Annotated in this window: 51 protein-coding genes and 2 pseudogenes; 41 read left to right on the top strand and 12 right to left on the bottom strand. The window is 57.9% G+C overall.

Features of this window, described 5'->3' with window-relative positions; translation table 11 throughout:
• Positions 1–233 precede the first annotated feature (233 nt).
• The 4 genes from arfB (at position 234) to PUT78_RS02645 (ending at position 4,011) form a co-directional block, all read left to right on the top strand.
• Entirely contained in the window at positions 234–650 is a 417-nt protein-coding gene (arfB, locus tag PUT78_RS02660; RefSeq protein ID WP_274350547.1) for an alternative ribosome rescue aminoacyl-tRNA hydrolase ArfB, read from the top strand.
• Positions 651–740: 90 nt separating this feature from the next.
• Entirely contained in the window at positions 741–1,181 is a 441-nt protein-coding gene (locus PUT78_RS02655; RefSeq protein WP_274350877.1) for an NUDIX hydrolase, read from the top strand.
• 93 nt (positions 1,182–1,274) lie between these two features.
• Positions 1,275–2,741: an inorganic phosphate transporter gene (locus PUT78_RS02650; protein ID WP_420793442.1), complete on the top strand. Its 1,467-nt coding sequence runs from the start codon at positions 1,275–1,277 to the stop codon at positions 2,739–2,741.
• Positions 2,742–2,847: 106 nt separating this feature from the next.
• A complete protein-coding gene (locus PUT78_RS02645; protein ID WP_274350545.1) occupies positions 2,848–4,011 on the top strand; it encodes a WD40/YVTN/BNR-like repeat-containing protein in 1,164 nt (387 codons plus the stop codon).
• 18 nt (positions 4,012–4,029) lie between these two features.
• On the opposite strand, the gene PUT78_RS02640 is transcribed toward PUT78_RS02645, so the two are convergent.
• From PUT78_RS02640 to PUT78_RS02630, 3 genes are all read right to left on the bottom strand, one after another.
• Positions 4,030–4,662, bottom strand: coding sequence for a DUF1109 domain-containing protein (locus PUT78_RS02640; protein WP_274350544.1), 633 nt, complete (start codon positions 4,660–4,662; stop codon positions 4,030–4,032).
• Positions 4,659–5,201, bottom strand: a complete 543-nt coding sequence (locus tag PUT78_RS02635; protein WP_274350543.1) for a sigma-70 family RNA polymerase sigma factor — start codon at positions 5,199–5,201, stop codon at positions 4,659–4,661. Before PUT78_RS02635 ends, PUT78_RS02640 begins: the two co-directional genes overlap by 4 nt.
• A gap of 165 nt (positions 5,202–5,366) precedes the next feature.
• Entirely contained in the window at positions 5,367–6,044 is a 678-nt protein-coding gene (locus tag PUT78_RS02630) for a helix-turn-helix transcriptional regulator (protein ID WP_274350542.1), read from the bottom strand.
• Positions 6,045–6,130: 86 nt separating this feature from the next.
• Between PUT78_RS02630 and PUT78_RS02625 the strand changes: the two genes are divergently transcribed.
• From PUT78_RS02625 to PUT78_RS02555, 15 genes are all read left to right on the top strand, one after another.
• Entirely contained in the window at positions 6,131–6,727 is a 597-nt protein-coding gene (locus PUT78_RS02625) for a hypothetical protein (protein ID WP_274350541.1), read from the top strand.
• A gap of 138 nt (positions 6,728–6,865) precedes the next feature.
• The gene (locus PUT78_RS02620; protein WP_274350540.1) at positions 6,866–7,867 is read left to right on the top strand and encodes a P1 family peptidase; all 1,002 of its coding nucleotides are present in this window, start codon (positions 6,866–6,868) and stop codon (positions 7,865–7,867) included.
• A gap of 169 nt (positions 7,868–8,036) precedes the next feature.
• Positions 8,037–9,110, top strand: coding sequence for an ABC transporter ATP-binding protein (locus tag PUT78_RS02615; protein WP_274350539.1), 1,074 nt, complete (start codon positions 8,037–8,039; stop codon positions 9,108–9,110).
• A gap of 21 nt (positions 9,111–9,131) precedes the next feature.
• Complete coding sequence (locus PUT78_RS02610) at positions 9,132–10,094, top strand: ABC transporter substrate-binding protein (RefSeq protein WP_274350538.1); 963 nt, start codon at positions 9,132–9,134, stop codon at positions 10,092–10,094.
• A 72-nt stretch (positions 10,095–10,166) separates the two neighbouring features.
• Positions 10,167–11,840, top strand: coding sequence for an ABC transporter permease (locus tag PUT78_RS02605; RefSeq protein WP_274350537.1), 1,674 nt, complete (start codon positions 10,167–10,169; stop codon positions 11,838–11,840).
• Positions 11,841–12,061: 221 nt separating this feature from the next.
• Positions 12,062–13,015 (top strand): galactofuranose ABC transporter, galactofuranose-binding protein YtfQ, encoded by a 954-nt coding sequence (gene ytfQ / locus PUT78_RS02600; RefSeq protein ID WP_274350536.1) that lies wholly within the window; start codon positions 12,062–12,064, stop codon positions 13,013–13,015.
• 126 nt (positions 13,016–13,141) lie between these two features.
• On the top strand, positions 13,142–14,647 hold the full coding sequence (locus PUT78_RS02595; protein WP_274350534.1) for a sugar ABC transporter ATP-binding protein: 1,506 nt from the start codon (positions 13,142–13,144) through the stop codon (positions 14,645–14,647).
• Positions 14,644–15,693 carry an ABC transporter permease gene (locus PUT78_RS02590; RefSeq protein WP_274350532.1) on the top strand — a complete coding sequence of 350 codons (1,050 nt, stop codon included), beginning with the start codon at positions 14,644–14,646 and terminating at the stop codon, positions 15,691–15,693. The genes PUT78_RS02595 and PUT78_RS02590 overlap by 4 nt, the downstream gene beginning before the upstream one ends.
• Positions 15,690–16,646: a galactofuranose ABC transporter, permease protein YjfF gene (yjfF, locus tag PUT78_RS02585; RefSeq protein WP_274350531.1), complete on the top strand. Its 957-nt coding sequence runs from the start codon at positions 15,690–15,692 to the stop codon at positions 16,644–16,646. Before PUT78_RS02590 ends, yjfF begins: the two co-directional genes overlap by 4 nt.
• A gap of 13 nt (positions 16,647–16,659) precedes the next feature.
• Positions 16,660–17,388, top strand: coding sequence for a FadR/GntR family transcriptional regulator (locus tag PUT78_RS02580; protein ID WP_274350529.1), 729 nt, complete (start codon positions 16,660–16,662; stop codon positions 17,386–17,388).
• A gap of 530 nt (positions 17,389–17,918) precedes the next feature.
• Positions 17,919–19,838, top strand: a complete 1,920-nt coding sequence (locus tag PUT78_RS02575) for an ABC transporter permease (protein WP_274350528.1) — start codon at positions 17,919–17,921, stop codon at positions 19,836–19,838.
• 4 nt (positions 19,839–19,842) lie between these two features.
• Positions 19,843–21,009: an ABC transporter ATP-binding protein gene (locus PUT78_RS02570; RefSeq protein ID WP_274350527.1), complete on the top strand. Its 1,167-nt coding sequence runs from the start codon at positions 19,843–19,845 to the stop codon at positions 21,007–21,009.
• A gap of 33 nt (positions 21,010–21,042) precedes the next feature.
• Positions 21,043–22,191, top strand: coding sequence for an ABC transporter substrate-binding protein (locus PUT78_RS02565; protein ID WP_274350525.1), 1,149 nt, complete (start codon positions 21,043–21,045; stop codon positions 22,189–22,191).
• A gap of 89 nt (positions 22,192–22,280) precedes the next feature.
• Complete coding sequence (locus PUT78_RS02560) at positions 22,281–23,396, top strand: ABC transporter substrate-binding protein (protein WP_274350524.1); 1,116 nt, start codon at positions 22,281–22,283, stop codon at positions 23,394–23,396.
• A 46-nt stretch (positions 23,397–23,442) separates the two neighbouring features.
• Complete coding sequence (locus PUT78_RS02555; RefSeq protein ID WP_274350523.1) at positions 23,443–24,339, top strand: inositol monophosphatase family protein; 897 nt, start codon at positions 23,443–23,445, stop codon at positions 24,337–24,339.
• A 12-nt stretch (positions 24,340–24,351) separates the two neighbouring features.
• Here PUT78_RS02555 and PUT78_RS02550 read toward each other — a convergent pair whose 3' ends face one another.
• Positions 24,352–25,383 (bottom strand): LacI family DNA-binding transcriptional regulator, encoded by a 1,032-nt coding sequence (locus PUT78_RS02550; RefSeq protein ID WP_274350522.1) that lies wholly within the window; start codon positions 25,381–25,383, stop codon positions 24,352–24,354.
• Between the two features lie 315 nt (positions 25,384–25,698).
• Between PUT78_RS02550 and PUT78_RS02545 the strand changes: the two genes are divergently transcribed.
• From PUT78_RS02545 to PUT78_RS02495, 11 genes and pseudogenes are all read left to right on the top strand, one after another.
• Positions 25,699–26,301 carry a dual specificity protein phosphatase family protein gene (locus tag PUT78_RS02545; RefSeq protein ID WP_274350521.1) on the top strand — a complete coding sequence of 201 codons (603 nt, stop codon included), beginning with the start codon at positions 25,699–25,701 and terminating at the stop codon, positions 26,299–26,301.
• Positions 26,273–27,955: a Na/Pi cotransporter family protein gene (locus PUT78_RS02540; protein ID WP_274350519.1), complete on the top strand. Its 1,683-nt coding sequence runs from the start codon at positions 26,273–26,275 to the stop codon at positions 27,953–27,955. Before PUT78_RS02545 ends, PUT78_RS02540 begins: the two co-directional genes overlap by 29 nt.
• Positions 27,956–27,960: 5 nt before the next feature.
• Positions 27,961–29,589 carry a metallophosphoesterase gene (locus tag PUT78_RS02535; RefSeq protein WP_274350517.1) on the top strand — a complete coding sequence of 543 codons (1,629 nt, stop codon included), beginning with the start codon at positions 27,961–27,963 and terminating at the stop codon, positions 29,587–29,589.
• 708 nt (positions 29,590–30,297) lie between these two features.
• Entirely contained in the window at positions 30,298–31,485 is a 1,188-nt protein-coding gene (locus PUT78_RS02530) for a hydroxymethylglutaryl-CoA reductase (protein WP_274350516.1), read from the top strand.
• Positions 31,482–32,387, top strand: coding sequence for a UbiA family prenyltransferase (locus PUT78_RS02525; protein WP_274350515.1), 906 nt, complete (start codon positions 31,482–31,484; stop codon positions 32,385–32,387). Before PUT78_RS02530 ends, PUT78_RS02525 begins: the two co-directional genes overlap by 4 nt.
• Entirely contained in the window at positions 32,387–34,807 is a 2,421-nt protein-coding gene (locus PUT78_RS02520) for a PEP/pyruvate-binding domain-containing protein (protein WP_274350514.1), read from the top strand. The genes PUT78_RS02525 and PUT78_RS02520 overlap by 1 nt, the downstream gene beginning before the upstream one ends.
• Positions 34,794–35,894, top strand: a complete 1,101-nt coding sequence (locus PUT78_RS02515) for a BtaA family protein (protein WP_274350513.1) — start codon at positions 34,794–34,796, stop codon at positions 35,892–35,894. The genes PUT78_RS02520 and PUT78_RS02515 overlap by 14 nt, the downstream gene beginning before the upstream one ends.
• Positions 35,891–37,210: a hypothetical protein gene (locus tag PUT78_RS02510; RefSeq protein WP_274350512.1), complete on the top strand. Its 1,320-nt coding sequence runs from the start codon at positions 35,891–35,893 to the stop codon at positions 37,208–37,210. Before PUT78_RS02515 ends, PUT78_RS02510 begins: the two co-directional genes overlap by 4 nt.
• Complete coding sequence (locus PUT78_RS02505) at positions 37,207–38,052, top strand: hypothetical protein (RefSeq protein WP_274350510.1); 846 nt, start codon at positions 37,207–37,209, stop codon at positions 38,050–38,052. Before PUT78_RS02510 ends, PUT78_RS02505 begins: the two co-directional genes overlap by 4 nt.
• Positions 38,045–39,019, top strand: a pseudogene (locus tag PUT78_RS02500) (AMP-binding protein); the annotation flags it as partial. The gene PUT78_RS02505 and the pseudogene PUT78_RS02500, both read left to right, overlap by 8 nt.
• A 620-nt stretch (positions 39,020–39,639) precedes the next feature.
• The gene (locus PUT78_RS02495; protein ID WP_274350507.1) at positions 39,640–41,016 is read left to right on the top strand and encodes a cytochrome P450; all 1,377 of its coding nucleotides are present in this window, start codon (positions 39,640–39,642) and stop codon (positions 41,014–41,016) included.
• On the opposite strand, the gene PUT78_RS02490 is transcribed toward PUT78_RS02495, so the two are convergent.
• Together PUT78_RS02490 and PUT78_RS02485 are read right to left on the bottom strand one after the other, a co-directional pair.
• Complete coding sequence (locus tag PUT78_RS02490) at positions 40,976–41,239, bottom strand: hypothetical protein (protein WP_274350506.1); 264 nt, start codon at positions 41,237–41,239, stop codon at positions 40,976–40,978. The genes PUT78_RS02495 and PUT78_RS02490 overlap by 41 nt on opposite strands.
• A 256-nt stretch (positions 41,240–41,495) precedes the next feature.
• Positions 41,496–42,500, bottom strand: a complete 1,005-nt coding sequence (locus PUT78_RS02485; protein WP_274350505.1) for a hypothetical protein — start codon at positions 42,498–42,500, stop codon at positions 41,496–41,498.
• A gap of 123 nt (positions 42,501–42,623) precedes the next feature.
• Here PUT78_RS02485 and PUT78_RS02480 point away from each other — a divergent pair, with 123 nt between their 5' ends.
• The 5 genes and pseudogenes from PUT78_RS02480 (at position 42,624) to PUT78_RS02460 (ending at position 46,941) form a co-directional block, all read left to right on the top strand.
• Entirely contained in the window at positions 42,624–43,508 is an 885-nt protein-coding gene (locus PUT78_RS02480; RefSeq protein WP_274350504.1) for a LysR substrate-binding domain-containing protein, read from the top strand.
• A gap of 368 nt (positions 43,509–43,876) precedes the next feature.
• Positions 43,877–44,023: pseudogene (locus PUT78_RS02475) on the top strand (IS66 family transposase zinc-finger binding domain-containing protein); the annotation flags it as partial.
• A gap of 109 nt (positions 44,024–44,132) precedes the next feature.
• Positions 44,133–45,146: an ABC transporter substrate-binding protein gene (locus tag PUT78_RS02470; RefSeq protein ID WP_274350503.1), complete on the top strand. Its 1,014-nt coding sequence runs from the start codon at positions 44,133–44,135 to the stop codon at positions 45,144–45,146.
• Positions 45,143–46,180: a FecCD family ABC transporter permease gene (locus PUT78_RS02465; protein ID WP_420793441.1), complete on the top strand. Its 1,038-nt coding sequence runs from the start codon at positions 45,143–45,145 to the stop codon at positions 46,178–46,180. The genes PUT78_RS02470 and PUT78_RS02465 overlap by 4 nt, the downstream gene beginning before the upstream one ends.
• Positions 46,177–46,941, top strand: coding sequence for an ABC transporter ATP-binding protein (locus PUT78_RS02460; RefSeq protein ID WP_274350500.1), 765 nt, complete (start codon positions 46,177–46,179; stop codon positions 46,939–46,941). Before PUT78_RS02465 ends, PUT78_RS02460 begins: the two co-directional genes overlap by 4 nt.
• Positions 46,942–46,968: 27 nt before the next feature.
• On the opposite strand, the gene PUT78_RS02455 is transcribed toward PUT78_RS02460, so the two are convergent.
• Entirely contained in the window at positions 46,969–47,859 is an 891-nt protein-coding gene (locus tag PUT78_RS02455; RefSeq protein ID WP_274350499.1) for a LysR family transcriptional regulator, read from the bottom strand.
• Between the two features lie 86 nt (positions 47,860–47,945).
• Here PUT78_RS02455 and PUT78_RS02450 point away from each other — a divergent pair, with 86 nt between their 5' ends.
• From PUT78_RS02450 to queF, 5 genes are all read left to right on the top strand, one after another.
• The gene (locus tag PUT78_RS02450; RefSeq protein ID WP_274350498.1) at positions 47,946–48,584 is read left to right on the top strand and encodes a class I SAM-dependent methyltransferase; all 639 of its coding nucleotides are present in this window, start codon (positions 47,946–47,948) and stop codon (positions 48,582–48,584) included.
• Between the two features lie 599 nt (positions 48,585–49,183).
• Positions 49,184–49,885 (top strand): 7-cyano-7-deazaguanine synthase QueC, encoded by a 702-nt coding sequence (gene queC / locus PUT78_RS02445; protein ID WP_274350497.1) that lies wholly within the window; start codon positions 49,184–49,186, stop codon positions 49,883–49,885.
• Positions 49,885–50,238 (top strand): 6-pyruvoyl trahydropterin synthase family protein, encoded by a 354-nt coding sequence (locus PUT78_RS02440; RefSeq protein WP_274350496.1) that lies wholly within the window; start codon positions 49,885–49,887, stop codon positions 50,236–50,238. The genes queC and PUT78_RS02440 overlap by 1 nt, the downstream gene beginning before the upstream one ends.
• Positions 50,235–50,942, top strand: a complete 708-nt coding sequence (queE, locus tag PUT78_RS02435; RefSeq protein WP_274350494.1) for a 7-carboxy-7-deazaguanine synthase QueE — start codon at positions 50,235–50,237, stop codon at positions 50,940–50,942. The genes PUT78_RS02440 and queE overlap by 4 nt, the downstream gene beginning before the upstream one ends.
• Positions 50,943–50,969: 27 nt before the next feature.
• On the top strand, positions 50,970–51,434 hold the full coding sequence (gene queF, locus PUT78_RS02430) for a preQ(1) synthase (protein ID WP_274350493.1): 465 nt from the start codon (positions 50,970–50,972) through the stop codon (positions 51,432–51,434).
• Positions 51,435–51,825: 391 nt separating this feature from the next.
• Here queF and PUT78_RS02425 read toward each other — a convergent pair whose 3' ends face one another.
• From PUT78_RS02425 to PUT78_RS02405, 5 genes are all read right to left on the bottom strand, one after another.
• Positions 51,826–52,269 carry a GNAT family N-acetyltransferase gene (locus PUT78_RS02425; protein ID WP_274350491.1) on the bottom strand — a complete coding sequence of 148 codons (444 nt, stop codon included), beginning with the start codon at positions 52,267–52,269 and terminating at the stop codon, positions 51,826–51,828.
• 165 nt (positions 52,270–52,434) lie between these two features.
• Complete coding sequence (locus PUT78_RS02420) at positions 52,435–53,334, bottom strand: DMT family transporter (protein ID WP_274350489.1); 900 nt, start codon at positions 53,332–53,334, stop codon at positions 52,435–52,437.
• 74 nt (positions 53,335–53,408) lie between these two features.
• Positions 53,409–54,416 carry a TRAP transporter substrate-binding protein gene (locus tag PUT78_RS02415; RefSeq protein WP_274350488.1) on the bottom strand — a complete coding sequence of 336 codons (1,008 nt, stop codon included), beginning with the start codon at positions 54,414–54,416 and terminating at the stop codon, positions 53,409–53,411.
• A 37-nt stretch (positions 54,417–54,453) separates the two neighbouring features.
• The gene (locus PUT78_RS02410; RefSeq protein ID WP_274350486.1) at positions 54,454–55,731 is read right to left on the bottom strand and encodes a TRAP transporter large permease; all 1,278 of its coding nucleotides are present in this window, start codon (positions 55,729–55,731) and stop codon (positions 54,454–54,456) included.
• Positions 55,731–56,270 carry a TRAP transporter small permease gene (locus PUT78_RS02405; protein ID WP_274350484.1) on the bottom strand — a complete coding sequence of 180 codons (540 nt, stop codon included), beginning with the start codon at positions 56,268–56,270 and terminating at the stop codon, positions 55,731–55,733. Before PUT78_RS02405 ends, PUT78_RS02410 begins: the two co-directional genes overlap by 1 nt.
• Before the next feature lie 124 nt (positions 56,271–56,394).
• Here PUT78_RS02405 and gntR point away from each other — a divergent pair, with 124 nt between their 5' ends.
• Positions 56,395–57,432, top strand: coding sequence for an HTH-type transcriptional regulator GntR (gene gntR, locus PUT78_RS02400; protein WP_274350483.1), 1,038 nt, complete (start codon positions 56,395–56,397; stop codon positions 57,430–57,432).
• The last annotated feature ends 239 nt before the right edge of the window (positions 57,433–57,671 follow it).

The following is a 57,671-nucleotide window of genomic DNA, read 5'->3' as shown; positions in this document are numbered from 1 at the left end:
CCATCCTATATAACAGCAACCAAATGAAAGGAGGTGGTCCAGTGTCTAGAGTGATGTTGGAGAGCGGTGCAAAGACAGTCAAGAGGGGCAAAACCTGACGGCAACCCCGATGGGGACACCCTTTTGATTGGGCCAATGCTCTAACTTGGCTCCATCTCCTGAAGCTCGTTCAGGGCCGCCTCGTCATAAGGCGGCCCTTTCGATTCACAGTGATTTTCCGGGTCGTAGAACGAATGCGCATCAACGACGACATAACCTTGCAGGACTGGGAACTGACGGAATCCTTCACCCGTGCATCCGGGCCGGGCGGGCAGAATGTCAACAAAGTGTCCACTGCGGTGGAGTTGCGTTTTGAAGCGGAACGCAGCCCGAACCTGCCAGCGCCGGTGAAATCACGCCTGAAACGGTTGGCGGGACGGCGCTGGACACAGGATGGCGCACTTGTGCTGCGGGTGGAAGAAACGCGGTCGCAGGCGCGCAACCGGGACATCGCCCGCGACCGGCTGGCAGAACTGATCCTGGAGGCGCTGAAACGCCCGAAACCGCGCATCAAGACCCGACCCACCCTTGCCAGCAAACGACGGCGACTTGAAAGCAAGGCCCACCGCGCCGATATCAAGGCACTGCGGGCTGGTCCCAAACCGGATTGAACATGCGCGGGCAGCGCCAGTTTGTCATCATCCGGTCATCGCGTTTTGTCATATCCGGTACAGGAACCTGAATTTGTGAACACCGCAGCCATGTCACGGACCTTGTTGAACCTGATTGCAAATCAGGTGCGCCCTGCATTTGTGCAGACTGCGGCAGTATGTCTGCGTGACGGTCCCGCGGGCCGGGAAGTTCTGCTTGTGCGGACAATGCGGTTGGGTCAGTGGGTGCTTCCCAAAGGATGGCCGATGAAGGGAAAATCACTGGCAGAAGCTGCCGCGATTGAGGCCTGGGAAGAAGCGGGCGTGCGCGGCAGTGTTTCCGAAAACCCGATCGGGGCATTCACCTATACCAAAATCAAGAAAAGCGGCCTGCCGGTCAGTTGCCGCGCGCAGATATTCCGTCTGGATGTCCAGCGCATTTCTGACAGTTATCCGGAGGCGCGGAAGCGAAAGCGCAAGTGGTTCCCCATAGCAGAAGCCGCCGAGATCGTGCGCGACCCGGAAGTGCGCGACCTGTTGAAAAGCTTGTAAACGGGCAACAGGCAAGCGCAACGTATGTTGTCGCGCGCAGGGAATCCTGATACCGCCGGACTGTCGTGAAATTGTTACAAACGGATGGCTGCGGTGTCGAACCTTTCGGAAAAATCCTGGAAGACGCTCAACAAGGATCTGGCCCGCCTTTCGGCGATGGAACAGGCCATGGCCTATTCCGCCCGCCCGCTGGTTGCACCCGGTCTTGCACTTGCCTTCATGGTTGTGACCGGGCTGGCAGTTGCCGCATTCATCGGGTTTGAACCGCTTGGCCTGATTGTCATCGCAGCGGCGATCATCGGTGCCTATATGGCCATCAATATCGGTGCGAATGACGTGGCCAACAATATGGGGCCATCGGTGGGCGCGCGCGCGCTGACCATCGGTACCGCATTGATCGTTGCCGCAATCTGCGAAACGGCTGGCGCGCTGATTGCGGGCGGCGATGTGGTCAGCACCGTGTCGCGCGGCATTATCGCGCCGGAATCGGTTGCGCAAACCCAGGTGTTCATCTGGGCCATGATGGCCGCGCTGCTGGCCGGCGCAATATGGATCAATCTGGCAACATGGATCGGCGCGCCGGTATCAACCACCCATTCGATTGTCGGCGGTGTCATGGGGGCAGGCATTGCGGCGGCAGGGTTTGCGGCAGTGAACTGGCCGATGATGGCGCGCATCGCAGCAAGCTGGGTCATATCGCCGGTTCTGGGCGGAATATTCGCAGCAATCTTTCTGGCGATCATCAAATCACGCATCATCTACCGTCCCGACATGATTCAGGCCGCGCGCTATTGGGTTCCCATCCTGATCGGGGTGATGGGGGGGGCATTTGCGACCTATCTGGCGCTGAAGGGCGTGAACAGGATTGTCACCATTGATTTCGGCACTGCAATCGCGCTGGGGGTGGTGTTCGGCACAGTCCTGACCTTTGCCATGCGTCCGGTGATCCGTCGCCAAAGCGAAGGCATGGAGAACCGCAAGAAATCCCTGAAAATCCTGTTCAATATTCCGCTGATATTCTCTGCTGCGCTGTTGTCCTTTGCGCATGGGGCCAATGATGTGGCCAATGCCATCGGTCCGGTTGCAGCGATTGTCCATGCGGTGCAGGGTGGCGGTGCGGCTGACAGTGTGGGCATCCCACTGTGGGTCATGCTGATTGGCGGGATCGGGCTGTCGGTGGGGTTGCTGCTGTTCGGGCCAAAGCTGATCAACCTTGTCGGCAACGAGATTACACGCCTGAATGCAATGCGCGCCTATTGCGTGTCACTTGCCGCTGCGATCACAGTTATTTTCGCATCCTGGCTGGGATTGCCGGTCAGTTCGACACATATTGCCATTGGTGCGATCTTCGGGGTGGGGTTCTTTCGTGAATGGTATCATGAACGCATCCTGAATGAGCGCCGCGTTGATACGACCGTCCCGCAGGAAGTGCGCAAACGGAAAATGGTCGTCCGCCGCGCCCATTTCCTGACTATCCTAGCCGCTTGGATTGTGACAGTGCCATCCGCCGCGCTGCTGTCGGCGGGGCTGTTCCATCTGATGAATCTGATCACCTATTAAGGCATGCGCGCTGCGGCGCGGGCGGGTCCAGCGCAGCGCGCCTTCTATCAAAGCAGCCCCTTTCGTGATAGCATTCCTGCATCTTTTGCGGAGAGGGAGGCAGGTCATGGCGTCGGGGGATAGTATTGTCCTTGTCGGGACCACAAAAGGCGCATTTCTTGTCACGGGTACGGGCGGCCGGGACGGCTGGAACGTGACAGGCCCGTTTTGCGACGGCTGGCCGATCAATCATGTCGTCGGCGACCCGGCAACAGGAACCCTATGGGCCGGGGGCGGCGGTGACTGGCACGGCGCGGGTATCTGGCGTTCGGATGACGTCGGGCAAAACTGGACCCTTACCCGCCTGACAAAAGGGACAATGGACGACTGGGCCGCCAATGACCCCGATTTCGCCCAAATGATTGGCTGGTCGGATACGACCCTTCCATTCGGCGACAGCTTCAGTCAGATATGGTCGCTATGCTATGCCCATGGCACGCTTTATGCCGGGACGAAACCCGCAAACCTGCTGCAAAGCAATGACGGCGGCGAAAGCTGGAGCAGGGTTGACGGGCTGACCAATCACCCCTCTGCCGGAAGCTGGAACCCTGGTGCTGCGGGGCTTGTATTGCACACGATCGTTGCGGACCCTGCCAATGCACAGAAACTTTGGGTCGCCATCTCTGCTGCGGGTGTGTTCGCGACCGAGGATGGCGGCAAAACATGGGAGCGCCGCAACCGCCTGTCGAACGCCGATACCCACAGCCATCACCATGATCACCCTGCCGGGCCGCAGGGCGGCGAAACCGGGCATTGTGTGCATAACATGATGCGTGCGCCCGGGCGCGAAGATGTGCTTTATCAGCAAAACCACCATGGCGTGTGGCGTTCGGCAGATGGCGGGCGCAGTTGGGATGACATTACCACGGGCCTGCCGTCTACCTTCGGTTTTCCGATCCGGGTGCATCCGCGCGACCCTGACACCATTTGGACATTGCCGCTGAATGGCGACATGGCCGGGCGGTTCCCACCGGATGCCGCCGCAGCCGTGTGGCGGTCGCGCGATGGTGGCCGGAACTGGCAAGCCCTGCGCGAGGGGTTGCCACAGACATCATGCTTTTTCACTGTGCTGCGGCAGGCGATGGCGGGGGACACGCGCGATCCGGCGGGGGTGTATTTCGGCACCAATAGCGGGTCGGTCTTTGCCAGCGCGGATGAAGGCGACACATGGCAGGAAATCGCGCGACACCTGCCTACCATTCTTGCAGTAGAGGTACTTGACCGCACGTAGCGCCTGCCCGCGTGCGTGTCACCATTTCAGCAACCGGGGGCCGATGGCCGCACCGAACAGCGCAACGGGCAGGATTGCCGTGGAATAGGCGGGCAGCACGAAAAGCGCTGCATCCTGATCACAATGCAGCGAATAAAGCGCAGCCGACAGCCCCCCCGCCAGCAGGCCGGCCACTGCGCCGGTCAGTCGTGGGCGCAGCGCGGCCCCGGCGGAAAGCGCCCAGAAAACAGCGCCCAGCAACGGCAGGGCCAGCGTGGGAACCGACAGCAGACAGGTCACCAGACTGGGCGTGGCAAGTGCACCTGTCAGCCCCGAAACCCCGTCACGCGCAAGCGCCATAGCGAAAGCCGCGATCAACCCGGCCGCAAACAGACCCAGCGCCGCCATGCGCATATCCGCGCGCAGACCGGGGCGTGCCAGCCCAAAAGCAAGCGCCCCGGCCAACAGCGCAAGCACCAACGGGAAGATGGTTTTCAGGATTGCAGCTGAATTCAGCGCGGCCATCATATCCGCACGTGCCCCCCAGAACACCACGAATGCCAGTACGGTCACCCCGATGGCGACCGGCAGCGCCCGCCAAAGCCGCTGGCCGACCGTCTGCTGCGGCAGCGTATCAGCAGCAAGCACCGCAATCAGGTCATCCGTATTCATTCGATCATCCTTTCACGCAGCCGTGCAATGGTCTTCAGCGCCCGGTGCAGGGCAACGCGCACGGCCCCTTCGGACATATCCAGACGCGCTGCAGTTTCGGCAGTCGTTTCACCGTTCAGACCGAAGGCGCGCACAATTTCAGCCGCGCGTGGTTCCAGCCTGCTCAGCACTTTTTCCATGTCGCGCCCTTCCGTAGGGTCGGGGCCGTCTGCTGCTGGCAGCACCTCTGCCAGATCGTCGATGGACAGATCGAAATGCCTGCCCCGCGCGCGAAAGGCATCCACCACCTTATGCCGTGCAATCGCATAGAGCCACGGGCGCAGGGGTGCATCTTCCTGCCATGTATGCCGCTTGGCGTGGATCGCAAGCAGAACTTCCTGCAATACATCCTCGCATGTCTCGCGCCCCAGCGCAGTCCCCCGGGCGCGCACCACGGTCCGCAGGACAGGGGTGATGGCCTGAAGCAACTGACGATAGGCGACGGAATCACCACGTTTCGCCGCGCGCATAAGATCTTCCAGATTTCCGGGGCCTTCCAATCCGATTCACTTTCTGTTCGGGGCTGGTGCGGTCTTTGTTACAGGCGCGTTATTGCAAAGTTCCAAATGATTTTCATCCTGTACATCACCTGTTCACGCCAGCGTGACAAAGACCTGCAAACCGTTGCCTACGGGGCCTGCCCCCCCTTCCGGCATCTACCCCCCTTACAGGCGGAGCACATAGTCTTTGAACTGCCTGCCGCTTGCGGGTCGGAAAACCTCCTCTGTTTCCAGCATGGTTTCGACCCGGTCCAGACGGAAATTGCGGAAATCATCTGCCCGCTCGCACCATGCGGTCAGCAGCCAGACATCATCAAACAATGTGATGCCCAGCGGCTGGACGCGGCGTTCGCTTCTGCGCCCCTCCAGGCTGACATAGGTGATCTGCAGGACACGTCTTGCGCGGATCGCCCGGCGGGCCATGCCACCCCATTGTTCGGCAAGGACATCTGCCGCGCGGTGCCTTGTCACGGCAAGCAGGTTCAGGTTCTGAAACTTCTGGCCGACCTCTGCGCCCAGCGATGCGGCAACCTTGCCCGTGACCCTCTCCGCGGCGTCGCGCAATCCACCGCCGCGCCGGGCCATCAGATGGCGCATTCCCAGCATGATTGCCTCCATCTCCTCTGTATCGAACTGGAGTGGTGGCAGGAAATAGCCCTGTTCAAGCTGGTAGCCGATACCTGCTTCGCCGCGAATGGGCGCGCCAATCTCCTGCAGGGTGGCAACATCGCGATAGATCGTGCGGGTAGAAACGCCAAGGCGCTGCGCCAGCACACCCGCCGGGACAGGCCGACGGGCGGACCGAAGATGATCCAGCAAAGAGAACAGGCGGTGGGTTTTCATGCAGCAGACTTATAGCACCATCCTGACACTATCTGTCAGGGGTAACATCTAGAAAGTGACGACACACCAACAAAAGGACTACGCAGATGTCACAACCCCGCCTGGAAATTGTTACCTACAACGTCGGATCAGTCGCGGAAGCCGACCGCCAGCGCCACAACGCGAGGGAGCTTGCTGTCACCCTGAAGGGGTTCTCCGGCTGGCTTCCGCTGACATGCGCGAAGAATACGGCGCGGCGCGGCGATCTTGTGGTCTGGCGCAATCAGGACGCCGCCGACAACGCCGCGAAGACTGTCGGTTCGGCAGATGAGTTTGCAGCGTTCCGCGCCACAATTTCGGAATTCGGCTACATGGATCATTTCGTGTTGCCCTATGGCGGCTTGCCCATGATGCAGGCGGGCGATGGCCTGGAACTGGGGCGCTTTCGCCTGCGGTCGGGCGTGACAGAAGCCATGTTACGTGTTGCTCATGCCCGGATGGTTGAAAACCAGCTTTCGCAACAGCCTGGCTGGCGTGGTCAGCGGTTGGCAAAGCTGGAGGATGGAACCTGGGTGGATATGGCCTTTGCTGCGACAGACGCGGATGCCCGGGCCATCTGTGCCAGTTGGGCAGGAAATGCAGACTGCGACGCATTTCTTGCCCTCATAGAGCCGATCAGCATGGAATTCGGGATGCTGGCCTGAACAAACATCAGCGGGCCATTCATGTGCCCGCTGATAAACGATAGCGGCAACAGATCGGGCAACAAGACGGAATCACAAAAATGCGCCATGCGACAAAGAGATATTGCAAGAAGCCGTTTGCCCTGAACAAGATGGCGCATGTCAAAACTCACACGAAACCTTATAACGGATGTGCGCGGGATACTTGTCGGGAATGCCTGTGATCCGGCGATAAAATCCGGTGTGACTGTTCTTACCGCGCCAGAACCCTTTGTCTGTTCAGTGCATGTCATGGGTGGGGCGCCCGGAACACGTGAAACGGATTTGCTTGCGCCCGACAGGCTGGTGGAAAAAGTTGACGCGCTGGTGCTGTCGGGCGGTTCTGCGTTTGGTCTGGATGCCTGTAGCGGCGTGTCGGATGAGTTGCGATCTGCTGGTCGCGGGTTTGCGGCGGGTCGTGCTGTGGTTCCGATTGTCCCCGGCGCAATTCTGTTTGACCTGTTGAACGGCGGTGACAAGGACTGGACGGAAAACCCCTATCGTGATCTGGGGCGCGCTGCATTCCGGAATGCTGGCACTGCATTTCAGATCGGCACTGCGGGGGCGGGATACGGTGCCCTGACCGGAACGGTAAAGGGCGGACTGGGGTCCGCGTCCGCACAGGTCGCTGGCGTTACGGTCGGCGCGCTGGTCGCTGTCAATCCGGTTGGTTCAGTATCACCCGAGGACAGTCGACATTTCTGGGCCGCCCCGTTTGAGCAACATGGCGAATTCGGCGGCCTTGGCCCTGATCCCAGCAGCGGACACAGCGGCAAGATTTTCGGCCACAAGATTGCGGGCAGGGACACAACGCAGGAAAACACGACAATTGCCATCATTGCAACGGATGCCGCCCTTACCAAGGCAGAGTGCCATCGCCTTGCTGTTGCCGCCCATGATGGTATCGCGCGGGCCATTGTTCCTGCACATACCCCGTTCGATGGCGATCTGGTTTTTGCAGTTTCTACCGGGCATGTCGGCCTGCCTGATGACCGCGCGCAGGCGCTGTCCCAGATCGGCGCAGTCGCGGCCACATGTCTGTCACGCGCAATTGCACGGGGGGTTTATGAAGCACGCCCTGAAACCGGCGATCTGTTCCCTGCATGGTCTGCGCGGGCCTGAAGTCTGGGCACAGACCATGATCATATATCCCTGACGCCCTGCCCCCGTCCGTGGACTTCAGGCAATGATGCGAACAAGGGGGGCGTTGGCTGGCGCATGGGCAAGAAATCCAGCGAAACAACAGGTCAGTGACAAGAAACTGTTACATCGGACTGCTACGTCCCCCAACATGAAAATTGACCCGCTGAATGCCAGCTCTTTCGCGCTGTCCGCCACGCAGATTGCCAAGTCCTTTGGTGACACGGAGGTGCTGCGCAATATCCATCTTGATCTTGCCCCGGGCGAGGTTGTGGCCCTGCTTGGCCCGTCCGGCTGTGGCAAGACCACGCTTTTGCGTATTGCCGCCGGGCTTTTGACGGCCAGTGCGGGCCAGATGCAGATTGCAGGCAAGTGTGTCGTCGATGGCCGTGGCGTCAACACCCCGCCCGAGGGGCGGGGTATTGGTATGGTGTTTCAGGATTACGCCATCTGGCCGCATCTGAGCGTGCTGGAAAATGTGGCCTTCCCGCTGCGCATGCGCAAACTGGGCCGCAGTGCCCGCGAAACCCGCGCCCGGCGCGCGCTGGATCGTGTCGGGTTGGCGCATCTGGCTGAACGGTTTCCCGGCACGCTTTCGGGCGGGCAACAGCAGCGTGTGGCGCTTGCCCGCGCGATTGTGGCCGAACCGCCATTGGTTCTGTTCGATGAACCGCTTTCAAACCTCGACCGCGAATTGCGCGAGGGGCTGGCGCTTGAAATCGGCACGCTTCTGCGCGAATTGGGGCTTTCGGCCATCTATGTCACGCATGACCAGTCCGAGGCCTTCACCATTGCGGACCGGGTTGCCGTCATGCTGGGGGGCGAGATTGCGCAGATCGACACGCCGGAGCGGCTTTTCGCATCCCCCGACTCGGTAGATGTGGCGCAGTTTCTGAATATCGGGGCATTGATCGACGGGCATGTGTGCAGCACGCAGGGATTCACATGCAGTCGCAACAGCCTGAAGCTACCCGATCTGGCCTTGTCCGCACAAGAAGGGCCTGCGCGCATTCTTATCCCGCGCACTGCCATCCGACTGGCATCTGACGGCGCGCTGACGGCGCAGGTGCTGCGCTGCCAGTTTCAGGGCGACCGTTATCTGCTGCATCTGGGGCTGGACGGGGACAGCACACGCCTTGTCTGCCCGACAGATCGCCCCGCAGCCCTGAACAGCCGGATCCCACTGGCGATTGATGCCGACCGGCTGCGCGTATTTCCACACTGAACGAACCCAAAAGGACAGGATATGATGCTCCGCACCACTGCACTCGCTGCGACCCTTGGCCTGATCGGCGGCCTTGCGCATGCTGATACGCTGACTTTCTACACCGCTGGCCCCGGTAATCTGGCCGATGCGCTGGCCGAAGCCTTTCAGGCCGAAACCGGTATTGCCGTCAATGTCTTTCAGGCCACGACCGGGCAGGTCATGGCACGGCTGGAAGCAGAAGAAGCCAACCCGCAGGCTGATGTTGTCGTCTCTGCCAGTTGGGGATCGGCGGAAGACATGCATGAGCGTGGGCTGTTGATGGAATACACATCGCCCCACGCCGGGATGATACCGGATTTCCTGAAACACAGCCATTATGCCGCACAGGGCGTGTCGGCGCTGGCGATGGTCTGGAACAGCCAAAGCGATGTACCGCGCCCCGATGAATGGGCCGATCTGACTGATGAGGTGTATCGCAACCTGATCACCATGCCAGACCCGTCGCAATCGGGGGCCGCTTTCGATCTGGTCGCCGGGCTGGAAGCCGCGATGGGCGAAGAGGGCTGGGGGTTGCTGTCCGCATTGGCCGCGAATGACATGATCGTGCCCGGCCCCAATGCCGCAGCACTGAACCCGGTGTTGCAAGGTGCCAAGGCTGTCGTGTTTGGTGCGGTGGACTATATCAGCTATGGACAAGCCGCTTCGGGCGAAACGATCGAGGTGATCACACCTTCCAGCGGTACGGTCATTGCGCCGCGCCCGATCATGATTCTGGAATCGACACAGAACCCCGACGCGGCGAAAGCCTTTGTCGATTTCGTTCTGTCAGATGCCGGACAGGCGCTTGTTTCCGAAACTTTCCTGATGCCCGCGCGCACTGATATCGAGGGCTTGCGTCCGGGAATCAATGAACTGACGGTTATCGATGTGGATACGGATGCCGTTTCTGCCCGCCGCGACGAAATTATCGCGCGCTTCAACGAAACCGTAATCAACCGCTGATCCGAACTGACCTTCACGTATGGCCCCGCACGAAACCGGGGCCATACGCATTTGCATGAAAGGCTGGCCCTGATGCCACGCGCGCAATCTGTCCTGACCACTCTGGCCGCCTGTGCGCTGCTGATCCTTGTGGGCCTGCCTGTGGTGTTCATCCTGCTGCAAGCGGTATTTCCCGATTTCGCGCGCGGATCGCTGGACGGGGCCTTTTCGAAACTCGCCATCATTTCGGAAAACGAACGCCTGCTGCTGCAGGCGCGCAATACGCTTATGCTGGCTTTCTCTGTCATGTTGGGCTGTCTGATCTTCGGCCTGCCCATCGGCATATTGCGCGGGCTTTTCCATGTGCCGGGCGCGCGGGTCTGGGATGTGATCTTTCTAATTCCTTTCCTGATCCCGCCTTTTATCGCGGCCATTGCGTGGATGATGACATTGCAGCCACGCGGCTACCTGTTCCAGCTATTGGGTTTTGACATGGGTGGTTTTCTGTTCAGTTTCACCGGCGTGGCCTTCGTGATGACACTGAACCTGTTTCCGCTGGTCTATTTCGCCGTCAGCCGCGCGCTGGAAATGGTGGGCGGGCGGTTTGCATCCGCTGCGCGTGTGCATGGCGCGCGGCCATTGCAGGCGTTCTTCCTGATCACGCTGCCCTTGTCGATCCCGGCCATTGCCGCAAGCCTTCTGATCGTTTTTGCCTTGTCGATAGAGGAATTCGGCACGCCTGCCGCCCTTGCCGCGCGCACCGGGTTTGAAGTGCTGGTGACCGGCATCTACACGCGGCTGTCGGACTGGCCGATCGACATGTCAGGTGCGGCGCTGGGATCGTGCATATTGATGGCGATGGTGCTGGCGGCCTTCACGCTTCAGAACTGGATCGCGACGCGGCGGTCCTATATCAGCCAGACCGGCAAACCCGCTGATCCGGTCAAGGCCGATCCGGGGCGCTGGCGCTGGCCTGTGCTGGGCCTGTTTACGCTGGTCGCGATCATCGGCGTGGTGATCCCACTGGCGGCAATAACCGTGACATCCCTCATGGGTACGATCTCGGGCGGGCTGAACTGGTCGAATTTCGACCTGCGCCATTACGCGCCGATCTTCCATACTGGTAGCAGGGCGGGGCAGGCATTGGCGACAAGCGGCTGGCTGGCCGTACTGACCGCCTTTGCGACGGCGGTCATCGGGGCGTTGGTCGCCTGTATCGTTGTGCGCGGCACAGGGCGCGGGCGCGCTGTCATGGACGGGTTGTCAGTCCTTCCCAATGCGATCCCGGCCATCGTACTGGCGGTGGGGATCATCCTGTTCTGGAATTCGCCCTACCTGCCGGTTTCGCTTTATGGCACTGCTGCGATCTTGCTGATTGCCTATATCGGCATCCTGCTTCCCTATCCCATCCGCTACGCAGTTGCGCGGTTGCGCCAGATATCTGTATCACTTGACGATGCCGCCCGGGTGTCCGGCGCAAGCCAGATACAGACCTTGCGCCATGTCACCTTGCCGCTGCTGGCACCCGCGCTGATCGCGGCGATGATGCTTGTTTTCGCCATCGCTTCGCGCGAACTGGTGGCGTCAATCATGCTCGCGCCTGCGGGGATGCGCACTGTAGGCACATTTGTTTTTGCGCAGTTCGAACAGGGCTCCGTCCAAACCGGCATGGCCATGAGCATGATCGCGATATCCATCACCTCTGGCATATTGTTGGCCGTCAATCTGTGGCTTGCGCGACAGGACAGCAGCGCCTTCTCCGGGTGATATCTGGGGCCGCAGCGGTCGATATGCCTTTGGGAACACCCCAAAGGCCGTTTCCTGCAACGTCATCCCGCTGTCGCATCGACAGGCGAATTCTCAGGTGCTGTGGCCAGCCTGACAAGCATCAGAAGATGCAAAACAGAAAAACCTTGCCGCAATGTATATAATAGTATTTATTCGCGAAAGGTCCGGTAGGGACCATTGAGATCTCGGGAGGATTTCCAATGCTTAAACGAACTTTGATGGCCAGCGTCGCTGTCTTTACTTTTGCGGCCGGTGCAGGACATGCGCAGACCATCGGCTTTTCACAGATCGGGTCAGAATCCGGCTGGCGCGCTGCCGAAACCACCGTCACGATGCAAGAGGCGGAAAACCGTGGCATTGATCTGCGCTTCTCGGACGCGCAGCAGCGTCAGGAAAACCAGATTGCAGCACTGCGGTCATTCATCGCGCAGGGCGTTGATGCGATCCTGTTGGCCCCTGTCGTGGCGACCGGCTGGGATTCCGTGCTGGAAGAAGCTGCAGAGGCTGAAATTCCCGTCGTCCTGCTTGACCGGATGGTCGACAGCGACCCTGACCTATACCTGACCGCCGTCGGTTCTGACCTTGTACATGAAGGCCGCGTTGCGGGTGAATGGCTGGTCGAGGCGGTGGACGGTGCGGATTGCCGTGTGGTCGAATTGCAGGGCACAACCGGGTCTTCGCCGGCGATTGACCGCAAGAACGGTTTTGAACAGGGCATCGCAGGGGCGGACAATATCGAGATTGTGCGCAGCCAGACCGGCGATTTCACCCGGACACGCGGCAAGGAAGTTATGGAAAGCTTCCTTCAGGCTGAAAATGGCGGCGCGGATATCTGCGCGCTTTATGCCCATAACGATGACATGGCCGTCGGTGCCATTCAGGCCATCAAAGAGGCTGGCCTGAACCCCGGTCAGGACATTCTGGTCGTGTCCATTGATGCTGTGCCGGATATCTTTCAGGCGTTGGCGGCAGGCGAGGCGAATGCCACGGTGGAGTTGACACCAAACATGGCCGGCCCCGCCTTTGATGCGCTGGAAGCTTATTTCGCCGATGGCACAATGCCTGAAAAGTTCATCCAGACTGAATCGCGGCTTTATACACAAGCCGATGATCCTGCTGGTGAATACGAGGCTCGCAAAGATCTGGGTTACTGATTTTGTGACGGGATGTGCCCGGGGCGCAGGGGAAACCTGCGTCCCGGATATACCTATGACTGGCGCGCAAATTCCGGCACAAACATATTTCAGCCCCCTGCCCTTGCACCACCCACGAGGCATCTGATGCTATTGTCGACACGCGACCTGACCAAGACATTTCCCGGCACAAGGGCACTGGACGCCGTCAGTTTCGACCTGAAGGCCGGTGAAGTGCATGCCCTGCTGGGCGAAAACGGTGCCGGAAAATCTACACTGATCAAATGCCTGACCGGTGCGTACAGGCGCGATTCGGGTGATATTCTTTTTGAAGGTCAGCCCATTTTCCCGCAAAGCACGCTTGAAGCGCAGGCCATCGGCATCGGCACAGTCTATCAGGAAGTCAATCTGCTGCCCAATCTGACGGTGGCGGAAAATCTGACCCTGGGCCATCAGCCGCGCCGTTTGGGCATGATCCGTTCGCGCGCGATGAACGCGCAAGCAGATGAGATGCTGTCAGGTTACGGGATTGATATTGATGTGCGCCGGACGCTGGACCAATATTCTGTCGCGGTGCAGCAGATCGTTGCGATTGCGCGCGCCGTGCATCTGTCGGGCCGGGTTCTGATTCTGGATGAACCGACCGCCAGCCTTGATGCGCGCGAAGTGCAGATGCTGTTCGATGTTGTGCGCGACCTGCGCGCGCGGGGTTTGGGAATCATCTTTATCTCGCATTTTCTGGATCAGGTGTTTGAGATTTCGGACCGCCTGACCATTTTGCGCAACGGGCGGCACATCGCCACCTGCCCGGCGGCAGAGGTTGACCGGATGCAGCTGATCACCCTGATGCTGGGGCATGAATTGCAGCAGGAAACCGCGACGCGCGCACGCCCTGTTGCGGATGGCAAAGATGCGATCAGGTTTTCAGGTGTCGGGCGGCGTGGCCGGATCGCACCATTCGATCTGACTGTCCACAAGGGCGAAGTGATCGGCATGGCGGGTTTGCTCGGGTCCGGCCGCACCGAAAGTGCAGAGGTCCTGTTCGGCGCAGCCCCCAGCGACAGCGGGACAGTCGAGGACAGCGATGGACCGGTTGATCTGCGCAATCCGCGCGCGGCCATCGCCGCCGGTTTTGCCTTTGCCCCGGAGGATCGCAAGACCGATGGCATCATCGCGGAACTGAGCGTGCGCGAGAATATTATTCTGGCACTTCAGGCCCGTCGCGGCTGGTCGCGCCCGATCCCGCAGGCGGAACAGATCCGCATGGCGGATGACTATATTGCCCGGCTTGATATCCGCACCCCGGATGCAGAAAAGCCCGTGGGCCTGCTGTCCGGCGGCAACCAGCAAAAGGTGATCCTGGCGCGCTGGCTGGCAACGAACCCACGGTTCCTGATCCTTGATGAACCGACGCGCGGCATCGATGTCGGTGCCCATGCCGAAATTCTGCGGCTGATCGAAGACGTCGTGGCGCAGGGCATGTCGATCCTTGTCATCTCATCCGAGCTTGATGAACTCGTCGCTGTGTCGCACCGCGTGATCGTGGTGCGCGACCGCCAACATGTATCACAACTGACGGGGGAAGATGTGACCACCGATACCATTGTCCGCGCGATTGCCGCACCGGATCTGACGCCAGAGGCAACAACATGACGACGGTGCTGCGCCGGGTTGCACCACAATTGCTGACACTGGTCGCCGTGATCATGCTGGTCAGCATTTATTTTCCCAGTTTCTGGCAGATCGTCTATGTCAATGAACGGCTGGTCGGCATTCCGATTGACGTGATAAAACGCGGCGCCCCGGTTGCGTTGCTGGCCATCGGCATGACGCTGGTCATTGCCACGCGCGGGATCGATCTGTCGGTCGGTGCGGTGATGGCAATCTGCGGCGCGAGTGCGGCCTGGTCGATTGATCAGGGCTTTGGCCTGTGGGCAGCGCTTGGCATCGCGCTTGTCGCGGGGCTGATCTGCGGGCTATGGAACGGGCTGTTGGTTGCGGTGTTCGACATCCAGCCGATTGTCGCCACGCTGATTCTGATGGTAGCGGGGCGCGGCATTGCGCAACTGATCACCGGCGGCACGATCCTGACCTTTGACAATGATGCATTTTCCTATCTTGGATCAGGCACGCTTCTGGGGGTACCGGTGCCTGCGGTGATCTGGGTGCTTACGGGCATCGGCTTTGGGCTTCTGGTGCGGCGCACGGCCCTGGGGCTGCTGGTGGAATCCATCGGTGTGAACCTGCGCGCCAGCACGCTGACCGGGATTAACAGCCGCGTGTTGCTGATCGCGGTCTATATGGGATCAGGGTTCTGCGCCGCGTTGGCAGGCATTATCGCCACGGCGGATATCCGCGGCGCCGATGCCAATAATGCGGGTCTGTGGCTGGAACTTGATGCAATTCTCGCAGTGGTGATCGGTGGGAATTCGCTTCTGGGCGGGCGGTTTTCGATCCTCGCCTCTATCCTTGGTGCGATGATCATCCAGACGATCAACACCGGTATTCTGCTGGCGGGCTTTCCGTCGGAATTCAATCTGGTGATCAAGGCGGTTCTGGTGATCATCATCCTTGTGCTGCAATCGCCCAGGGTGCTGCCGCAACTTGCCTATCTGTGGCGGGGCCGACGTGACAGGTCACAGCGCCCCAAACAGTCACAGACATCGCAGCAAAACGCCGGGACGGAGACCAAGACATGAGCATCCGCGCGCTGCCACTTTATGCCACCATCGCTATCTTCCTGCTGGCCTATCTGATTTGCTACATCCAGTTCCCGGCAATGCTGTCCACGCGCGTGATCGGCAATTTGCTGACCGATAATGCATATCTGGGCATCGTCGCGGTCGGCATGACCATCGTGATCATTTCGGGCGGGATCGATCTGTCGGTCGGGTCAGTCATCGCTTTTTCTGGTGTCTTTATCGCGGTAGTTCTGCGCGATACCGGGATCCATCCGCTGGTGGTGTTTGCGATGTTGCTGGCAATTACCACCGCCTTTGGCGCGGCGATGGGCGGGATGATCTATCTGCTGGCGATGCCGCCCTTTATTGTGACGCTTGCGGGCATGTTTCTGGCACGCGGCGCCAGCTATATGCTGTCGATCGATTCCGTGCCGATTGCCGATCCGCTCTATCAGCTGATGCAACGCGCCTATTATGTGATGCCCGGCCGGGGGCGGCTGACCCTGTTGGGGATGATCATGATCATGGCCGTTGTCGTCGGGATGATCGTTCTGCACCGGACCCGGTTTGGCACCAATGTCTATGCCCTGGGCGGCGGAGAGGCCACGGCACGGCTGATGGGTGTCGCCGTCGGGCGGACCACCGTGGCGGTCTATGCATTTTCGGGCTTTATGGCCGGGTTGTCGGGGATTGTCTTTTCGGTTTACACCTCGGCTGGTTATCCGCTGGCAACCGTCGGCGTGGAGTTGAGTGCAATTGCCGCAGTGGTCATTGGCGGCACGCTTTTGACTGGCGGCAGTGGCTATATGTTTGGTACGTTGATCGGTGTGCTGACAATGGGCCTGATCCAGACCTATATTGTCTTCGACGGAAGCCTATCGAGTTGGTGGACAAAAATCGTGATCGGCGGCCTGCTGCTGATGTTCATCCTGCTGCAAAAAGGTCTGCTCAGACTGCGTATTCATCAGTGACCAAGGAGACGTTATGTCCGATCTGCTGCGCGATGCCCTGAACGAAACGCTGGTGCGCAATAGCCACGGGCAAGTGGTCGAAGGGATCGGCAGCGCGATTGTCAGCGGCAAATACCCGCAAGGATCGATCCTGCCGCGCGATGATGAACTGGCGGGCCAGTTCGGTGTCTCGCGCACTGTCCTGCGTGAAGCAATGAAAACGCTTGCGGCAAAAGGCATGGTTGTTGCGCGCACCCGCGTCGGGACACGGGTCTGCGACCGTTTGCAGTGGAACCTGTTCGATGCCGAAGTGCTGGTCTGGCATCTGAATGAATATCCCGACATGAGCTTTCTGGATCAGTTGTTTGAGATGCGCCTGACGATGGAACCCGCCGCTGCAGCAATGGCAGCAACCCGCGCCACGACCGAAGAAATCACTACGCTTTACAGCCATGCCGAAGCGATGCGGACCGCAGTAAGCGACAAGGCTTTTGCGATGGCCGACCTTGAACTTCATCGCGCGATCACCAAAGCGTCGGGGAATGTATTCATGCATTCCGTCGGCACCTTGATAGAAGCCGCCTTGCTGACCACCTTCCGGCTCAGCTCTCCGGCCTCGGAACCGGTGATCCAGCAGGATGTATCTGCGACACATCTGCGCATAGTCGAAGCCATCGCGCGGCGTGACACTGACGCCGCCGAACAAGCAATGCGCGATGTGATCCTGTATGGTCAGCGCAGAATATCCCGCGCCGTTCGTTAGGGTCAGCCGCTTGTTAAGCTGAGCGACGCATAAGGCCAATACGGCCTGCCCAAAAATCGCGACCTGAAAAACGGGGTGGGCAATCCGCCCCGGCGCGCCTTGTTCATTTTAGCATCGTGGGCATATGGCGGATCGTCCGCACGACCGGTCCCGGGCTAACGGTCACACCCGCCTGTTTTCGCAGCCCCCGGCCCGGAGCCGTGGCACATGCTTTCATAATACTACCGGGCACTTGGGTGTTGCGCGACGAACGCGAACAACTGCGCCAGACGGTTGAGGGACAATCACTTTTGATGCACAGCAGTGCAATTTTGTATACGGAATATTCCTACATTCCCTTCTGATTTCGCCATGTATGTGAATGTTATCTTGTATATCTGGACAAATTTAGGGTTAAAACTTGATTGCACAGCTGTGCAAAATATTCTTGACAAATTGTTTGAGAAAGATACCGTGCATCTGAGGGCGGTCGGCAATGTTCGGCCGGGAGTTATCAGAGGCACACTGTCAGGCCGAGGATTCGGTCCTGTGTGTTCGGGAGGAATTATGAAGAGTTACGCAACGCCCTGCGGGGCGAAAAAATCGCGCAGGCATTCGCATTTCAGCGCAAATGGGCTGATGCGATGATGGCCCCTGGTAGCATTGAGCGACAGCATGCAGGTCGCTTTGAAGTGGCGCGCTACAAGCTGCGGCTTGCTTTTCGTGACCCCACAACCCTGATCGGCATTCTGGCAGCCTTGCTGTTTGCCTATCTGATCATTGTGCCGATCGCGTCGCTTCTGGTCGATGCAGGGCGCGTGCAATTTGGTGATGAGCGTCGAATCGGGACAGAGCCAGGTGGATGGACCCTGTACTACATCAACCGTGCGCTGTTTTCGCCGGTTGCCAGTTCCTTGTTCTGGACGCCGTTGTTCAATACGCTTTCGGTTGCCTTTGGCGCCATTGCCATTTCACTTACAATCGGGGGGCCATTGGCATGGTTGGTCAGCCGGACCGATATGCTGGGGCGGCGCTGGTTCGCCACGGCGCTGATCGTTCCCTTCATGCTACCGGCATGGACCTTTGCCCTTGCCTGGACCACCCTGTTCAAGAACCGGTCGATCGGGGGGCAGCTGGGATGGTTCGAAGCGATGGGTTGGTCCCCGCCTGACTGGCTGGCCTATGGGCAGGTGCCGATCACGATCATCCTGGCGCTAAATTACATTCCGTTCTTCATTTTGTTGTTTGGGAACGCTTTGCGCAGGTTTGACAGCCAGCTTGAAGATTCGGCGCGCATGTTGGGCGCCAGCACCCCGACCGTTGCATTCCGGATCATCGGGCCGATGATGTTGCCTGCACTTATGAGCGCGATCATTCTGGCCTTTGCCAAATGCATTGGCGAATTTGGTGTCCCTTATGTATTGGGCTTGCCGGTAAATTACGATCTTCTGGCGACAGGGCTATATCGCAGCATTTCGTCGCGCCAGACCGGTGTGGGCGCAGTGCTGGCCATGGCAATCATGATGATCGGGATCATCGCATTGTTGGTGGATGCCCGAGTGGTTCGGGAGTCGCGGAAATTCGTGACTGTAGGCAGCAAGGGCGCGATGGCACGCCGCAGCGAACTTGGCGCATGGCGCCTGCCTGCGACCGGATTTGCCATCGCCGTCTTCATTGTCTCGGTGGTGCTGCCGTTGCTAACGTTGGTCCTGTCCACAGTGATGCGGATACCGGCGAACTTTGCGTTCTCCAACTTCACGCTCGACTATTGGATCGGGACCAATCTTGAGACTGTGGCACTGCGGAATGGCATTCTGCTCTCCACTCAGATGTGGGCCGCAGCCTGGAACACACTCTGGATCGTGGGATCTGCGTCAATGTGTGCCGGGTTGTTGGGGTTGTTGGTGGGCTATGTGGTCGTCCGCACGCCTGTCTGGCCATTGGCCGCGTTTCTGCGCCATGTCACATTCTTCCCCTATATGGTGCCGGGAATTGCCTTTGCTGCTGCCTATCTTTCGCTGTTCGCGGTGCAGCGGGGTCCGATACCGGCACTGTATGGCACCGCTGCAATCCTGGTTCTGGCGCTGATTGCCGACCAGATGCCATATGCTTCGCGGGCCGGGATCTCGGCGATGATGCAACTGGGCAAAGACCCTGAGGAAGCTGCGCAGGTCGCTGGTGCGGGATGGTTCCGACGCATGACGACGATTGTGATTCCCATCCAGAAGGGGGCACTCGTTACCGGCATTCTGCTGCCGTTCATTTCGGGCATCAAAGGTCTGAGCCTGTTTGTGATCCTCGCAGTGCCGGCAACCGATGTGCTTACCACCTTTTCGCTGCGGCTGATCGACTACAATTACACTCAGGCGGCCAACGCTGTCGTGCTGATAATCGCCGCTATCGCCTATTTTGGAACCGTGTTGGCCCAGAAACTGACCAAAACAAATCTGGCCGACGGACTAGGGAGTTGAACTGATGCCTAAAATTACTCTTCGCAACGCGGAAAAGAGCTATGGCGGCACTGCAATCAAGGCAGTTCGCGACCTCAACCTCGAAATCGGTGATGGTGAATTTATGTGCCTTCTAGGCCCTTCGGGCTGCGGCAAGACCACGACATTGCGCATGATTTCAGGGCTTGAACATCTGTCTGGTGGTCAGATTTCCGTCGGTGATAAAGTTGTCGACTGTGTGGCTTCAGGCAGTTTCATCTCGCCGGAGAAGCGCGGGATGGGATTGGTTTTCCAGAGCTATGCCCTGTGGCCGCACATGACCATTGAGCGCAATACCGATTTTGGCCTTCGGCTGCGCAAAGTGCCGAAAGCCGAACGCCAGGCCAGGGTCGACAAGGTTATGAAAACCCTGGGAATTGAGAAGTATCGTGATCGCTATCCAAGTCAGCTTTCAGGTGGTCAGCAGCAACGTGTGGCGCTTGCCCGGATGCTGGCAGTCAACCCTGATGTGCTGCTGCTGGATGAGCCGCTTTCGAATCTCGATGCGCGGCTGCGGCTGGAGATGCGCGCAGAACTCAAGCGGATCCACGAGGAGTTCAAGACGACCATTGTGTTCGTCACCCATGACCAGTGGGAGGCGATGACGCTGGCAACCTCGATTGCGGTCATGAGTGAAGGCGAGCTTCAGCAGGTCGGTACGCCGAATGAAATATACGAGCAACCTGCCAACCGGTTCGTGGCCGAATTTGTAGGTAGCCCGCCGATCAATATCGTGGAGATGGGGGAAGGAAAAGCCGAGCCACTTTCCGGGCTTGTGAAATCATACCTTTCAAAAGCGTTTCCTCAGATCGATGCCATCGGCTCAGTGGGCCTGCGCCCGGAGGCTCTGGGCTTTGTGCAGGATGCCGCAGAGGTGCCGCAAGGCGCGATGGAGGGCGGCGCCCAGGTAACGGGGGTCCTACCCACCGGAGGATCGTGGATCATCGAGTTGCGCGCACATGACACAAAGCTGTTCCTGACCACGCATAAACCGCCTGTCGTGGCGGAAGGGGATCAGGGTTTCTTCTTTGTCCGTCCCGAGGCGATTCATGTGTTTGACAGTCATGGAAAACGCAACGTGTCGGCAGACATTCAGCTTCGAGGAGATGCTGAAACTACGGCCAAAACGGCCAAAGCCAGATTGTCGGCCTAATCCCCGGCATTACCACAGGGAGGAAGAGATATAATGACCAAATATACGTGCTGGCAGCATCTTTCGGGAGGCACCGCTGCGATGACCCTTGCGATGGGACTGGCCGCAGCGCCGGTATATGCCCAGAACGCCTGGGATGCCGAGGGTTTTGACCTTGATGCGCTGATCGAAGCGGCCAGAGGCGAACCGCCTCTCACTGTCTATGACAGCACTGGGAAAATCGTAGAGATTGCGGAGGCGTTTGCTGCGAAATATGGCCTGGACGCCACTGGCGTGAAAGTATCCACCGGGGGACAGATCGATCAGGTCATGCGCGAAGGTCAGTCCGGCAATGTGACAGGATCGGTGGTTGTGGTCCAGGATGTGCCACCGGGCATGGCCCAACTGGTTCCGCTTGGCTTGATGGAAAGTTGGACGCCACCTGATCTGGCGGAGCACATTCCGGAACATATGCGGGATCCGGTCATCATTGTGTCGAGTCCGAATGTCTGGACATATAACACGGAAGTCTATGAATCCTGCCCGATCAGCAACATCTGGGAATTGACCGAGGACGAATGGACCCGAAAGATCGCAATGCAGGATCCGCTTGGGAAGCCGACCTACACCGATTGGTTCAACCAGATGGAATTGCATCACGACGATGCGATAGCGGCGGCCTACGAGTCATACTATGGCAGGGCGCTGGAAACAGATGAAGGGTCCGCGACAAAGGCCTGGGTGCGTGCTCTGGCGCAAAACGCGCCACTGCTTACGGATTCGGATTCCGCAGCAGGCGATGCAGTTGGTGCAAGGGGACAAGCCGAACCCTTCATCGGGTTGATGGCCACGGCAAAATTCCGCGACAATGCGCCAAACGGGTTAGCGCTTGGCCTGTGTGAAGGCATGGAGCCGCATTCGGGATGGTTGTATCCCGGGGTGGGGATGATCTCCACTCGGACCGCAAGTCCCAACGCTGCCCGCTTGTTCGTCCGCTTCCTGCTGACCGAAGAAGGAATTGCACCACAAACCGTGGATGGCAAGTTTTCTTCAAACAGCCAGGTCCCGGCCCATCCGGATGAGCCTTCAGGGGTTGGCGCTGTGCTGGACCAGATGATGCCCTACAACACTGCGACTGCGATCGATGACTTCGATACCCGGCAGGATTGGCAGGATTTCTGGCGGGTGAACTATTCGCGCTAAACACATGGCGGCGGATGGTCCGCTTTCCGCCGCCATATTTGTTTCAAACGTATCGCGCGTGTCATCATGGCGCGCAGCAAGGAGCTGTTATGTTCATACCCACTCATTCCTCAATGCTGGGCATTGTTGCCATCGGTCTGCTCGCAACCACGCCAGCCAGCGCCCAGGAAACGTTCGATCTGGACGCGCTTGTTGAAGCGGCGCGGGGCGAAGCGCCTATTACTGTCTATGCGGTGACAGGCAAGATCGTGGATACCGCTGTCGCATTCACGCAGAAGTACGGCGTTCAGGCTGAGGGCCGCAAGGTGAATGAAGCCAGTCAGGTGGAACTGCTGATCCGCGAAAGTCAGGCGGGAAACATAGTTGGTGACGTGTCGGTTGCGGCCGACGTGGCGGCCATCGCGGCCCAACTGGTGCCCTACGGAATTGTCGAGAGCTGGGTGCCTGCGGACATCGCGCCGCATATTGCGCCGGAGTGGACAGACCCACTCGTGCTGGTCAACGACCCGCATGTATTCACTTACAATACCGAAGTTCACGAAAGCTGTCCCGTAAGCAATATCTGGCAACTTACGGAACCTGAATATGCCCGCAAACTTACTATGCTCGATCCCTTGGTTAAACCCAATTACGCCGATTGGTTCAACCAGATGGAGATGCATTTCGATGCCGAAATGGCGGCAGCCTATGAAAGTCATTTCGGGAGGCCGCTTGAAACCGAAGAGCGCAGCGCCACAGCCGCGTGGGTGAGTGCCTTTGCGCGGAACCAGCCGCTGCTGGGCGACTCGACATCAGTGGCCGAAGCCATCGGGGCACCGGGCCAAGCCGACCCTTTCATGGGCATCAGCCCTATTGCAAAGTACCGTGACAATATCACAGCGGATTTCAAACTCGGCCTTTGTGTCGGCATGGAGCCATTCATTGGCTGGCTTTATCCCGGCCCGGGTGTCATTGCCGCCGGAACGAAAAGCCCGAATGCGGCAAGGTTGTTCATCCACTACCTTTTGACTGCCGAAGGGCTTGATCCACAATTGATCGACGGGAAGATTTCCACCAATTCCCAAGTCACGCTGCCCGAGGACGAGCCTTCAGGCATAGCGGATTATTTCGATCAGCTGATGGCCTTTTCCATGACCACCGCCGTCGATGATTTTGATGCACGACAGGACTGGCAGGATTTCTGGCGGGTCAACTATTCCCGCTAAGGTCAGGTCGTCCTGATTGTTCAGGGCGGACACATTCGGGGGCGAGTTGGCCGCTGCCCCCGAACCCTATCTACCGCAAGGCTCTTACAGATCCCTAATTGAAATCGAGTATCAAGAAATGTCAGCAGTTTCACAACACGCCAATCCCGACATGGCCCATGCCCCCAATGAGCTTGATCGTCGCGAGCGCGTATTGATCGACACCATCCGGGCGGCCGGTGCCATGGCGCAAACCGCATTTGAAACCGGCGGCGCCAGCTATGAACTGAAGGGGCCGCAGGACTTTCTGACGGTCACCGATGCTGCGGTCGAAAAGTTCATTCGCGACGAGCTTCTTGGACAGTTTCCGCAAGATGGCTTCCTGGGCGAGGAGTCTGGTTCCGTCCTGGGTGAGAGTGTCTGGGTTGTGGATCCTATTGATGGCACGGCAAATTTTGCGCGCCGCATTCCTCATTATTGTATTTCAATCGCGTTGGCGTCCGGAACGGATATTCTGTTGGGCGCTATCTACGATCCTGCGCATGACGAACTCTACCTTGCCAGGCAAGGTCGTGGCGCGACCCGGAACGGAGAGCCGATTCAGGTATCGAGCGTGACCGACACACAATCGGCATGCGTCGAGCTGGGCTGGTCGACCCGCGTCACCAACGAGACCTATCTACAGGTGCTGACCAGGATTTTGTCAGCTGGTGTTAACAGCCGACGCGCGGCGACTGGCGCGCTAGGACTTGCCTATGTTGCCGATGGCCGGTCTGATGCATATGCCGAATTGCACATGCATCCCTGGGACTGTCTGGCGGGGTTGCTGTTGGTCCGGGAAGCCGGGGGAAAAGTGTGCAATTTTCTGGCGTCGGGCGGTCTGGAAATCGGCGGCGGTGTGCTGGCTTCCTCGCCCGGTGTTGCAAGTATGATGAGCGATGCCACCGGGATTCCCTGCAATTGAATCCCGGTTTGGCTAGCGCGGGCGCACCGACTTGCGCCATACCGGTTCAGCTTGAAAGCGGATCGGATCCTGAATTGCGTCTACCGGGGTGTGATGGTCGATCAGATCCACGACATGTTCGGCGATCTGTTCGATTGGTTGGCGGAACGTCGTTAGTTCATAGGATGACCAACCAGCCTGTTCGATGTCGTCAAAGCCGACTACGCACAGTTCGTCTGGTATCTTGATACCGAATTCATTGCGGGCTGCATCAAGGAACCCGCACGCCAGCAAATCGGTAACACAGAATACACCGTCGGGCCGGTCAGCGCCGCTCAGCACCTGCCGGGCGGCTTCGGCGCCGGATGCATAGGCTGTGGGCCCCAATCGAGACACGCTGACATCAATGTTGGCGCTTTGTGCGGCCGCAACGAAGGCCTTTTCCCGTGCGGCAAGCGATGCGGACCCGACGGTGGAAGCGATCACCGCCAACTTACGGCACCCTGCCCTTTCGAGCATGTCGAACGCCTGCCGGGCCGCAGCACGATTTGTGACAATAACCGAAACGGGGCCGGGAACCGGATCGTCGCGATTGATCAGGATGACATGCTGGCCGTTGTTCAGACATGTTTCGATCAACGAGGCCTTGGGCTGCCCCGAAAGAACAATCGTTGCGTCAGCCCGGTAATGCAATGTCTGGCGCAACGCCATTTCTACATCGGTACTTTCGCCGGACGAATTTATGATCATTGCAACCTTATTGGCTGCTTGTAGCCGTCGGGTAAGGGCTTCGGTCATTTTCGCCTGATAGGGTGTGTTTATGTCAGCTACCACCAATGAGACTATATTGCTTTTCTCCCGGATCAGCCCACGGGCAAGGTGGTTGACAGTGTAGCCAAGTTCTTCGGCCGCCTGTAGAACCCGCTTGCGGGTTGCCGGTGCCACGCTTGCACCATCAGTAAATGTACGGGAGACGGCTGAGCGCGACACGCCCGCGCGCTCGGCAACCTGCTGTGCGCTGACGAAAGACTTTCCCCGAGATTTGTCGAGCTTGTCCTGTTTCATGGTTTTCCTCGTAGCCGCCGTTGCTGCTTTCCGGATTGCACAGCTGTGCTATTGCTTCAAGTCTAAATGCATTGCTGACTTATGCCAGCGTCCAAATCCTCATGCAGATATTATTAGACAATTTAGCCACAATTGCGCTGAAGAAACAGGTAAGGAACCCCGAATATGCGAGATGTTATCATCGGAGCCAAGTCCTGTATTGACCATATTGCACAGCTGTGCAATTCTGCTTTGTGGCATCGGATTGGAAATCTGATGCCGTCAATGTGACGCTTAACGGACACGGGATTATTACCTCGCAGGAAGGAACTTTGCATGGCGCAAGTCGCACCACATTACGATCGTCCCGATATCAGCATGATCGCCACCGATGTGGGGGAAGACAAGGTATCGCTGTTTATTGGGGGGTCGGACGGCGCCCGCAATCTGGGACTGCTTCGGGAAAATGGCATTACAACTGTGATCAATTGCGCGGTCAATCTCGACTTCAACTATGTTACCTCGCCAGTTCTTGCAGCCGAGGGGGATAAGGTCGCAACCGGCCACGGAGCTATTCGAGCCTATAAAATCGGACTCATTGATGGCGAAGGGAATCCTTCGCGCATGATGCTCGCAGGCTACTACATTCTTGACGGCGCGCTCAAGCAGACAATGCCCGACCGCGCGAGCTATCCCAACCGCGAGCGTGGGAACATTTTGGTTCATTGTCGCGGTGGGCGCAGCCGTTCGGTTGCGCTGGTCGCGCTGTTTCTGGTAAAGAACCAGCAGCACCTTTTTCCTAGCTTTGAGGATGCACTGGCTCATGTGCGCGAAAAGCGTGAACTGCGGCGCGACGAATGGTTTGAGACCCCAAAGCCGATGCTGATCGAAGCCGCAAAGCGGGCTTCGGATGCAATCGACCTGCTGGAAGGTAGATAAAATTAGCTCCACACTGATACTTATCAATCTTTTGGGTGCCGGTGCATTACTGCTCTGGGGCTTGCGGATGATCAAAACCGGGATGCTGCGGGCCTTTGGCGCGTCGCTCAGGCATTGGATTGGCAAGAGTACCGGAAACCGGTTTTCTGCTGTTGGTGTGGGGGTACTCGCTACCATTGCCGTTCAATCGAGTACGGCCACAGCTGTGATCACCGCGTCATTTGCTGCCCGCGATCTTGTTTCGGGCATGATGGCGCAGGCGATTATTCTTGGCGCCAATTTCGGGACCAGCATCGCTGCATATTTTCTGTCGTTGGAACTGAGCTGGCTTTCACCTGTTCTCATACTCTGTGGCGTGATTACATTCAGCAACAGCAGCTATGCCATGGGCAAGGGTATCGGGCGCGCCATTCTGGGGCTAGGCCTGATGCTGCTCGCGCTGTCGTTGATGGGGCAGGCCACCGAACCAGTCAGAACCTCGGAAGCTGTTATTTCTGTTCTCTTTCATCTGGGCAATGCGCCAGCATTTGCGCTTCTGTTTGCGACAGGCCTGGCATTCCTTGCATCTTCCAGTCTGGCGGTGGTGCTGTTTGTTGTGTTGTTGGGCCAGGCAAATATTGTTACCGCAGAACTGGCCCTGGTGTTGGTGGCAGGTGCCAATCTGGGCGGCGCCATCCCCCCCTATCTTGCGGTTTATAGCGAAGGCGTCCAGGCGCGCCGACTGGCGGTAACCAATCTTGCTATCCGCGCCGCAGGTGCGATTGCCTTGACTGTTCTATCGGGTCTGATCGCGCCGCGGATGGCGCAGCTCTGGCCCGATACCGGCACAGTTGCGCTTGTCGCCCATATCGGGTTTTCGACCGTGCTGCTGGTGGTCTTCCTGCCGTTTCTGGGTCCACTTGCCCGGCTTGCAGAGATGCTTATGCCCCAGCCGGCAGAAACCAGGGTAATGCCGCGCTATCTTGATGAGAGTGCTTTAAGCACACCCGTGCTCGCGCTCTCTGCGGCTGCGCGCGAAACGTTGCGGCTGGGCGACATGGTGCGTGACATGCTTGAAACAAGCATGATTGCATTGAAAAGTTCGGACCCGGCAGTCCGCACACAACTTTCCGATTTAGAAGATGACATCGACCGTGTTCATTCGGAGATCAAACTCTATCTCTCGCGTCTCGGGCGAGAGGAGCTAGACGACGCGGATACGCGCCGGGCCACCGAGATCATGTCCTATGCTGTCAATCTTGAGCATATAGGTGACATCATCGACAACGGGCTGTCCGAACTCGCTGCAAAAAAAGCAAAGCGTAAGCTTTCTTTTTCGTCAGAAGGTATGGCCGAGATTGTTCAGTTCTACGATCGCACTCTTGAGATTCTGCAGGTTGCCCAATCTGTCTTTCTGTCGCGCGACCTTAATCTGGCCCGGCAATTGGTGAGCTACAAAAGTGATGTCCGGCGTCTTGAAACCGAGTCTGCTGAACGGCACCTGAAGCGGCTTAAGGAGCAGCGCACCGAAACTGTGGAAACATCAGGTCTTCATCTCGATATTCTGCGGGACCTCAAAAGGGTCAATGCGCATCTGATATCGGTTGCCTATCCTATTCTCGATGACTTGGGAGCATTGCGCGAGACACGTCTTCGTTCAAACCATGAAAGCTGATTGTCATGCACAAACTCGCGGTTATTGCCGACCCCCACTATCACGAGATCTTCCCTGGTTACCGGTTTGAAGGCGTTGATTTCAAGGGGCAATCGGGAGCCTGCATCCGCACACGAGATGACAGCGCGGCATCGACGCGTGTGTATAATGAAAGCTATTTCTCTTTTCCTGCTGCGCTTGACGCGTGCGTGGCAGAAGGAATTGAAACCGTGGTTATTGCAGGAGATCTGACGGATGACGGGCAGATCGCCACGATGGATGCAGCGCTGGCATTGCTCGCCCGATATGAAGCTGAGCATGGAATCCGGTTTTTTCTTACGCCCGGCAATCACGACACCTACGGGATGAGCGGACGGCATCATTCCAAGGCGTTCTATGACGGTCGGGGCGGAACAACTTTGGTTACAAGCGAACCAGAGGGGATAGCCAATACAGAGCGGGTCATCGTTGATCGCGCGATGTTCTGCCGCTCCTATCGTGATACCGCTCCGCTCTGGGCTCCCTACGGTATTCAGAGGCGATCCTCTGACCTGCATTGGGAATCTCCTTTCGGGACCGATGATGCATTTGCCAGCCGCATGTTCGAGATCACCTCCCCCGACGGCTCGGTTGTCCACCGGCAGCTGGATCTGAGTTATCTTGTCGAACCGCAAAAAGGGCTTTGGCTTGTCTCCATAGATGCCAATGTGTTTGAACCACGCAACGGATGTGCGGACAACACCGACCCGTCCTCCTTCGCCGATAGCACAGACGCAGGCTGGAATTCACTTGTGCGCCTGAAGCCGTTTATTCTTGATTGGCTCGTTGATGTATCCACGCGCGCCAAGGCGCAGGGCAAGACGCTGATCTGCTTCTCGCATTACCCGGTGCTGGATACGTATGACGGAACTTTCGCTCAGGAGAGTATGCTCTTCGGCGCGACTCAGGCCGTGCGGCGCACACCGGACCATGCAACCGGTCGGGCCGTTGCAGCCACCGGTATCGGCGTACACTTTTCAGGTCACCTGCATGTCTGCGACACCTGCACAACCTGTATCGACGGCCATACGCTGACCAATCACGCGATCCCGTCGCCAGTGGCATTCCCTCCCGCTTTTGCCGTAGTGTCTGCCGACGGAGAGTCCCGAAATGTCCAATACAGGCAAATAGAGTTTGACGACTTCGATGCCTTCTTCCCATTTTACCACCGCGACGCTGCGCAGTCCGATTGGATGCAAGCGCAGTCCTACGGTGATTTTCTTTATCGGCATGTTCGCCAGTTAGTGGTACAGCGCCACCTTCCGAAAGAATGGCCCGCTGATCTGGCGCAGTTCATTCAGGCCGTAGGCGTCAACGAACTGATCAGGATCGCCGATATTCAACGACCACTTCAGGCGGCAACCTATATTCCTTCGCGACGTGAACAGGACGAAATCACTGGTATCGATCTGATCACAGATTGGTACGCAGCGCGCAATGCCGGAACATTGGTAACCCAATTCGTTTCCCCGCAACGCCTGGCAATCTATCGTCGGCTTATCGAGTGCTATGCCGGACGCTCTTGGTCCACTTCCGACTGTCTGCAATCAAGACTCAAAATGCTCTTGGCAATGATGGACCAATATCTTGCAGATGCTATGGCCATCAGCGAATAGCTTGCGGCGAAGATGCGCAAAAGCTGTGCCTTTGGCTGAATAAAGCGCAACCCATTGTAAAGGCATGCTGGCCTGATCATCCGCTGTTATGGTTTGCGCGTCATGCGGCGGCGGGGCAATCCGTCAGACTTGGCCTGCATGGTCGATCCGGCCAAGATTGACGCGCTGATGAAGCGGAACGTGATGAGAATGTTTCGTCCCGTTTTCAAATGTCGTTTCGACGATACAACCGCCACATCACAACGACTGAGCCTCAGGTTTTGCCCACTCACGAAGCCCCTCCTGTCATGTCACTGCGCTCGCGCAAGGCACATTCGGGGTTTCCCTAAAGCGGACTGTCGCAGTGACATAACCAGATGCGCTGAAAGTGCCAATCGCCGCACGACCGCCACAAGGTCTGGATGATCGAAGTGGCCTGCCCTTTGCTGCCAATCATCGTCGGTAACATGCTGCAACGCTGCTTCACATAACCGACTGTTTGTGTTTGACGCAGCGATCCTTTCCGGTCAACATCGCTGATGCGCGATGCGCCACGTTACCAGCGATTGTTGCAATTTCTGAAATTTAGTGACACACGCTGTTGTCTATGCGCATGTTAGCTACCGGCAATTTCAACTATGGTATGCTTAAATGACTATTCCTTCCCATGTCAAAGACATGCTGCATAGAATTAGGTCCCGTTTTTACAAATCCCCGCTTCATGAACGAATGTTGCCGAGCGATGCACAGTTCACCACCCTGCGCCCCGTTCGGAAGGCGACGCAGGCATCTGTCGAAAAATACTGGAACCACCTGAGCAACACCACCGGCCCGGCGGATCGCGATGCAATCGCAGATCCGCTGACTATGGCAGCGCCCCAAAAATTCAACGCCAATATAGAAAACTTCATCGGCACCGTGAAATTGCCTGTCGGGATTATCGGCCCTTTGCGGATAAATGGGTTGAATGCCCATGGTGATTTCCACGTGCCAATGGCCACCACTGAAGCGGCACTGGTTGCGTCCTACGCGCGCGGAGCCTATGCCGCCACGAAATCAGGGGGTATCAGCACTGCGATCCTGTATGAAGGCGTGATCCGGACACCGGCCTTTGTTCTGGAAAACCTGCTGAATGCGGGGCTGTTCGTGGAATGGGTTGTGAACCAGATCGACCAGTTGAAGGTGGCGGCAGAATTAACCACACGGCACGGCAAATTGGTGTCAGTGGAGCCGATGATAGACAATAACGTAGTGTTCCTGATCTGCCGCTACACAACCGGCGATGCAGCAGGCCAGAACATGGTGACAATCGCCACAAATGCCTTATGCGATGATATTGTGGCGCGCTGCCCCGTCGCCCTGAAGGCATGGTATATCGAAGGTAATTTTTCCGGTGACAAGAAGGCGTCTTTTCTGGGGCTGGTCACCGGACGCGGACGCAAGGTCAGTGCGTCGGTCACGCTGAAGGCGGGCGTTGTGGAAAAGACGTTGGGGACAACAGTTCAGGACATGCTTGATTATGGTCAGGTGGCCAATCTTGGCGCGCATCTGTCAGGACAGTTGGGGGCGCAGGCGCATTATGCGAACGGGTTAGCTGCTATCTATATCGCAACGGGTCAGGATGCCGCCTGCGTTGCCGAAAGTGCCATGGGCATCACCCGGATGGAGGCACGCGGCGACGATCTGTTTTGTAGCGTGACCATGCCCAACATACTGGTCGGGTCGGTCGGCGGGGGCACATCGCTGCCCAGCCAGTCGGCGGGTTTGAACATCCTTGGCCTGAAGGGTGCAGGCAACGGCGCGGCCTTGGCCGAAGTGGTGGCCGCAACCTGCCTGTGCGGCGAAATCTCTATTGTGGCGGCAATTGCGGCCGGGCATTTCACGCGTGCTCATGAAAATCTGGCGCGCCACAGATGACACCTGCGGCCCTGTGGGCATATCAGAAAGAACGCTTCCCGCTGGCAAAGACAGTACCTTTGCTGGCGGTTTTTTCTGCAGCCAGTATCAGCGTTTCCGCCGAGATGGCGGGGCGGCCCCTACCGGGCCAAGGGGCATTTATTGCAGGGTTCGCAGTGGCAATCCTACTGTTCTTCCAGATGCGGGTCTGTGACGAATATAAGGATCTGGAAGATGATAAACGCTACCGACCTGACCGCCCGATCCCGCGTGGCCTGATCTCGCTGCGGGCTGTTCTGATGCTTGGGCTGGCGTCCTTACCGATGACGGGATTTGCCGCATGGGCTTGGCATCCGCCGCTTCTGTGGTTGCTTGGGCTTGTCTGGCTGTGGCTACTGGCCATGACAGCAGAGTTCGGCTTGCCAAAATGGCTGAAGGCGCGCCCTGTGCTGTATCTGCTGAGTCATATGGCGATCATGCCACTGATTGATCTGCTGCTGACCGCCATGGAATGGCTGCCCGCTGGCGCGCCGGCTATCTGGCTTTGGCTGTTTCTGGCGATGTCCTTTGTCAATGGCTGCGTTCTGGAAATCGGGCGCAAGCTTTGGGCACCGCAGAATGAAATTGTCGGTGTCGACACCTATTCCGGCCTCTGGGGTCCACAAAGCGCGGCTATGATCTGGGCCATATGTGTTGTGGTGTCATGGGCATTGCTCGTGGGCGTCAGCGCGGTGACCGGTGCGCTTTGGATGACAGCGACGCTTGGCAGTGCCGGGGCGGGCGCATGCATTTGGGCGGGGCGTGCATATTGTAAAGCCCCCACGCCAGATGCAGAGAAGCGCCTGGACAGTTTTGCGGGGCTTTGGGTGTTCGCCTGTTATGGTTTGGCTGGCTTTGCTCCCATGCTCACGAGGATGTTCTGATGTCTTTTATTGTCCCGCAGCAACAGGCGCGCAACGTCGATGAGGTCGGCGGCAAGGCCGCTGCGCTCTCGCGCCTTGCAGAAACCGGATTTGCGCCACCTGCCTATTTCGTCATTCGCGCCGAAGCATTTGACGCAGACGGGCCTATTGACGGATTGTCAGATGCGTTGGCGCAACTGGGTGAAGGGCCGTTTGCAGTACGCAGCTCCGCCCGGCAGGAAGATGGCGCGGAACATAGTCACGCCGGGCAGTTTGACACGTTGCTGAACGTGGCGGCTGACAGTGTTGCGGCCGCAGCGCGGCAAGTCTGGGAATCGGGCTTTTCCGACACTGTAGCCACCTACCGCGCCCTGAAAACAAAAGCTAGGGCAGAGGGACCGGCCGTGATTGTTCAGCGCATGATCAATGCTCGCGCGGCCGGGGTCGCCTTTTCCGCTGATCCGGTGACGGGTCGGCGTGACCGCGTGATTGTGTCCGCCATATCCGGGCTGGGCGAGCGCCTTGTATCTGGCGAAGTGGATGGCGAGGACTGGACCATAGAGGGCACAGCGCTTTGCGCCACAACGCCTGCCGTTCTGAGCACAGCAGAGGCCGGGCAGATTGCCAAATTGGCGCGGCGGGCCGAAGATGTTTTTGGTACCCCGCAGGATATCGAATGGGCGATTGACGGTAATGGCCTTCACATCTTGCAATCGCGCCCGATCACGACACCCCTGCTGCCGCCCCCTAGCCCGGACAACGCGCTGACTATATTCGACAACTCCAACATTGTTGAAAGCTATCCTGGCATGGTCAGCCCGCTGACATATTCCTTTGCTGTACATGTTTACGCGCGTGTTTACCGCGCCTTTGTTGCCTTGCTGGGTGTGCCCGACCGCACAATTGCCGCCCAATCCGCCGTTTTTGGTAACATGCTGGGCCGCGTGGACGGTCGGGTCTATTACAATCTGGTTAACTGGTATCGCGCGCTGGCACTTCTGCCCGGTTTTTCGCTTAACAGGGCCTATATGGAAACGATGATGGGGGTGGATACGCCGATGCCTTCGGAGGTGACCGACAGCATCGGCCCGGCGCCAGCCACCGGGACGGGGCGCATTGTCGAGTATCTAAGGATTGTGCGGGCCGCGGGGGGCTTGGTGTGGCAGGCATTCATGCTGCCGCGCACGCGGAGTCGATTTTATGCGCGCCTGAATACCGCGCTTGACAGTGGCTTTGATGTGACGCGCGCGGGTCCGACCGCCCTTGCGGCTGAATACCGCAAGATCGAAAGCACTTTGCTTGATCGCTGGGATGCGCCCTTGGTCAATGATTTTCTGTGCATGATTGCTTTCGGAGCCTCGCGGAACCTGTTGAAAAAATGGCTTGGTCAGGATGGCTTGGCATTGCACAACGATGTGATGATCGGGCAAGGCGATATTATTTCGGCGGAACCAGCGCAGCGCATCATGAAAATGGGACGGATGGTCAAGGCCACCGGACTGGACACCTCGCTGATTGCGGACGGAATTTCCGGGCTGGACGCCCATCCTGACCTGCGCCGCGAGGTGGAGGCGTATCTTGAAAAGTTTGGTGATCGCTGCACCGAAGAGCTGAAACTGGAAAGCCTGACCCTGCGGGACGATCCATCCAGCTTGCTGGCGGCCATTTTGGCCAGTGCGCAACGTGGCGCAAATGAAACCCACAAAGTCCGGAACCCCGACTGGCGGGCGCTTTTTTCCAACCCGTTTAAACGGTTCGTTGCCAGATCCATGATTTCATGGACCAAGAATCGCGTGCGCGACCGTGAGAATCTGCGCTTTGAGCGAACCCGCATCTTTGGCTATGCGCGCCGCGTCTTTCTTGGTCTTGGCCGTGAATTTGCGGCCCGTGGGTTGCTGGCAGCCCCGCGTGACGTGTTCTACCTGACCACGTCAGAGGTTCTGGGCGCGGTCGAAGGGTATGGGCTGTCGGGCGATCTGAAATCGTTGGTCGCCCTGCGCAAGGCCGAAGATGCGGCCGCCGCAAACCGTCCTGACCCACCCGAACGGATTGAATTGCGCGGCCCCGCCATCGCGCCCGTCTGGGCTGAAGCGCCCGTTGCGCAAGACAAGGCTGCGCGCCGAAGTGCAACCGGCTGTTCAGCGGGACGGGTGACAGCGGTGGCCCGCGTGATTCGCGACCCACGCACGCAATCGCTGGCAGCGGGTGAAATTCTTGTGGCGCGCCACACTGATCCGGGCTGGATTGCCGTTTTCTCAAACGCGTCTGCCATCGTCGTCGAGCGCGGCTCGTTATTGTCGCATTCGGCCATCGTGGCGCGTGAACTGGGTATCCCTTGTGTGGTCGGGTTGAAAGGCGCGACGCAATGGATCGCAGATGGTGAAACGCTGACCGTTGATGGCGCGACGGGCGAGGTGGAGAAACTTTGTGACACACTCTGAGATTGAGGGAAAAGCAGCATTTGATCACATCCGATATGCCCAATTGTGGGAAGATGCGGATATTCTGACCGAGGCCTTGGGAAATTGTGCCTCGGGAACGCTGGTATCGATCTGCTCGGCAGGCGATAACGCGCTGGCAATGCTGACGCTGGACCCGGCAAAGATTGTTGTGGTCGATCTGTCACCTGCACAGATTGCTTGCCTGAAGTTGCGTATCGCTGCGTATTCAACATTGAGCCATGCCGAATTTCTGGAATTGATGGGCGCGCGCGCATCAACACGGCGCAAGGCGCTGCTGGCGCGTGTGGTGGCGTTGCTTGATCAGGAAACACGAGCGTTCTGGAATGCGCTGGACAAGGATGTTGACCGTTTCGGCGCAGGTGGCGTCGGCAAGTTTGAACGCTATTTCCGGATTTTCCGAACGTGGTTTCTGCCGTTGGTGCATGGCCGCACAACCCGCGACGACATATTCGTGCCACGCGACAGGCCGGGGCGTCAGGCCTTCTTTGACACGCGCTTCAACACATGGCGCTGGCGATTGTTGCTGAGTATCTTTTTCTCTCGTTTCGTCATGGGCCGGATGGGTCGGGACAAGGCGTTTTTTGATCATGTCGAGGGCAGTCCCGCGCAGCATGTGGCGCGGCGCATCCACCACGCAGCGGTAGAAACCGACCCCTCCGGGAACCCGTATCTACACTGGATCATCAAGGGAACGCATGGCATGGCCCTGCCGATGGCGTGGCGCGAGGAGTATTTTGAACTGATCCGTGATCGTTGCAACCGCATCGAAATCCGGCCCGGTTCACTGGAGGCATTTATCAAAACCGGCGAGTTGGCACATGGTTTCAACCTATCGGACATCTTCGAATATATGTCGGGGCCGGTTTTCGCGCAGGTTTATGACAGCATTCTGGGTGCTGCTGCCCCCGGTGCGCGGCTGGTATACTGGAACATGATGGCCCCGCGCCGTGTGCCGCCGCACTTGTCCGCGCGCGTGACACGCCTGCGTGACCTGGAGGATGAACTCAAGGCTCGTGACAAGGCGTTCTTCTATTCGGATTTTGTGATCGAGGAAGCTGGCAGGTGACGATCTCAGCGCAACTGGTCATTGCTTTTAGTTCGGTTGCTGCGTTTGTCGTGTTGATGGCGCTTGTGCGCCGCTTGCCGTTTAGCGCCGAAGTGAAGCGTAAACTGGTGCATGTCGGCACCGGGGTTTATGCGATGGGGTTGCCGTGGCTTTTTCCAGATCGCTGGCCAGTATACATGATTATCGGCCTGACGCTGGTTATGATGGTAATGCTGCGAATGCCGCAGATTTCGGGGCGGCTGGGCGAAGCCGTGCACAGTGTCGAGCGGCGGTCCTACGGTGATTTCCTGTTGGCCATTTCAGTTGGGCTTTGTTTCTTCCTGGCAGATGGGGTGGCGCTTTTCTATGTGTTGCCTATCGCAGTATTGACACTCGCTGATGCGGCCGCGGCGCTGGCCGGAACAGCATATGGAACGCGCCGTTTCAAGGTTGAACAGGGCGACAAAAGTGTTGAAGGAACTGTGGTTTTTTTCGTGATCACACTTCTGGTGGCGTTGATCTGCCTGATGTTCCTGTCCGACTTGCGCCCCCTGAATATCCTGACACTTGCGTTGCTGGTGGCCGGTTTCGGCACATTGGTTGAGGCCCAAAGCTGGCGGGGGTTTGACAACCTGTTTCTGCCGCTGGGATTGCTGGTGTTTCTGGAGGTCCACAGCGACAGCAGCCTGACCGAGTTGGGACCGCTTGCAGCGCTTTTCGTGCTTGCAATCATTGCTTCGCGCGTGATCGGTCCACGCTTTGGTCTGTCGACCCATGCGGCGCGCGTTTATGTCGTGGCGATGTTCCTGATCCTCGCTTCGGTTGAATGGCAAAATGCGATCCTGCCAGCGCTGGTGCTTGTGGCGCATCCGTGGGCAAGCACCCAAAATCCCGGTGAGGATGATTTTGGCGATCTGGACATGGTTGCAGCGCTGGCGTTGTTCAGTTTTGGCTGGTTGGCCGTTGGAAATGCAGTGGGGTGGAACGCGATTCAATTCTATGGCCTGACAGCGATGGGGCTGGTCATGGGGTTAAGTACGCTTGCATTGCGGCGCAATCTGGTCTGGGTGCCGGTGATCGCGGTGGCGCTGCTTGGTTTGCGATATGTCGTAACGTTGCTGAACCCCCCGCAAAGTTTGTGGGCGGAGCCACTGTTGGTATTGGCCTGCCTGTGTCTCGCCCTTAGCGCGACGGCCAGTGCGGCAATGCCCAGCATCTTTTTCAGGCATCGCGTTCTGAAACTGACCTTGTTATCCATGATCCTGCCGTTGGCCTATTACACGGTTGCAGTAATAGATCAGGGCGGCACAACCCCAATACCCGGAGCAAGCCTGTGAAAGTCGAAACACTGAAGGTCGATGGCGCTGCCCTGACGATCCATCTGAACGGGCCGGACTGGGACGGTGCGCCTGCCGCGACAATTGGAAATGTGTCGTTCAAGGTGCCTAAGGCAGGCAGGGAGTTATTGCAAAAGGCACTGGTGCGCATCCGTGATGCAGGGTTTGACAGGGTGTTGGGGCCAATGGCGGGCGACACATGGCACAGCTATCGTTTCGTGAGCGAAAGTGACGGCTCGCCTGCCTTTCTGATGGAACCGGCCAATCGCGCTCATGAACCGTTGATTTTTGCTGCTGCCGGATTTGAGCCTGTGGCACGCTACTTCTCGGCGCGGATGGCCTTGGAAAAATGCGATCCCGCGCCATTGCCCGCCCCCGCCGATTTCACTGTAGAGACATGGGACGGCAACGAACCAGAGGTCTTGTTTCAAGAGGTGTTCGCACTGTCTTGCGTAGCATTTGCGGATAACGCATTCTACACACCGATCCCCGAGTCTGTATTCCTTGGGATGTATAGACCCGTCATACCCTTGCTCAAGCGCGAGCTGATCTTCTTTGCGCGTCGGCCAGACGGGACATTGGCAGGCTTTCTGTTTGCGATTCCGAACTATGCCGAGGGGCTTGAAACGAAAACCGTGATCCTGAAAACTTATGCCAGCTTCGTGCCCGGCGCGGGTCGGCATATGGTGCATGCCTGTCACGCGAAAGCGCGTGCAATGGGCTATGAGACAGTGATCCACGCGCTGATACAAGACAACAACCGCTCTGCCGATCGCAGCCGCAAGGAAGGTGGAGAGGTGTTTCGCCGATATGAACTGCTTGGGCTGAAATGGGATGTCTGATCTGCTACGCGATTTTGCGTCCGCCGTTGAACGGTATCCGGACAGGGTTGCGCTGATCGACGGCAGTGGCCGCGAGGTAACATACATCGAACTGAACGCGCGCCGTTTGGCCTTTGCGAATGCGTGGCACCACAAAGGCATCCGGGCGGGCGATAAGGTGTTGATCGCAATGTCTGTGGATGCAGACCTTTATGCCGCCCTTGCTGCGCTATGGACGCTTGGCGCAACTGCCGTGTTGCCGGAACCGGCATTAGGCCTTGCAGGGTTGCGCCACGCAGCCCGCGTCACAAGACCGCGCGCATTTTGCAGCTCTGGCCTGTTTGGGCTGCTTGGATGGGTCTTGCCTGAATTGTGGCGTGTGCGCCATCTGCGCCCCACTGGACGGGCCGCGACTATCCCCGATATTGCGCACCCTGCGGGTGTGGATACAGCGCTTATTTCTTTCACGTCGGGCACGACGGGCATGCCAAAGGCAATTCCGCGCAGCCATGATTTCCTTGGCGCGCAGTATAAAGCAATTGCGCCGTTGCTGCATGACGAGCAGCCCCAGCGCGACCTGATCGCGTTTCCTGTTTTCGTGCTGATAAACATTGCCAGCGGGCAGACTTCGGTTTTGCCTAACTGGAAGATGTCCCGGCTTGACGCGCTGCAACCCGCGGATTTACAGTACTGGATGCAAAAGAACGGTGTCACCCGCGCACTCCTGCCGCCATCGCTGTGCGAGATGCTGGCGCAGGCAGGGGCAGAGGCGCCGCTTCATACGGTCTTTACCGGCGGTGGCCCTGTGTTTCCGGAACTTATCGACAGGATGCATTCGATCCGGCCTAACCTGCGCGTGTGCTGTGTCTATGGCTCTACCGAGGCAGAGCCAATTGCGCATCTGGAAGCCGCTGACATAACAGCCGATGACCGCACAGCCATGTATGGGGGGCAAGGGCTTCTGGTCGGTCACCCTGTTGCCGGGATTCGTCTGCGCATTCAAAACAACGAAATTCAGGTTGCCGGTGCGCATGTGAACCGCGGCTATCTTGATCCAGCCCATGACGCGCAAAACAAGGTTCGTGACGGCGCGACTATCTGGCACCGCACGGGCGATGCAGGCCGTCTGGATGCGCAAGGCAGACTTTGGTTGCTGGGGCGTATGGGCACGGATGTAAAAATAGACGGTCGCATGTGCTACCCGTTTTCGGTCGAGGTGGCGGCACGACAATGGCCCGGCGTGCGCCAATGCGCCCTGATCGCGGTCAATGACGTAGCCTGCCTAGCAATTGAGGGTGACAAGGCGCAGGCGGCATCATGGCGAACCCACGCAGCCGCATTCGGCATCAACCGGGTTGTTCATGTTGCGACAATGCCAATGGATAAGCGTCACCGCTCAAAGATTGACCGTGAATCCCTGCGGGCATCGCTGTAATCGACTCTGCTTGCGCATGACCCTCCTGACATCGGAATCTGCGCCTTTGTGCGAGGAGTCGCATGTCCGAAAATGACGAGCAGATTGCACAACCGTAGACATGCAGTAACTCGTTGACCTTGAGCGGCATTCAACTTACGCACATCTTGAACATGCAGGATGAAAGTACCGGTTTGTCAATTTTGGAAACCAATTCAGCGTTCAGCGCCCGGCTTGCGCGCCCGCAATTGGGACATATCCCGGGGCCGCGCACGATACCGTTCATCGGGAAAAGTATCGGTTTTGCTCTGGACCCATATGGCACCTACTTTGAACAGGTCGCCCGCTTTGGTGACGTGTTCCGCATGAATGTTTTCGGCGAAATATGGGCCGTTCTGGCCGGGCCCGACGCGCTTGAACATGTGTACCTGAACCGCGAACAAATCTTTTCTGCACAGAACGGGCTAAAGGCCTTTGCCCCTTTATTTTCAGGTGGGCTTTTGCACCGTGACGATCTTGACCACCGCGCCCACCGGCGCGTCATGCAAGCCGCGTTCCGAGCACCTGCATTGAAAAACTATCTGCACCTGATGAATGGTGAAATCACACGGTTGCTTGATGATTGGCCGACGGGTGCAAAGATGAAATTCGCGCCCGCGATCAAGGAACTGACCCTGCGCCTTGGTGCAAAAGTCTTTATGGGCGTCGAAGATCCGGCCGAGGTCACGCGCATAAACGCGGCATTTGTCCAGGAAGTTGCGGCAACCAGCGCATTGATACGCAAACCATTGCCCTTCACCAAAATGGGGCGCGGTGTTGCCGCCCGTGAAACGTTATCAAATGATTTCAGACGATTGATTGCCAAGCGCAAAGCCACGGGTGGCGATGATTTCTTTTCTCAGCTTTGCATCGCGCAGAATGAAGACGGGCAGGCATGGTCCGACAATGACATCATTGATCATTTCAATTTCCTTCTGATGGCGGCACATGACGCCGTCACGGGTGCATTGACCGCCATGATCTGGGCACTAGCACAGGATGAACACCTGCAAGAGAGCGTTTACGCCGAGATTGCACAGCTGCCTGTTGGTCCCGTGTCCTATGGTGATCTGGACAAGTTGGACCTCACCGACCGCGTCTACCGCGAGGCATTGCGCCGGTTTACGCCTTCTGCCTTTACGGCCCGCGCTGTCATGGCTGACACCCAATGGCAAGGCCACCATTTACCGCGTGGCACAAAGGTTGTGATCTGCCCCGGTCCGGTGATGATGACCCCCGAGATTTTTCCCCATCCTGATCGTTTCGACCCCGACAGATACACGCCCGACCGCGCCGAGGATCGCGTGCATAAATTTGCTTGGTCGCCGTTCGGGGGTGGGGCGCATAAATGTATCGGGCTCCATTTTTCCACGATCCAGGTGAAAGCATTTATTGTCCAGTTTCTGCAGCGTTACAGGGTCGGGATGGATGTTCCCGATCGGCCAAAGTGGCGTCACATTCCCACCCCGATCCCGACAAATGGCTTGCCAGTCACGCTTTGGCGGCGCCAATCTGCGCAACAGACACCATGACCGGCAGGAGAATTACGCTTGATGCGACGACCTGACCCGTCGCCGTACACATCGGACTAATCCCCATCTTACGAAACCTGCGCCCGTAAATTCCCGCAAAACCATGGGAGATTGCGGCGAGTGCCACACGGGCCACAACGACGGAAAACACCGGCACTTCCCGGACGGCGATCTCGTTGAAGAAGAACGAGCCGCCCCATACAATCGCAAGGGCAAGAAGCATTCCCCCATTCCACTAAGGCCATGGAGCGAATAGGTTCTGTTGATTGGGGCATGGCCCCTCATGTCTGACGGAAAGTGGCACCAAGCTGCGTGCCACGGCGCTGAACCCGAAGGTCGGATCCTCCCGCTCAGAGTGCCACGATACTCATGCCGCGTGCGACCCGTTTCTTGCGAATAAGTTACAGGCCGACTGCTCCGGGCCGGATGCCGTGCAGCGCCCAAAGTGACTGATGCAGCACGGAGCGTGAGCGTCTGCTTTAGCCGACCATCTTGATGTGCCAGGTAATCGCGTTGCGGTATCCTTGCTTTTCAAGCAGTTCGATCTTTGACCGCCAATCGGCGGGGCAGACAACCAGAACCGAATGATTGCCGCGCCGTGCGCGCGCAGCCGCTGCCACCGAGAAGAGAGCCACCGCTTCCGGACCGGACCCACCGAGTTTATCGGGATTTTCAATAGCTTCATGGAAGAAGTCATCAATCACGCCGATACCCGAAATGTCATGCGGTGTTGGAAAATGCAAAGGGGTCGCCGGGTGCGAGATCGCATAGCCCCGGATGCCACCAACGTCATCCGACACGAACATGTCGCGATCCTCCAAGGTGAGGCTGCGCTTCATCCATGCCCCGAAGCGCGTGTCCGCGTCATCATGCGGTTTCCAGAACAGGGGATGCAGATCGTTCAGAATACGCCTGTGAACCGCACTGGCGGCGACAATGCCGGGCACATCATCCTCTGTGGCCTGCCGCACATCTGCGAAGGGTGTTTGCCGGGTCAGGCGGGTCTTTGCGAAATACTTGGTCAGGGGGGCATACCCCTGCCCGGCATATTCGGCTTCCCACGCACCGCCCGGCACACTGGATGCCAGCAAGATCAACGCGCCAGCCCCGATCAGGTCGGCTTCTGCGGCCTTCAGCAGCTCATGCCGCGTCTGGGCCGGGGTGCCTTGCGCGATGCAGCAATCCTCCATGATCAGGCCGGGCGGGCCAAATTCACCGGCATAGATCGGCGGAACCGGCAGCAGAATGGAATGCGTCACACCAACCAGCCTGTCCCCGGCTTTCGCAATCAGCCATTGCTGCCGGAAGGGCGCTTTCTCCGCCTCCATAGTCGTCTTGATGGTCGAGATGGTTTTGTCCCGCGCATTCTGGTCCAGTTTCCACAGGCCAGAGTCGGTCGCGCAGCGCTCTTCTGCATCGGCTACCAACAATTCGGCAATCTGATCAATATCGGCGCGTTCGGCAGGTCGGATCGTGGGTATCATAGTAAACCTTTCGTCGGGATCATAACGTGATGTGCGTCGCCTATCGATTGCAGACCTCGAAGAAATTGACAAAGCAGCATTACTCGTGCCGGTATTAGAAAAACTAACACCTAAGGTCGCACCATGGAGAAGCTGAACCTGAATTCCTTGCGCGTGTTCGCCACGGCTGCGCGCCATGGCAACTTTCAACGTGCGGCAGAGATGCTGCACATCTCCAACGGTGCAGTGTCGCAACGGATCAAGCAGCTTGAAGCCGATCTTGGCGTCGTCCTGTTCGACAGGAAGCCGCGCGGCGTTGCGCTGACCGAAAAAGGCCGCACATACTATAGCGCGGTTCAAGAAGCGTTGAGCATCCTGGCGGTTGCAACCTCTGATCTGGGACAATCGAGCCGCCAGATCAGACTCCATATCGGTGCGTCATCTGCCGCCAAATGGCTGATGCCAAGAATGAGCGCCTTCAATGCCCGGTTTCCGGAGATTTCTCTGGAGACAGAGATCCACGACACCATGCTGGAACGCAATCTGGGACGAAACGAGATCGCCCTCTGGCCAGCCAGAGCACCCGTTCACAATTCGGCCCATCATGTGCAATGCCTGTGCGAGTTGCAGCTTGTAGCTGTATGCAGCCCAGATTTCCTGCGCCCGGACTGGCCGGTCGATACCCAAGCGCTTTTGGCATTTCCACTGCTTCAGGATGCACATCGCAGGTGGGAACGTCTGGTTGAGCGCACTGGGTATGACGGTGGGCATAGTATTCTGAACTTTGGCCGCTCTGCCCTGGCGCTGGATGCCGCAATCCAGAGTCACGGGGTCGCTATCGCACCAACCTTCATGATCGAGGCAGATGTTCGCGCCAGACGCTTGGTGGAAATCTGGCGCAATCCGGATCCGTCGGGAGAGTATTTTTTCCTGTCATGGCCCAAACAGTATGCGCACGAGAACCCTCTGAGGCAAACCGTTACATGGATACTTTCTGAATTCGGTATTGATACTGCCGCCGACACCTGAAGCCGTTGGATCGTCGCGCCATCAGAAGATGATACTTGAGCCGATACTGCGGACAACCAAGCTAACCGGCGGTACCAGGAACTTGTGCCGTGCGTCCGACAAACACCCGACATCATGTCGGCACCAATCTGATATCAACAGTATCAAAACTCAGATCGGCCGTGTCACCTATGCGCAAGTTTTCGCTTGTGATCCAGTGATGGAGAAGATCGAACCAAGCGGGCTGTCGAGGGTGTACCGCACCGGTTGCTCAGCCAGACCGCGTAGCTGACTTCAGCCGCAAGAGTATTATAAGGACCGGGTTCACACGATGGGCGCACATGATGCGGGCGGAGGCGTAGCTTAGCACGCTGTTTTTGATAATATTTATCTGCCCTTGCGGTTGCGGCGAAAGGCACAATATCCGCGAAGATCGCACAATGCCACTGGATATCATGCCCGCACAGCTGCGTATGATTGTCACTATGCGCCCGAAATACGCATGTCGCACATGTGCTGGTCAGAAGCCCTGCCCAAGCGTTCAGGATGTGGTCACAAAATACCTGACTGAAATACTCTTGTTTCGCGTAGGTCGGTCATATAGAGGTGCCGCGACAAATCTGGCCACGAAACGGAGATTCCCGGATGAGGAACTATACCCTCCTGGTGCTTGGAAGCATTGCTGTCATGCTTGCTGGCAATGCTGTGCAAGCTGCGCCGACATCCTACCCCCTTACGATCGAAAACTGCGGGCAGTCCGTGACGTTCAACCGCGCCCCGCAAAACGCGGTCGCGCTGGGGCAGAACAGCGCGGAGATCATGCTGCTTCTCGGTCTTGAGGACCGGATGGCCGCTACCGCCTTCTGGCCGGATTCCGTGCTGCCCGAGCTTGAAGAGGCTAACAACGCGGTGGAAATTCTTACTGTAGAGTTTCCGACGCTTGAATCGGTGCTGTCGCGGCAGCCTGATTTCGTCGCTGCAATGCTGGTGACCCTGCTTGGGCCCGACAGCCGGGTCGCAAGGCGCGAGGATTTCCACGCACTTGACATCCCGACCTATCTTTCGCCCAGCGCGTGCTCTACCGCAGACACAGCGGGCGACGCATATGGGAGTCGCGACGACCTTTGGACCATGGATCTGCTTTACCGAGAGATCGCGGACCTGTCGCAGATCTTCGATGTCGCCGACCGGGGCGAGGTCCTGATCGCGGATTTCAAGGCGCGCGAGGCAGCGCTTCGGGAAGAGTTCGCGGAAGACGAGGAACTGACCTTCCTGTTCTGGTTCTCCAGCCCGTCACCCGCAGATGACGCCTATCTCGGCGGCGGAAACGGCCCGTCGGGTTACATCGCCGATCTGCTCGGCGGAGCTAACGCCATCAAAACCGCTGCAGAGTGGCCAACCCTGGGATGGGAAGGCATCATGGCCGCCGATCCCGCGGTGTTCGTCGTCGCGCAGGTTGATCGCAACCGCTGGGAACTCGACACGGCGGAAAACAAGATCAGCTTCCTCACCTCTGATCCGACAGTCAGCCAGATGGATGCCGTACAAGCCGACCGCATCGTGGTGATGAGTGGCGCCGCGATGAACCCGAGCATCCGCACGCTCTATGGGGCGGAACAGATCGCCGGACAGCTCCGGGCACATGATCTGAAGCAATGACATCCGGTCAATATGAGGGGGAACCGTTGAGGCTCTCCCTGCTTCTGATATTGTTCACTATCCTGCTTGTCGCCGTTATTGCGGTAGCGACAGCTATCGGAGATTACAATATCAGGCTGGGCACGGTGGTTCTGGCCGTGACGAACCGGCTTGGTCTTACTAGCGCTGAGATATCGCGCATCGAGGAAAGCGTAGTCTGGGATCTGCGGCTCAGCCGGGCTTTGGTGGCTGCTTTGGCGGGCGCTGGTCTTTCAATCTGTGGTGCGATCCTGCAAGCGCTGCTGCGCAACGCACTGGCCGAACCCTTTGTGCTCGGCGTTTCAGCGGGCGCATCGACCGGCGCGGTCTGCGTAATCGTTCTCGGGATCGGCGCAGGCGGTCTTTCGCTGTCATTTGGCGCCTTTGCCGGTGCCTTCGCGGCCTTCGGACTGGTCGCATTGCTGTCAAACGGCGCGACGAGCGGTCCCAATCACACAATCCTCGCCGGTGTGGCGGCTTCGCAGCTTTTCAATGCGCTGACCTCCTATATCGTCACGACCTCCGGCAATGCGCAGCAGGCCAGGGATATTATGTTCTGGCTTCTGGGCAGTTTCGGAGGAGTGCGCTGGCCGAATTTCCAGTTGTTGCTGGTCGTGGTGGCGCTTGGATTTGCAATCTGCATCTGGATGGGCCGCGCACTTGATGCTTTCACCTTCGGTGATGAGGATGCCACGGCGCTTGGTGTTCCGGTGGCACGGATCCGCCTGCTGCTTTTTGCAGTAACCGCAATGATAACCGCGACAATCGTCAGCATGGTGGGAGCGATCGGCTTCGTCGGCCTGGTCGTTCCGCATGCAGCGCGATACATTGTCGGGCCGATGCACCTGCGGCTGATTCCGGCCAGCGCCGCCATCGGTGCGGTTTTCATGGTGATCGCTGATATCGTGTCGCGGGTGGTCGTCGCCCAACAGACCATTCCGATCGGGGTCGTCACAGCTTTGGTCGGCGTGCCATTCTTCGCAATCATCCTCTACCGTGCGAGGCCACAAACATGAGCATCGTCGCTGAAAACCTGACTTGGGGTGTCAGGCGCAAAACAATTGTGCGCGGCGTTTCGCTTTCCGCCGCGCCCGGCGAAACCCTTGGTCTGATCGGGCCGAACGGGTCAGGAAAATCGTCACTGTTGCGACTGCTTGCGGGACTCAAGCGCCCGCATACCGGGCGTGTGGAAATCTTCGGACAGGACATTGCGCAGGTGTCGCGCCGCGCTTTGTCGCAGCAGGTCGCCTTCGTTCAGCAGAGTGCCGCAACTGATACGAATGTCACAGTTCGCGATGTTGTCCGTCTGGGGCGAACGCCACATCGCTCTGCTTTGGCGGGCTGGACGGCCGCAGATGAGGCGGCCGTAACCACAGCACTGACACACGTGGATATGCTGGGCCACACCGCACAGGCTTGGCAAACCCTTTCGGGGGGCGAGCGCCAGCGCGTGCATATTGCGCGTGCGTTGGCGCAATCGCCACGGGTCATGTTTCTGGACGAGCCGACCAACCACCTGGATATCCACCACCAGATTGAGATCCTGCGGATGGTGCGGGATCTTGATCTCACAAGCATCGTGGCGCTGCATGATCTTAATCTTGCCGCGATGTTCTGTGACAGGATCGTGGTGCTGCAAGCGGGATCGGTCATCGCCGGAGGATCACCCGAAAATGTGCTTACCGAAACTTTGCTGCGCAAGGTTTTCCGAGTTGAGGCCGGTGTAACGCGGTCGCTGTATCATGGACGTCCACATATCCATTTTACGGCTGCCTGATGACAGCAGCTAAGAAGCGTACCCCGGTCAGTCTTCCGGTTGCGTCCGCGCCAACCCTTCCGCCAGCATTCTCTGGACCAACCGTATCCGCGGGCTCAGGTGTAAATCCTCATGCGTCACAAGCCAGATTGGCACTACGATAGGCGGCATGTCCGGCAAGAGCCTGACCACCCCCGGAGTGCGTTCGGCCACTTCGCGCAACATGGGGGCCACACCTATACCGCGTCTGACCATCTCCCAGATCACTACTGATGAGTCGGACATCAAACGGAAATCAGCGACATCCATGGGGATGCCCACATCCCGCAGATAGCCAACAAAGCGCCCGACATCATCAAACCCGATCATGGCAGTGCTTGCCAGTTCCTCTGGCCGTGTCGGCAGTCCGTTACGCCTGATCCAGTCCACCGACGCATAGAAATGCGCCTCCGTGTCCCGGACATGCTGTCCGATCAAGCCCGATCGTGCAGGCGGCTGATGCCGGATCGCTATATCGGCCTCGCGCCTGTGCAGATTGCTCAGTTCATTCGAAGCGGTAATCACAACCGTTATGTCTGGCGCTTCGCCCCTGATCTGCTCCACCATCTCTGGGAGGATATGCACGGCGTAAGTGTCGGTGGCAGAAATGCAGACTCTGCCGCGGATCTCCTGCACGCGACCGCTGGCCGCCAGAACGCCGGATTCCGCTGCGTCGGCCATCGTGCTTATACGATCGCGCAACTCTGCCCCCGCGATCGTGAGCATAAGCTTGCGGCCTACCCGCTCGAACAGTTCCACGCCCAGCCCGGCCTCAAGCGCAGCAACCTGCCGCGACAATGTGGGTTGTGTCAGCCCGAGCTGGCGTGCTGCCGCCGAAAGAGACCCGGTTGTCGCGGTCTCATGAAAAGCGCGGAGATGGTTCCAGTCTATTGCCCTCATGCGTCAGTGTATATCATGCTTACATTTTTCAGCAATTGCCATGTTTTGTGCATATGCTATGCCGGAAAACTGAAAGGAGGCCCCTCATGACCGCAACAGAAGATGCCCGTTTCTGGGACAAGGCTTCACGCAGATATGCCAAGGCGAAGATCTCCGATCTGGAAGGGTACGAGCGGTCGCTGGAACGGACCCGCGCCCTGCTCGGCCCGGATGACCGGGTGCTGGAACTTGGCTGCGGCACAGGAACAACAGCCCTGCGGCTTGCGCCACATGTGCAGAGCTATCTCGCAACTGACATCTCCGGCAAGATGATCGCGATAGCGGTGGGCAAAGCCGCAACCCACCCTGCCGCTGCCCTGACCTTCCGCACTGCGACAGCCGAAAGCTTGGCATCGGGGGAGACCAGATACGATGCCATTCTGGGGTTCAATTATCTACACCTCGTCCGCGAACCGGAAACCACGTTGCGTAACATTCATGGAATGCTCCGGCCCGGGGGGCTGTTCATCTCCAAGACCCCTTGCCTTGCGGACATGAATTTTCTTCTCCGAAACGTCTTGCTACCATGCATGCGCGCTGTGGGGCTGGCGCCGTATGTCGCTGTCATGAACGCAGACACTTTGATCAGGCTGGTCGACGCGACTGGTTTCGAGATACTTGCCAAAGAAAGCCACGCAGCCAAAGGCAAGGACGCCCGCCCTTTCATCGTGACGCGCAAGACCTGATGTGACAGGTCTGCGCACTGGGTGTACGGTCTGAGCGGTCGTCAACTGCCAAGGTCATGCGTTGGTACCTGACATGTGATATCCGCCAACGACAACAATTGTGCAGGGATCAGGCTCAGAACTGAACGACTATGCCTCCCCCCGTTCCTCTGATTGGTGTTCTGCTAGCGCTCGAAGCGGCAGCGCGTCCTTCCCATTTGGCACGCTGATGCCGTTGTCGCAACGCTACTCCGTGCAATGAACCCTGCTTTGCGTCAGACGACGAATACCATCTCAGCCATCGTGAAGGCGCATCCTTGGGGTTCCAATCGCGGACGGGGTGGTCCCGGAATGGCGCCCGGCCAGTGTTACAAAGCTGTTGCGGGCCACCAATTGCGACAAGGGGTGCCCCAGTCCGGCGCTTTCTGCAACCGACCACGGCGGTGACGTGGGTGCGGTCTTGGCGTGGACACGCCTGTTGTTCAAGCCAGATCGCGCACCCTGGCCAGCACTGTGCCCTTGCCTTGTCGCTCGAACCTGGTTGCGTTCGGATCAAGGTTTGGCTAGTTCGTGAAACACCGGTCGCAGCCTACCCGGTTAACAAAACAAGGACTGAAAACATGAAGACGATTGTCATCTGCTCCGGCGGGCTGGACTCCGTGTCGCTCGCCCATCTGGTCGCGGAGCAAGGCGCCCTTTCCCGGTTGGTGTCTTTTGATTACGGTCAGCGCCACCGCAAGGAACTGGAGTTCGCTACTGCCTGCGCCCGTCGTCTGGCAGTACCGCATCACCTGATCGATATGCGCGGGATCGGAGCCAGTCTGACGGGGTCTGCCCTGACAGATAGCATTGATGTGCCGGACGGCCATTATGCCGAGGAAACCATGAAAATCACGGTTGTTCCCAACCGCAATGCCATAATGCTGAGCATCGCCTATGGCATAGCTGCAGCGAACGGGGACGATGCAGTCGCGACTGCTGTGCATGGTGGTGACCACTTTATCTATCCCGATTGCCGCCCGGGCTTCACCGAAGCCTTTGACAAGATGCAGCGGGCCGCGCTGGAAGGATATGCGGAAGTGGCGCTCTATACGCCGTTTGTGCGGCGCACTAAAGCCGATATCGTGACCGAAGGCGCGCGGGTGAAAACACCCTTCGGCGAAACCTGGTCCTGCTACAAAGGGGGCGCACAGCATTGCGGGCGTTGTGGCACCTGTGTTGAACGGCGCGAAGCCTTTTATCTGGCAGGTATCCCAGATCCTACAATCTATGATGATCGTGATTACTGGCGGCAGGCAATATCCAGCCGGGAGGATGTATAATGTACCGGATCAGCAAAGAGTTCCATTTCTCCGCCTCGCATCGTCTGTCGCATTTGTCACCGGATCATCAGTGTTTCCGGCTTCATGGCCACAACTATATCGTGGTGGTGGAGCTGGCAGCGTCCGAATTGAACGCTGACGCCTTTGTGCGCGATTATCACGAGCTGAAACCGCTGAAGGATTATGTAGACAACACATTCGATCACCGGCATCTTGATGACATTCTGGATGTGCCTTCAACCGCAGAGAACCTTGCCAAACATTTCTATGACTGGTGCAAGGTCCGTTGGCCGGAAACAGCATCTGTGAAAGTGTCAGAGACGCCAAAGACCTGGGCCGAGTACCGGCCATGAGCCTGCGCATAGCCGAGATTTTTGGCCCCACCGTTCAGGGTGAAGGCGCGCTTATTGGCGAGCCTACCGTCTTTATCCGCGCGGGCGGCTGCGACTATCGCTGCAGCTGGTGCGATTCATTGCATGCAGTTGATACCATCTATCGCCATGACTGGGCGAAAATGTCGGCGGACGACGTTTGGGACCGGGTGCGCACCCTGTCTGGGGGGCAACCCCTGACAGTGTCATTGTCGGGGGGCAATCCCGCTATACAGGACTTTGCCCCGGTCATCATGCGCGGCAAGTCCGAAGGCTACCGCTTTGCCTGCGAGACCCAAGGCTCAATCGCCCGGCCGTGGTTTGCCGATCTGGATACGCTTGTACTCAGCCCCAAACCACCCTCAAGCGGTGAGACTGTGGATTGGCAGGCCTTTGCAGAGTGCAGGGATGTGGCAAGCCACGGGCCGAAAGTCGTGATGAAGATCGTTGTGTTTGACGATGCGGATTACACGTGGGCCAAAGCCGCCGCCACACGGTTTCCCGACCTGCCACTTTACCTCCAGCCAGGAAATCCTGACGTCGATCCTGATCACCCGGTAGATTTACAGGCTTGCGCGGATCGGTTGCTGTGGCTTGTTGAAAGGGTAATGGATGACAAATGGTTCATGCCCCGCATTCTTCCGCAGCTTCACGTACTCATCTGGGGCAACAAACGCGGTGTTTGACCGGCCCCCTAGAAAAGGAAAAGAGCAATGACAGAAAGTATCTATAGCGGACTTCAACAGTTGGGCGGGACAACTGAACTTCCATCAGGCCCCGAAGCCGCAATGCTTGAGCGGGTGAAAAATCCGCAGGCCGACACGTCCTATAACGTGCGCTTTGTGGCGCCGGAATTTACATCGCTGTGTCCAATGACGGGCCAGCCCGATTTCGCACATCTGGTGATCGACTATGTGCCAGCTGAATGGCTGGTCGAAAGCAAGTCGCTGAAGCTTTATCTTGGGTCATTCCGAAACCACGGGGCTTTCCACGAGGATTGCACAGTGTCGATTGGTCGGCGACTGGCGGAGTTTCTTGAACCTGCATGGCTGCGGATCGGCGGATATTGGTACCCAAGGGGTGGTATTCCTATCGACGTGTTCTGGCAAAGCGGACCTATGCCTGCCAATATCTGGGTTCCTGATCAGGGCGTACCGCCCTATCGCGGGCGCGGGTAAACATGCGGGTCTGATTCAGTCCATCTGCGTTTTGGGAATCAGCCTCACGTTGATCGAAAATGAAATACATTCACGACTCTTCCGGGCGCATTTCTGTCGCAATTTTGTAAAGCAGGAAGGCCGCTTCTGCGAATTTGCTGCGGCTCCAGCAGTCAGCATCATCATTGAGTTCGGCAGGGGGAGGCGAGGAGGTCTCCGCCGATATTTTCCAGGCAGCGCGCAACCGTCTTGCTTCAAGACCTGGGTCATCCTGTACAAAGTGAGCCTGACTCCCTATCGCGAGAAGTGTCAAATAGCGCGGACAACCTACCAACACTTATCGCGAGCATTTACGCCTGACGACCGACAAATTTTCAGGACGAAACGGCCATAAGCACAACCGATATTCGCCTCAATCGTCGCGCGCCCAATCCATTCTGATATCGGGCACCTTCTCTTCGTTGTTCTGTCCATCAGTAAACTCGCACTCACAAAACCCGTGCTTAGAGTAGAAGTGCCGCGCCCTTGCATTCTTTTGGAACACCCAAAGCTGAAGATAACTTAAGTCAGACCTTGCTGCTTGCAGCAGCTTGGTGCCAAAGCCAGATCCCCAACGGTCCGGAGTAATATAGAGATGATTCAGCCATCCTTGATTCACTGAAATGAAACCGACAGCGTGTACGCCCTCGCGGGCGATCAAGACCTTCTCCACAGGAAGGACCATGGTCTTGAAGTACCAAATATCCTCTTCTGGAGTGTGCAGTACCGGAAGCCAAGGCATTGCTTCCTGTCTGGAAGTCCGATGTATCTTCGCTATCGTTTTCGCGTCAGCAAACAATGCCTCTTCAATGATCATTTGGCGTTGGCCATTCCGTTGCTGATGGTGCCACCAAGAGGCTGAGGCTTCTTTGCGGCATGATCAAGGGAAAACAATGACCTGCTGCTGGCTCTTCCCGTAGTCCGTCAGGGACAAAACTCAGGCATATTCTGTCCCTGACCAGAGCGCCCTCTGGCCACGCAGTCAGGTGGGTTTTTCTTTGCGCCAGCGACGCAGTATTCTGGCCTTGATCTGTTGTTCGGGCAGTACCAGCACCAGCCCGGACAGGATTATGACCACCGCCCCTGCCAACATGGCCAAACGCGGAATGTCGCCGAAAAATATCCAGCCAAGGATCACGGCCCAAAGCAACAATGTATACTGCAACGGTGCAATCAGGGCGGCATCGGCCAGTTTCAGCGCGCGGTTCACGCATAGATGTGCCCCCATCGCCACAACGCCGACCAGCGCCAACAAGCCCCAGTCAAACACGCCGGGCATGGACCAGCCCACAGGGGCCGCAACAACACCAGCGACACCGGCACCAATCAATTGCCAGAACACCAGCGTCATGTCGGGCGTGCCACGCAAATAGCGCCCTGTAATCATCATCAACGCAAAACACAGTGACCCGATGATGGCCACAAGACTGGCCAGCCCTGCCCCTTCGCCACTGGGTTTCAGTGCAATGAGCACACCAACAAACCCGAACACAACCGCACCCCAGCGCAAGGGGCTGACGGATTCGCGCAACAACAAGGGCGACAGCACTGCCACATAAATGGGCGCAGCCAGCCAGAATGTCATTGTGTCGGCAAGCGGCATGTGACGGACCGCGAAATAGAAGCAAAACACCTCGGCGGTGGACAGGACAACCCGCGCAAACTGCACGGCGGGGCGTTCAACATGAAACAGCCTGCGAAACCCGAACGCATACAGAAACGGCAACAACACCGCCAAAGCCGCAAGGCTGCGGATGGCCAGAACCTGTCCTACCGAATAGCTGCTGACCAGCCATTTCCCCAGCGCGTCATTGGACGCAAAAAGGAACATGCCCAGCAGCATCAAGGCCAGACCAACCAGAGTCGGGTTCATGCGGGTCATCGCATCACATCATTTATAAAGAAAGTGTCAAAACATGTGGGGGACTGCGCCCCCCACATGCGGATCAAACCGACTTATTCGCCGCGCAATTTGGCAAGTTCTGCCTGCATCATATCGATCACGTCGATGCCGATGGACTCGGCGTGCTTTTCATACACACCTTCAACAGCGGCACGAATGCGGTTCAGTTCGGCCCCGTCCAGTTCATTGAACGCCATGCCGGCTTCCTGAACGTTGTTCAGTGACACATCCGACAATTCACGGCTGACGCTGCGCTGAACGTCACGGCCCACCACAGCGCAATCGCGCAGGATTTCCTGCTCGGTTTCCGAATAGGTGTTAAAAATCGGAGCTGAGAACAGGACCATGAACGGCGTATAGGCATGTTGCGTGGCCGACAGATAGTCCTGCACTTCATAGAATTGCGATGTGTCAATCGTCACGTAGGGGTTTTCCTGTGCGTCGATGGCGCGGGTTTCAAGCGCAGTGAACACCTCGCCGAAGGCCATAGGCGTGGCATTGGTGCCAAGCGCCTGGAACGTATCCAGGAAGATGTTGTTTTGCATCACACGCACGCGCATGCCGTCAAAATCTTCCAGCCGGGTGATGGGGCGCACCGAATTGGTCAGGTTGCGGAACCCGTTTTCCCAATAGGCCAGATTGACCAGACCGGAATTTTCCATGCGTTCTGCAATGAAATCCCCGAAATCGCCATCCAGAATGGCATCGGCTTCATCCGCATCGGAAAACAGGAACGGCAGGTCGAATACCCCCAGCGCCGGTTCAATACCGACCAGTGGCGAGGATGACGTCACAACCATTTCCTGCGTGCCCGACCGCAGCGCCTGCGTTGCCGTCAGGTCGTCGCCAAGTGCCGAGGACCAGAACGCGTTCAGCGTCCATGCGCCGTCTGTGCGTTCGGTCATACAGGCGCGCATGGCTTCAACACCATCGCCAACGGGGTGGGATTCCGCAACGCCATTGGACACTGTAATGGTGCGCGTGCTGATATCTGCCAGCGCAGGCATTGCAACACCCGCAACAAGCGCCGTTGTCAGGGTTAGTTTTGTCAGGGTTTTCATGGTCTTTCCTCCCATAGTGAAAACAGGTTTCTTCTTCTCAGCGCAGCCATTGCAGCGGCACCAGAACAAGTTCGGGGAATGCGATCAGCACCAGCAACACGCCCACTTGCGCTGCAAGGAAGGGCAACACGCCCCAGATCACCTTGCCCAAGGGCACGCGCGCCACACCGCTGACCACATTCAAAACAACACCCACCGGCGGCGTCAGCAGGCCAATGCAGGTGGTCATCACGAAAATGATCCCGAAATAGACCGGATCAATTCCAGCCGCACGGATGACCGGCATCAGAACCGGCACCAGAATCAGGATCGTCGGCGCAAGGTCCAGAACAGTGCCAACCACCAGCACAAGAAGTACGATCACCAGCATCAGCAGTTTCGGGTTGTCCAGAACCGGCCCCAGAAAGCGTGTGATTTCTGCGGGGATATTTGCGCGCGTGATCAACCATGATGTGACCAGCGCCGCAGCAACCAGAAACATGACAACAGATGTGGTTTTGGCGGCATTCAGCAACACATGATACAGATGCGCTATTTTCAGTTCTCGGTAGACAAACATGCCCACGAACAGCGCATAAACCGCAGCAATCACCGCCGCTTCGGTAGGGGTAAAAATGCCAAAGCGAATCCCCCCAAGAATGATGACCGGCATCATCAATGCCCAGCCAGCCGCTGCCGTGGCGCGCAGGCGTTCACGGCCCGAACACCGCGGCAGCGGTTTTACATTTTCGCGCCGTGCCACAATCAGCCATGCAATGATCAGCGATGCCGCCATCATGATGCCGGGCACGATCCCGCCCATGAACAGCGCTGTGATTGACACGTTGGCCGCAACCCCGAAGATGATGAAGGCAATGGATGGCGGGATAACAGGCGCAATCACGCCGCCTGCGGCCATCAGCCCCGCAGCGCGCGGCACGTTATAGCCCGCCTCGCGCATCATCGGGATCAGGATTGCCGCCAACGCCGCCGAATCCGCTGCGGCCGACCCCGAAAGCGATGCCATCACCACTGCCGCAATCACCGCAACAATGCCTAGGCCCCCGCGTATATGGCCCACGCAGGACACAGCAAATGCCACAATCCGCTTGGACAGGCCGCCCGCATTCATCAGTTCACCCGCCAACAGAAAGAACGGGATGGCCAGCAAGGTAAAGGAATTCGCCCCGGTCACCATTTGCTGGCTGATGATCTGCGGGTTGAACAACCCCATCCATGTCATCAGAACGACCGCGCAGAACATCAGCGCGAAAGCCACCGGAACCCCCAGTGCCAGCCCGAAAAACAGTGTTCCCAAGAAGATCAGAAGGACCATTAACGCTGTTCCTTCTGTTCAACTTCTTCATACTCGCCGGTGAATCGGGCCATTTCATGCGGGGGGGTGCGCCCTGTAATCGCGCGCACGATCCGCAACAGCGCCATCAACGCGATGCACCCACCGGTCACATAGGTAATTCCATAAACCCAGATCATCCGCAGCCCCACGACCGGCGCGGTCATTGATGCGTTGATCGGGTGCTGCACCCATGTGCCCCAGAACAGCACAGACGCGCAAAGCAGAATGACAAGATTGGTCAGCGCCAGACACACCCTGCGCCCGACAGGCCCAAACATACGCACAACGGTTTCAACGCCAATATGATTATATTCGCGGAATGCCAGAATCGCGCCGATGAACGCCAGCCAGACGAAGAAATAGCGCGACATTTCTTCGGAGAAATTCCAGCCACTGTTGAAGCCGTAACGCAGAACAACATTGCCGAAAACCATGACGGTCATACCCGCGAGCAAAGCCACAAGGGCAAATTCACCCAGTCGGACGGCCAGCAGTTCGAGTCGCGCCAAATATTTCACAGGCCCCTCCCGGTTTGGATGATCAAAGCTTGGGTCCAGCCATTAATCGGTTGTGATTGCCTAAATGAAAGCGTATATCATTGTCAAATACCAATTACATTATTCTGGATGCAGGCTTGCACTAATGAGAGAGAAAAATGCACAAAAGAAGGCGATAAAGCTATCTGATGTTGCGCTGCGTGCCAATGTAAGCGTTGTCACTGTATCGCGTGCGCTGCGCCAGCCGGAACTGGTCTCACAGAACACGCGCGACAAGATTGCGGATGCGGTCAAAACGCTGGGATATGTTCCTAATCCAGCCGCGCAGGCGCTTGCATCTGCGCGTTCGCGCTTGATCGGCGTGGTCATCCCTTCGCTAACCAACCAGATTTTCGCGGACTTGCTGCGCGGCGTCATGGATGGGCTGGAGGGGACAACCTATATTCCGCAATTCGTGAACACCCGTTACAAGCTGACACGAGAGGAAGATCTGCTGCGTGTTTTTGCCACGCAACGTCCTGCTGGCATGATTGTGGCAGGTATCGATCAGTCCGCAGCTGCGCGCCAATTGCTTCAGGAAATGGGCTGCCCTGTCGTGCAGGTCATGGAAACGACACCGGACCCTGTAGATATGGTGATTGGCTGCGATCAGCAGGATGCAGGGCGGGCGGCAGTGCGCCATCTGATTGATCAGGGTTACCGTCGGATCGGCTTTCTGGGCGCGCGGATGGACCCGCGCGCGCAACGCCGCCTTGCCGGTTACAATGACATCATGTCCGCGCATGGCTTGTCCGATGATGCGCTTGTGATTACAACGCCCCACCCGTCGGCTTATTCCGTTGGCGGGCAGTTAATGGCCGATCTGCTGGCCAGCGCACCTGATGCAGACGCAGTGTTTTGCAACAATGACGATGTCGCCCTGGGGGCGTTGTTCGAATGCCAGCGGCGCGGGCTTCGCGTTCCCGAGCAGATGGGAATTGTCGGGTCCAATGATCTGGATGTCGTGTCTTGTTCGGTGCCGACCATCTCATCCGTGCGCACACACCGTTATGAAACCGGCCTTACGGCTGTGAACATGATAATGAATCACCTGAATGGCACTCCGCTCGAGCAACGCATCATCGATGCTGGCTATGACGTGATGGTCCGAAGCAGCACATCACGCCAGAAAAAGGGGGGATGATGCGATCCCCGATATAAAAGTTCCATAGCTGCGCCGATACCGCATGTCTGCAACCCGTCCAAATGCCCGAACGACCCAATTTACAAAGGCAAAACCGTCATGTCTGACACGCCCCCCCCCAAGAAGTACCGTTCACAGGAATGGTTTGACAATGCTGACAATCCCGGGATGACGGCGTTGTATCTGGAGCGTTATCTGAATCAGGAATACACGCGTGCTGAATTGCAGGGCGGGCGGCC

It is taken from the genome of Roseinatronobacter alkalisoli, from assembly GCF_028745735.1.
Lineage (GTDB): Bacteria > Pseudomonadota > Alphaproteobacteria > Rhodobacterales > Rhodobacteraceae > Roseinatronobacter > Roseinatronobacter alkalisoli.
The sequence above is the reverse complement of the archived record's forward strand: the minus strand, read 5'-3'. Positions and strand labels throughout refer to the sequence as shown.

What these genes read in the sequence shown, in the direction of transcription:
- arfB (WP_274350547.1), top strand. Translation starts at nt 234, where the DNA reads ATGCGCATCAACGACGACATAACCTTGCAGGACTGGGAACTGACGGAA.
- PUT78_RS02655 (WP_274350877.1), top strand. Translation starts at nt 741, where the DNA reads ATGTCACGGACCTTGTTGAACCTGATTGCAAATCAGGTGCGCCCTGCA.
- PUT78_RS02645 (WP_274350545.1), top strand. Translation starts at nt 2,848, where the DNA reads ATGGCGTCGGGGGATAGTATTGTCCTTGTCGGGACCACAAAAGGCGCA.
- PUT78_RS02640 (WP_274350544.1), bottom strand. Translation starts at nt 4,662, where the DNA reads ATGAATACGGATGACCTGATTGCGGTGCTTGCTGCTGATACGCTGCCG.
- PUT78_RS02630 (WP_274350542.1), bottom strand. Translation starts at nt 6,044, where the DNA reads ATGAAAACCCACCGCCTGTTCTCTTTGCTGGATCATCTTCGGTCCGCC.
- PUT78_RS02625 (WP_274350541.1), top strand. Translation starts at nt 6,131, where the DNA reads ATGTCACAACCCCGCCTGGAAATTGTTACCTACAACGTCGGATCAGTC.
- PUT78_RS02620 (WP_274350540.1), top strand. Translation starts at nt 6,866, where the DNA reads ATGTCAAAACTCACACGAAACCTTATAACGGATGTGCGCGGGATACTT.
- PUT78_RS02615 (WP_274350539.1), top strand. Translation starts at nt 8,037, where the DNA reads ATGAAAATTGACCCGCTGAATGCCAGCTCTTTCGCGCTGTCCGCCACG.
- PUT78_RS02610 (WP_274350538.1), top strand. Translation starts at nt 9,132, where the DNA reads ATGATGCTCCGCACCACTGCACTCGCTGCGACCCTTGGCCTGATCGGC.
- PUT78_RS02605 (WP_274350537.1), top strand. Translation starts at nt 10,167, where the DNA reads ATGCCACGCGCGCAATCTGTCCTGACCACTCTGGCCGCCTGTGCGCTG.
- ytfQ (WP_274350536.1), top strand. Translation starts at nt 12,062, where the DNA reads ATGCTTAAACGAACTTTGATGGCCAGCGTCGCTGTCTTTACTTTTGCG.
- PUT78_RS02595 (WP_274350534.1), top strand. Translation starts at nt 13,142, where the DNA reads ATGCTATTGTCGACACGCGACCTGACCAAGACATTTCCCGGCACAAGG.
- PUT78_RS02590 (WP_274350532.1), top strand. Translation starts at nt 14,644, where the DNA reads ATGACGACGGTGCTGCGCCGGGTTGCACCACAATTGCTGACACTGGTC.
- yjfF (WP_274350531.1), top strand. Translation starts at nt 15,690, where the DNA reads ATGAGCATCCGCGCGCTGCCACTTTATGCCACCATCGCTATCTTCCTG.
- PUT78_RS02580 (WP_274350529.1), top strand. Translation starts at nt 16,660, where the DNA reads ATGTCCGATCTGCTGCGCGATGCCCTGAACGAAACGCTGGTGCGCAAT.
- PUT78_RS02570 (WP_274350527.1), top strand. Translation starts at nt 19,843, where the DNA reads ATGCCTAAAATTACTCTTCGCAACGCGGAAAAGAGCTATGGCGGCACT.
- PUT78_RS02565 (WP_274350525.1), top strand. Translation starts at nt 21,043, where the DNA reads ATGACCAAATATACGTGCTGGCAGCATCTTTCGGGAGGCACCGCTGCG.
- PUT78_RS02560 (WP_274350524.1), top strand. Translation starts at nt 22,281, where the DNA reads ATGTTCATACCCACTCATTCCTCAATGCTGGGCATTGTTGCCATCGGT.
- PUT78_RS02550 (WP_274350522.1), bottom strand. Translation starts at nt 25,383, where the DNA reads ATGAAACAGGACAAGCTCGACAAATCTCGGGGAAAGTCTTTCGTCAGC.
- PUT78_RS02545 (WP_274350521.1), top strand. Translation starts at nt 25,699, where the DNA reads ATGGCGCAAGTCGCACCACATTACGATCGTCCCGATATCAGCATGATC.
- PUT78_RS02540 (WP_274350519.1), top strand. Translation starts at nt 26,273, where the DNA reads ATGCAATCGACCTGCTGGAAGGTAGATAAAATTAGCTCCACACTGATA.
- PUT78_RS02535 (WP_274350517.1), top strand. Translation starts at nt 27,961, where the DNA reads ATGCACAAACTCGCGGTTATTGCCGACCCCCACTATCACGAGATCTTC.
- PUT78_RS02530 (WP_274350516.1), top strand. Translation starts at nt 30,298, where the DNA reads ATGTTGCCGAGCGATGCACAGTTCACCACCCTGCGCCCCGTTCGGAAG.
- PUT78_RS02525 (WP_274350515.1), top strand. Translation starts at nt 31,482, where the DNA reads ATGACACCTGCGGCCCTGTGGGCATATCAGAAAGAACGCTTCCCGCTG.
- PUT78_RS02520 (WP_274350514.1), top strand. Translation starts at nt 32,387, where the DNA reads ATGTCTTTTATTGTCCCGCAGCAACAGGCGCGCAACGTCGATGAGGTC.
- PUT78_RS02490 (WP_274350506.1), bottom strand. Translation starts at nt 41,239, where the DNA reads ATGCTTCTTGCCCTTGCGATTGTATGGGGCGGCTCGTTCTTCTTCAAC.
- PUT78_RS02485 (WP_274350505.1), bottom strand. Translation starts at nt 42,500, where the DNA reads ATGATACCCACGATCCGACCTGCCGAACGCGCCGATATTGATCAGATT.
- PUT78_RS02480 (WP_274350504.1), top strand. Translation starts at nt 42,624, where the DNA reads ATGGAGAAGCTGAACCTGAATTCCTTGCGCGTGTTCGCCACGGCTGCG.
- PUT78_RS02470 (WP_274350503.1), top strand. Translation starts at nt 44,133, where the DNA reads ATGAGGAACTATACCCTCCTGGTGCTTGGAAGCATTGCTGTCATGCTT.
- PUT78_RS02465 (WP_420793441.1), top strand. Translation starts at nt 45,143, where the DNA reads ATGACATCCGGTCAATATGAGGGGGAACCGTTGAGGCTCTCCCTGCTT.
- PUT78_RS02460 (WP_274350500.1), top strand. Translation starts at nt 46,177, where the DNA reads ATGAGCATCGTCGCTGAAAACCTGACTTGGGGTGTCAGGCGCAAAACA.
- PUT78_RS02455 (WP_274350499.1), bottom strand. Translation starts at nt 47,859, where the DNA reads ATGAGGGCAATAGACTGGAACCATCTCCGCGCTTTTCATGAGACCGCG.
- PUT78_RS02450 (WP_274350498.1), top strand. Translation starts at nt 47,946, where the DNA reads ATGACCGCAACAGAAGATGCCCGTTTCTGGGACAAGGCTTCACGCAGA.
- queC (WP_274350497.1), top strand. Translation starts at nt 49,184, where the DNA reads ATGAAGACGATTGTCATCTGCTCCGGCGGGCTGGACTCCGTGTCGCTC.
- PUT78_RS02440 (WP_274350496.1), top strand. Translation starts at nt 49,885, where the DNA reads ATGTACCGGATCAGCAAAGAGTTCCATTTCTCCGCCTCGCATCGTCTG.
- queE (WP_274350494.1), top strand. Translation starts at nt 50,235, where the DNA reads ATGAGCCTGCGCATAGCCGAGATTTTTGGCCCCACCGTTCAGGGTGAA.
- queF (WP_274350493.1), top strand. Translation starts at nt 50,970, where the DNA reads ATGACAGAAAGTATCTATAGCGGACTTCAACAGTTGGGCGGGACAACT.
- PUT78_RS02425 (WP_274350491.1), bottom strand. Translation starts at nt 52,269, where the DNA reads ATGATCATTGAAGAGGCATTGTTTGCTGACGCGAAAACGATAGCGAAG.
- PUT78_RS02420 (WP_274350489.1), bottom strand. Translation starts at nt 53,334, where the DNA reads ATGACCCGCATGAACCCGACTCTGGTTGGTCTGGCCTTGATGCTGCTG.
- PUT78_RS02415 (WP_274350488.1), bottom strand. Translation starts at nt 54,416, where the DNA reads ATGAAAACCCTGACAAAACTAACCCTGACAACGGCGCTTGTTGCGGGT.
- PUT78_RS02410 (WP_274350486.1), bottom strand. Translation starts at nt 55,731, where the DNA reads ATGGTCCTTCTGATCTTCTTGGGAACACTGTTTTTCGGGCTGGCACTG.
- gntR (WP_274350483.1), top strand. Translation starts at nt 56,395, where the DNA reads ATGAGAGAGAAAAATGCACAAAAGAAGGCGATAAAGCTATCTGATGTT.